The organism is Aminobacter sp. Piv2-1 (assembly GCF_037625995.1).
Lineage (GTDB): Bacteria > Pseudomonadota > Alphaproteobacteria > Rhizobiales > Rhizobiaceae > Aminobacter.
Window position 1 is genome coordinate 329703 of sequence record NZ_JARKMU010000002.1, and the last position, 53651, is coordinate 383353.

At 65.6% G+C, this 53651-nt stretch carries 60 protein-coding genes, 3 tRNA genes, 1 pseudogene and 1 riboswitch (2 of these 65 cut by a window edge); of the genes and pseudogenes, 31 read left to right on the plus strand and 33 right to left on the minus strand.

All coding sequences use genetic code 11. The features are described from left to right. The 3 genes from AmiPiv_RS05420 to AmiPiv_RS05430 form a co-directional block, all read left to right on the plus strand. Nucleotides 1-58, plus strand: the 3' end of a protein-coding gene (locus AmiPiv_RS05420) for an ATP-binding protein (protein WP_445206899.1). It extends 1259 nt beyond the left edge of the window; 58 of the gene's 1317 nt are visible here — the last part of the coding sequence; its start codon lies beyond the left edge, outside the window; its stop codon occupies nucleotides 56-58. 114 nt (nucleotides 59-172) lie between these two features. Further along, complete coding sequence (gene phoU, locus AmiPiv_RS05425; protein ID WP_340036295.1) at nucleotides 173-895, plus strand: phosphate signaling complex protein PhoU; 723 nt, start codon at nucleotides 173-175, stop codon at nucleotides 893-895. A gap of 88 nt (nucleotides 896-983) precedes the next feature. Then, nucleotides 984-1991 (plus strand): magnesium and cobalt transport protein CorA, encoded by a 1008-nt coding sequence (locus AmiPiv_RS05430; protein WP_340036296.1) that lies wholly within the window; start codon nucleotides 984-986, stop codon nucleotides 1989-1991. Between the two features lie 117 nt (nucleotides 1992-2108). Here the strand turns inward: AmiPiv_RS05430 and AmiPiv_RS05435 are convergent, their stop codons facing one another. After that, nucleotides 2109-2630 carry a GcrA family cell cycle regulator gene (locus tag AmiPiv_RS05435; RefSeq protein ID WP_340036297.1) on the minus strand — a complete coding sequence of 174 codons (522 nt, stop codon included), beginning with the start codon at nucleotides 2628-2630 and terminating at the stop codon, nucleotides 2109-2111. 351 nt (nucleotides 2631-2981) lie between these two features. Here AmiPiv_RS05435 and AmiPiv_RS05440 point away from each other — a divergent pair, with 351 nt between their 5' ends. The 3 genes from AmiPiv_RS05440 (at nucleotide 2982) to AmiPiv_RS05450 (ending at nucleotide 6213) form a co-directional block, all read left to right on the plus strand. Then, nucleotides 2982-4175 (plus strand): aspartate aminotransferase family protein, encoded by a 1194-nt coding sequence (locus AmiPiv_RS05440; RefSeq protein WP_340036298.1) that lies wholly within the window; start codon nucleotides 2982-2984, stop codon nucleotides 4173-4175. Between the two features lie 14 nt (nucleotides 4176-4189). Next, on the plus strand, nucleotides 4190-5107 hold the full coding sequence (gene argF, locus AmiPiv_RS05445) for an ornithine carbamoyltransferase (protein ID WP_340036299.1): 918 nt from the start codon (nucleotides 4190-4192) through the stop codon (nucleotides 5105-5107). A gap of 116 nt (nucleotides 5108-5223) precedes the next feature. Further along, a complete protein-coding gene (locus AmiPiv_RS05450; RefSeq protein WP_340036300.1) occupies nucleotides 5224-6213 on the plus strand; it encodes an Hsp33 family molecular chaperone in 990 nt (329 codons plus the stop codon). A 1-nt stretch (nucleotide 6214) separates the two neighbouring features. Here AmiPiv_RS05450 and apaG read toward each other — a convergent pair whose 3' ends face one another. Next, entirely contained in the window at nucleotides 6215-6607 is a 393-nt protein-coding gene (apaG, locus tag AmiPiv_RS05455; protein WP_340036301.1) for a Co2+/Mg2+ efflux protein ApaG, read from the minus strand. A 187-nt stretch (nucleotides 6608-6794) separates the two neighbouring features. Between apaG and AmiPiv_RS05460 the strand changes: the two genes are divergently transcribed. Then, nucleotides 6795-7727, plus strand: a complete 933-nt coding sequence (locus AmiPiv_RS05460) for a DUF6454 family protein (RefSeq protein WP_340036302.1) — start codon at nucleotides 6795-6797, stop codon at nucleotides 7725-7727. An 85-nt stretch (nucleotides 7728-7812) separates the two neighbouring features. Here the strand turns inward: AmiPiv_RS05460 and AmiPiv_RS05465 are convergent. The 3 genes and pseudogenes from AmiPiv_RS05465 to AmiPiv_RS05475 all read right to left on the minus strand — a co-directional run. Further along, a pseudogene (locus AmiPiv_RS05465) lies at nucleotides 7813-8034 on the minus strand (PLP-dependent transferase); the annotation flags it as partial. Next, entirely contained in the window at nucleotides 8007-9449 is a 1443-nt protein-coding gene (locus AmiPiv_RS05470) for a hypothetical protein (protein WP_340036303.1), read from the minus strand. The gene AmiPiv_RS05470 and the pseudogene AmiPiv_RS05465, both read right to left, overlap by 28 nt. A 90-nt stretch (nucleotides 9450-9539) precedes the next feature. Beyond that, a complete protein-coding gene (locus AmiPiv_RS05475) occupies nucleotides 9540-10733 on the minus strand; it encodes an O-succinylhomoserine sulfhydrylase (RefSeq protein ID WP_340036304.1) in 1194 nt (397 codons plus the stop codon). A 43-nt stretch (nucleotides 10734-10776) separates the two neighbouring features. After that, nucleotides 10777-10854: riboswitch (SAM riboswitch) on the minus strand. Between the two features lie 149 nt (nucleotides 10855-11003). On the opposite strand from AmiPiv_RS05475, the gene AmiPiv_RS05480 reads away from it, so the two are divergent. Both AmiPiv_RS05480 and AmiPiv_RS05485 read left to right on the plus strand, forming a co-directional pair. Beyond that, entirely contained in the window at nucleotides 11004-12092 is a 1089-nt protein-coding gene (locus AmiPiv_RS05480; RefSeq protein WP_340036305.1) for a 2'-deoxycytidine 5'-triphosphate deaminase, read from the plus strand. Between the two features lie 107 nt (nucleotides 12093-12199). Continuing rightward, nucleotides 12200-12979, plus strand: a complete 780-nt coding sequence (locus tag AmiPiv_RS05485; protein WP_340036306.1) for an ABC transporter substrate-binding protein — start codon at nucleotides 12200-12202, stop codon at nucleotides 12977-12979. 169 nt (nucleotides 12980-13148) lie between these two features. Here the strand turns inward: AmiPiv_RS05485 and AmiPiv_RS05490 are convergent. After that, nucleotides 13149-13222: transfer RNA gene (locus AmiPiv_RS05490), tRNA-Gly, on the minus strand. A gap of 143 nt (nucleotides 13223-13365) precedes the next feature. Between AmiPiv_RS05490 and AmiPiv_RS05495 the strand changes: the two genes are divergently transcribed. Then, a complete protein-coding gene (locus AmiPiv_RS05495) occupies nucleotides 13366-13629 on the plus strand; it encodes a DUF6460 domain-containing protein (protein ID WP_340036307.1) in 264 nt (87 codons plus the stop codon). Between the two features lies 1 nt (nucleotide 13630). Here AmiPiv_RS05495 and AmiPiv_RS05500 read toward each other — a convergent pair whose 3' ends face one another. From AmiPiv_RS05500 to AmiPiv_RS05510, 3 genes are all read right to left on the minus strand, one after another. After that, a complete protein-coding gene (locus AmiPiv_RS05500) occupies nucleotides 13631-14527 on the minus strand; it encodes a histone deacetylase family protein (RefSeq protein ID WP_340036308.1) in 897 nt (298 codons plus the stop codon). Nucleotides 14528-14688: 161 nt separating this feature from the next. After that, nucleotides 14689-15765 (minus strand): quinone-dependent dihydroorotate dehydrogenase, encoded by a 1077-nt coding sequence (locus AmiPiv_RS05505; RefSeq protein ID WP_340036309.1) that lies wholly within the window; start codon nucleotides 15763-15765, stop codon nucleotides 14689-14691. Then, nucleotides 15762-16112, minus strand: coding sequence for a DUF952 domain-containing protein (locus AmiPiv_RS05510; protein WP_340036310.1), 351 nt, complete (start codon nucleotides 16110-16112; stop codon nucleotides 15762-15764). The genes AmiPiv_RS05505 and AmiPiv_RS05510 overlap by 4 nt, the downstream gene beginning before the upstream one ends. A 115-nt stretch (nucleotides 16113-16227) precedes the next feature. On the opposite strand from AmiPiv_RS05510, the gene AmiPiv_RS05515 reads away from it, so the two are divergent. Together AmiPiv_RS05515 and AmiPiv_RS05520 are read left to right on the plus strand one after the other, a co-directional pair. Continuing rightward, nucleotides 16228-16662: a hypothetical protein gene (locus tag AmiPiv_RS05515; protein ID WP_445206900.1), complete on the plus strand. Its 435-nt coding sequence runs from the start codon at nucleotides 16228-16230 to the stop codon at nucleotides 16660-16662. A gap of 117 nt (nucleotides 16663-16779) precedes the next feature. After that, entirely contained in the window at nucleotides 16780-17472 is a 693-nt protein-coding gene (locus AmiPiv_RS05520) for a response regulator (protein WP_429096925.1), read from the plus strand. Nucleotides 17473-17474: 2 nt separating this feature from the next. Here AmiPiv_RS05520 and AmiPiv_RS05525 read toward each other — a convergent pair whose 3' ends face one another. Beyond that, nucleotides 17475-20969 carry a hybrid sensor histidine kinase/response regulator gene (locus tag AmiPiv_RS05525; protein ID WP_340036312.1) on the minus strand — a complete coding sequence of 1165 codons (3495 nt, stop codon included), beginning with the start codon at nucleotides 20967-20969 and terminating at the stop codon, nucleotides 17475-17477. A 241-nt stretch (nucleotides 20970-21210) separates the two neighbouring features. Between AmiPiv_RS05525 and mscL the strand changes: the two genes are divergently transcribed. Beyond that, nucleotides 21211-21633, plus strand: coding sequence for a large conductance mechanosensitive channel protein MscL (gene mscL, locus AmiPiv_RS05530; RefSeq protein WP_340036313.1), 423 nt, complete (start codon nucleotides 21211-21213; stop codon nucleotides 21631-21633). Between the two features lie 114 nt (nucleotides 21634-21747). Then, entirely contained in the window at nucleotides 21748-22914 is a 1167-nt protein-coding gene (locus AmiPiv_RS05535) for a pyridoxal phosphate-dependent aminotransferase (protein WP_340036314.1), read from the plus strand. 64 nt (nucleotides 22915-22978) lie between these two features. On the opposite strand, the gene hemA is transcribed toward AmiPiv_RS05535, so the two are convergent. Beyond that, nucleotides 22979-24256, minus strand: coding sequence for a 5-aminolevulinate synthase (hemA, locus tag AmiPiv_RS05540; RefSeq protein ID WP_340036315.1), 1278 nt, complete (start codon nucleotides 24254-24256; stop codon nucleotides 22979-22981). Nucleotides 24257-24514: 258 nt separating this feature from the next. Here hemA and galE point away from each other — a divergent pair, with 258 nt between their 5' ends. Together galE and AmiPiv_RS05550 are read left to right on the plus strand one after the other, a co-directional pair. Continuing rightward, nucleotides 24515-25504, plus strand: coding sequence for a UDP-glucose 4-epimerase GalE (gene galE / locus AmiPiv_RS05545; protein ID WP_340036316.1), 990 nt, complete (start codon nucleotides 24515-24517; stop codon nucleotides 25502-25504). Nucleotides 25505-25651: 147 nt separating this feature from the next. Further along, the gene (locus AmiPiv_RS05550; RefSeq protein WP_340036317.1) at nucleotides 25652-26902 is read left to right on the plus strand and encodes a D-amino acid dehydrogenase; all 1251 of its coding nucleotides are present in this window, start codon (nucleotides 25652-25654) and stop codon (nucleotides 26900-26902) included. A gap of 63 nt (nucleotides 26903-26965) precedes the next feature. Here AmiPiv_RS05550 and AmiPiv_RS05555 read toward each other — a convergent pair whose 3' ends face one another. From AmiPiv_RS05555 to AmiPiv_RS05565, 3 genes are read right to left on the minus strand one after another with little or no spacing between them, the layout of a single operon-like run. Continuing rightward, entirely contained in the window at nucleotides 26966-27619 is a 654-nt protein-coding gene (locus tag AmiPiv_RS05555) for an amino acid ABC transporter permease (RefSeq protein WP_340036318.1), read from the minus strand. After that, complete coding sequence (locus AmiPiv_RS05560; protein ID WP_340036319.1) at nucleotides 27616-28260, minus strand: ABC transporter permease subunit; 645 nt, start codon at nucleotides 28258-28260, stop codon at nucleotides 27616-27618. Before AmiPiv_RS05560 ends, AmiPiv_RS05555 begins: the two co-directional genes overlap by 4 nt. Nucleotides 28261-28287: 27 nt before the next feature. Beyond that, on the minus strand, nucleotides 28288-29091 hold the full coding sequence (locus AmiPiv_RS05565) for a substrate-binding periplasmic protein (RefSeq protein ID WP_340036320.1): 804 nt from the start codon (nucleotides 29089-29091) through the stop codon (nucleotides 28288-28290). Nucleotides 29092-29247: 156 nt separating this feature from the next. Here AmiPiv_RS05565 and AmiPiv_RS05570 point away from each other — a divergent pair, with 156 nt between their 5' ends. From AmiPiv_RS05570 to AmiPiv_RS05580, 3 genes are all read left to right on the plus strand, one after another. Continuing rightward, on the plus strand, nucleotides 29248-30162 hold the full coding sequence (locus AmiPiv_RS05570; protein ID WP_340036321.1) for an ABC transporter substrate-binding protein: 915 nt from the start codon (nucleotides 29248-29250) through the stop codon (nucleotides 30160-30162). Between the two features lie 130 nt (nucleotides 30163-30292). Continuing rightward, a complete protein-coding gene (locus AmiPiv_RS05575) occupies nucleotides 30293-30742 on the plus strand; it encodes a universal stress protein (RefSeq protein WP_340036322.1) in 450 nt (149 codons plus the stop codon). A 95-nt stretch (nucleotides 30743-30837) separates the two neighbouring features. Next, entirely contained in the window at nucleotides 30838-31377 is a 540-nt protein-coding gene (locus AmiPiv_RS05580; protein WP_340036323.1) for a GNAT family N-acetyltransferase, read from the plus strand. A gap of 3 nt (nucleotides 31378-31380) precedes the next feature. Here AmiPiv_RS05580 and AmiPiv_RS05585 read toward each other — a convergent pair whose 3' ends face one another. Further along, nucleotides 31381-32439 carry a D-TA family PLP-dependent enzyme gene (locus tag AmiPiv_RS05585; protein ID WP_340036324.1) on the minus strand — a complete coding sequence of 353 codons (1059 nt, stop codon included), beginning with the start codon at nucleotides 32437-32439 and terminating at the stop codon, nucleotides 31381-31383. 158 nt (nucleotides 32440-32597) lie between these two features. Between AmiPiv_RS05585 and AmiPiv_RS05590 the strand changes: the two genes are divergently transcribed. The 7 genes from AmiPiv_RS05590 to AmiPiv_RS05620 all read left to right on the plus strand — a co-directional run bounded on the left by AmiPiv_RS05590 (nucleotide 32598) and on the right by AmiPiv_RS05620 (nucleotide 37854). After that, nucleotides 32598-33437 (plus strand): transporter substrate-binding domain-containing protein, encoded by an 840-nt coding sequence (locus AmiPiv_RS05590; RefSeq protein WP_340036325.1) that lies wholly within the window; start codon nucleotides 32598-32600, stop codon nucleotides 33435-33437. 68 nt (nucleotides 33438-33505) lie between these two features. Next, nucleotides 33506-34168, plus strand: a complete 663-nt coding sequence (locus AmiPiv_RS05595; protein WP_340036326.1) for an amino acid ABC transporter permease — start codon at nucleotides 33506-33508, stop codon at nucleotides 34166-34168. Between the two features lie 5 nt (nucleotides 34169-34173). Then, nucleotides 34174-34836, plus strand: coding sequence for an amino acid ABC transporter permease (locus AmiPiv_RS05600; RefSeq protein WP_340036327.1), 663 nt, complete (start codon nucleotides 34174-34176; stop codon nucleotides 34834-34836). A 10-nt stretch (nucleotides 34837-34846) separates the two neighbouring features. Then, on the plus strand, nucleotides 34847-35617 hold the full coding sequence (locus AmiPiv_RS05605) for an amino acid ABC transporter ATP-binding protein (RefSeq protein ID WP_340036328.1): 771 nt from the start codon (nucleotides 34847-34849) through the stop codon (nucleotides 35615-35617). A 16-nt stretch (nucleotides 35618-35633) separates the two neighbouring features. Continuing rightward, on the plus strand, nucleotides 35634-36017 hold the full coding sequence (locus tag AmiPiv_RS05610) for a RidA family protein (protein WP_340036329.1): 384 nt from the start codon (nucleotides 35634-35636) through the stop codon (nucleotides 36015-36017). Nucleotides 36018-36060: 43 nt separating this feature from the next. Beyond that, nucleotides 36061-36882, plus strand: coding sequence for an IclR family transcriptional regulator (locus AmiPiv_RS05615; RefSeq protein WP_340036330.1), 822 nt, complete (start codon nucleotides 36061-36063; stop codon nucleotides 36880-36882). Between the two features lie 39 nt (nucleotides 36883-36921). Then, nucleotides 36922-37854 carry a sugar kinase gene (locus AmiPiv_RS05620; protein WP_340036331.1) on the plus strand — a complete coding sequence of 311 codons (933 nt, stop codon included), beginning with the start codon at nucleotides 36922-36924 and terminating at the stop codon, nucleotides 37852-37854. A gap of 46 nt (nucleotides 37855-37900) precedes the next feature. Here AmiPiv_RS05620 and AmiPiv_RS05625 read toward each other — a convergent pair whose 3' ends face one another. After that, the gene (locus tag AmiPiv_RS05625; protein ID WP_340036332.1) at nucleotides 37901-38497 is read right to left on the minus strand and encodes a hypothetical protein; all 597 of its coding nucleotides are present in this window, start codon (nucleotides 38495-38497) and stop codon (nucleotides 37901-37903) included. Nucleotides 38498-38725: 228 nt separating this feature from the next. Here AmiPiv_RS05625 and AmiPiv_RS05630 point away from each other — a divergent pair, with 228 nt between their 5' ends. The 3 genes from AmiPiv_RS05630 to AmiPiv_RS05640 all read left to right on the plus strand — a co-directional run bounded on the left by AmiPiv_RS05630 (nucleotide 38726) and on the right by AmiPiv_RS05640 (nucleotide 41556). Then, the gene (locus tag AmiPiv_RS05630; RefSeq protein ID WP_340036333.1) at nucleotides 38726-39616 is read left to right on the plus strand and encodes a DUF6929 family protein; all 891 of its coding nucleotides are present in this window, start codon (nucleotides 38726-38728) and stop codon (nucleotides 39614-39616) included. A 199-nt stretch (nucleotides 39617-39815) separates the two neighbouring features. Then, nucleotides 39816-40817, plus strand: a complete 1002-nt coding sequence (locus AmiPiv_RS05635; protein WP_340036335.1) for a magnesium transporter CorA family protein — start codon at nucleotides 39816-39818, stop codon at nucleotides 40815-40817. Between the two features lie 313 nt (nucleotides 40818-41130). Then, the gene (locus tag AmiPiv_RS05640; protein ID WP_340036336.1) at nucleotides 41131-41556 is read left to right on the plus strand and encodes a hypothetical protein; all 426 of its coding nucleotides are present in this window, start codon (nucleotides 41131-41133) and stop codon (nucleotides 41554-41556) included. Between the two features lie 122 nt (nucleotides 41557-41678). Here the strand turns inward: AmiPiv_RS05640 and AmiPiv_RS05645 are convergent. The 10 genes from AmiPiv_RS05645 to AmiPiv_RS05690 form a co-directional block, all read right to left on the minus strand. Then, nucleotides 41679-41754, minus strand: a tRNA-Phe gene (locus AmiPiv_RS05645). A gap of 165 nt (nucleotides 41755-41919) precedes the next feature. Further along, nucleotides 41920-42138, minus strand: coding sequence for a DNA gyrase inhibitor YacG (gene yacG / locus AmiPiv_RS05650; RefSeq protein ID WP_340036337.1), 219 nt, complete (start codon nucleotides 42136-42138; stop codon nucleotides 41920-41922). Next, nucleotides 42135-42764, minus strand: a complete 630-nt coding sequence (locus AmiPiv_RS05655; protein ID WP_340036338.1) for a Maf-like protein — start codon at nucleotides 42762-42764, stop codon at nucleotides 42135-42137. The genes yacG and AmiPiv_RS05655 overlap by 4 nt, the downstream gene beginning before the upstream one ends. A gap of 46 nt (nucleotides 42765-42810) precedes the next feature. Continuing rightward, entirely contained in the window at nucleotides 42811-43029 is a 219-nt protein-coding gene (gene infA / locus AmiPiv_RS05660; protein ID WP_019172992.1) for a translation initiation factor IF-1, read from the minus strand. An 88-nt stretch (nucleotides 43030-43117) separates the two neighbouring features. Next, entirely contained in the window at nucleotides 43118-43576 is a 459-nt protein-coding gene (locus tag AmiPiv_RS05665; protein WP_340036339.1) for an arsenate-mycothiol transferase ArsC, read from the minus strand. Nucleotides 43577-43579: 3 nt separating this feature from the next. Beyond that, the gene (locus tag AmiPiv_RS05670; protein WP_340036340.1) at nucleotides 43580-44065 is read right to left on the minus strand and encodes a UPF0262 family protein; all 486 of its coding nucleotides are present in this window, start codon (nucleotides 44063-44065) and stop codon (nucleotides 43580-43582) included. Between the two features lie 6 nt (nucleotides 44066-44071). Then, nucleotides 44072-45364, minus strand: a complete 1293-nt coding sequence (hisD, locus tag AmiPiv_RS05675) for a histidinol dehydrogenase (protein WP_340036341.1) — start codon at nucleotides 45362-45364, stop codon at nucleotides 44072-44074. Nucleotides 45365-45376: 12 nt separating this feature from the next. Next, nucleotides 45377-45811, minus strand: a complete 435-nt coding sequence (locus AmiPiv_RS05680) for a DUF2948 family protein (protein WP_340036342.1) — start codon at nucleotides 45809-45811, stop codon at nucleotides 45377-45379. A 158-nt stretch (nucleotides 45812-45969) separates the two neighbouring features. After that, on the minus strand, nucleotides 45970-47259 hold the full coding sequence (murA, locus tag AmiPiv_RS05685) for a UDP-N-acetylglucosamine 1-carboxyvinyltransferase (RefSeq protein ID WP_340036343.1): 1290 nt from the start codon (nucleotides 47257-47259) through the stop codon (nucleotides 45970-45972). Between the two features lie 130 nt (nucleotides 47260-47389). Next, on the minus strand, nucleotides 47390-47578 hold the full coding sequence (locus AmiPiv_RS05690) for a hypothetical protein (protein WP_340036344.1): 189 nt from the start codon (nucleotides 47576-47578) through the stop codon (nucleotides 47390-47392). A gap of 158 nt (nucleotides 47579-47736) precedes the next feature. Between AmiPiv_RS05690 and AmiPiv_RS05695 the strand changes: the two genes are divergently transcribed. Together AmiPiv_RS05695 and AmiPiv_RS05700 are read left to right on the plus strand one after the other, a co-directional pair. Then, nucleotides 47737-47811 (plus strand) — tRNA-Thr (locus tag AmiPiv_RS05695). A 187-nt stretch (nucleotides 47812-47998) separates the two neighbouring features. Continuing rightward, nucleotides 47999-48532 carry a hypothetical protein gene (locus AmiPiv_RS05700; protein WP_340036346.1) on the plus strand — a complete coding sequence of 178 codons (534 nt, stop codon included), beginning with the start codon at nucleotides 47999-48001 and terminating at the stop codon, nucleotides 48530-48532. A gap of 8 nt (nucleotides 48533-48540) precedes the next feature. Here AmiPiv_RS05700 and AmiPiv_RS05705 read toward each other — a convergent pair whose 3' ends face one another. From AmiPiv_RS05705 to AmiPiv_RS05735, 7 genes are all read right to left on the minus strand, one after another. After that, a complete protein-coding gene (locus AmiPiv_RS05705; RefSeq protein WP_340036347.1) occupies nucleotides 48541-49101 on the minus strand; it encodes a hypothetical protein in 561 nt (186 codons plus the stop codon). Further along, entirely contained in the window at nucleotides 49098-49688 is a 591-nt protein-coding gene (locus tag AmiPiv_RS05710) for a L,D-transpeptidase (RefSeq protein WP_340036481.1), read from the minus strand. Before AmiPiv_RS05710 ends, AmiPiv_RS05705 begins: the two co-directional genes overlap by 4 nt. Continuing rightward, the gene (locus AmiPiv_RS05715) at nucleotides 49678-50841 is read right to left on the minus strand and encodes an AAA family ATPase (protein WP_340036348.1); all 1164 of its coding nucleotides are present in this window, start codon (nucleotides 50839-50841) and stop codon (nucleotides 49678-49680) included. Before AmiPiv_RS05715 ends, AmiPiv_RS05710 begins: the two co-directional genes overlap by 11 nt. Further along, nucleotides 50838-51470: a TadE/TadG family type IV pilus assembly protein gene (locus AmiPiv_RS05720; RefSeq protein ID WP_340036349.1), complete on the minus strand. Its 633-nt coding sequence runs from the start codon at nucleotides 51468-51470 to the stop codon at nucleotides 50838-50840. Before AmiPiv_RS05720 ends, AmiPiv_RS05715 begins: the two co-directional genes overlap by 4 nt. A 2-nt stretch (nucleotides 51471-51472) precedes the next feature. Continuing rightward, nucleotides 51473-51997 (minus strand): TadE/TadG family type IV pilus assembly protein, encoded by a 525-nt coding sequence (locus AmiPiv_RS05725; RefSeq protein WP_340036350.1) that lies wholly within the window; start codon nucleotides 51995-51997, stop codon nucleotides 51473-51475. A 5-nt stretch (nucleotides 51998-52002) separates the two neighbouring features. Beyond that, complete coding sequence (locus AmiPiv_RS05730) at nucleotides 52003-53511, minus strand: TadE/TadG family type IV pilus assembly protein (RefSeq protein WP_340036351.1); 1509 nt, start codon at nucleotides 53509-53511, stop codon at nucleotides 52003-52005. A gap of 75 nt (nucleotides 53512-53586) precedes the next feature. After that, nucleotides 53587-53651: the final stretch of a hypothetical protein gene (locus tag AmiPiv_RS05735; protein ID WP_340036352.1), read on the minus strand. It continues 220 nt past the right edge of the window; 65 of the gene's 285 nt are visible here — the last part of the coding sequence; the start codon falls outside the window, past its right edge — the gene reads right to left on this strand; its stop codon occupies nucleotides 53587-53589.

Genomic DNA, 53651 nt, shown 5'->3' on the forward strand with positions numbered 1-53651 from the left:
CATCAGGTCGGAACTCGGCAAGGGATCGGCCTTCACCGTGTCGCTGCCGGCGCGCTGAGCCGGCAAAAGGTTTGCCGACGCCAAGCATTTCTTTTTTCTGTCATCAGGCTAGCTTAGGCTTGCGGATTTAGAAGCATGAATCATCCGCCAAGCAGGAAGGCCCGTGTCGCAAATGCAGTCCGTTCACATCGTCAGCGCCTATGACGAGGAGCTGAAGTTCCTCGCCCGCAAGATCGCGGCCATGGGCGGCCAGGCCGAGCGTATGGTCGACCGCGCGGTCGCAGCACTCGTCAACGGCGATCCGGAACTCGGGCAAAGGGTGATCCAGGACGACGCGCTGCTGGACGAGGCCGAGCGCGAGATCGACGACAAGGCGATCCTGATCATCGCCCGCCGCCAGCCGATGGCGACCGACCTGCGCGAGATCATCGGGGCGATCCGCATCTCGGCCGACCTCGAGCGTGTCGGCGACCTCGGCAAGAACATCGCCAAGCGCGTCTCGGTGGTGGCCGAGGGGCGGCAGCCCACCAGCCTCTTCCGCGGCCTCGAGGCGCTGGCCGAACTGGCGCTGACGCAGCTCAAGGAAGTGCTCGACGTCTACGCTTCGCGCTCGGTCGAGAAGATCGGCTTCGTGCGCGACCGCGACGAGCAGATCGACGCCATGTACACCTCGCTGTTCCGCGAACTCCTGACCTACATGATGGAGGATCCGCGCAACATCACGCCGTGCACGCATCTGCTGTTCGTGGCCAAGAACATCGAGCGCATCGGCGACCACGCCACCAACATCGCCGAGACCATCTACTACATCGTCACCGGCGAGCAGATGCCGCCCGAGCGGCCGAAGGAGGACGCGAGCCATCGCGTCACGCTAGCCGCCGAGGCCAAGCCCTGAGCTTCGGCGCAAGGCACTTCTATGGCATGCGGCGAGGGGCTAGACTGAACGCCTGATCGCGCAGGCACATCATTGTCCAGGTGCAGCCATGACCGAGCTAGCCAGGAAGTTCGACCAGGACCCGGAGCCGGGCGTCGTCGCTTCGAGCGTCTATCTCGGCGGGCGCAGGCTGGCCGACATCGCCATCGAGGAAGCCGGAGACTGGGCCGCCAAGGACGGCCACGTGGTGTGGATCGGGCTCCTGGAGCCGAGCCGCGAACTGCTCCTGAGGGTGCAGAAGCAATTCAACCTCCACGATCTGGCGATCGAGGATGCCGAGCATCCGCACCAGCGCCCCAAGATCGAACAATATGGCGACGCGCTCTTCATCGTCGCGCGCACCGCGCAGCTCGTGCAGGGCAGGGTGGACTTCGGCGAGACCCACATGTTCGTCGGCAAGGGCTACATCGTCAGCGTGCGGCACGGCGTCTCGACGTCCTACGCGGCGGTCCGCCAGCATTGGGAATCCTGCCCGAGCGCGCTGGCCAAGGGCGAGGATTTCATCCTCTACGCCATCCTCGACTTCATCGTCGACAACTACATGCCAGTGCTCGAGCAGATCGAGGAGGAGGTCGACGCCATCGAGGACGGCGTGCTGGCGCGGCCGATGACCTCGAAGGATATCGAGCGGCTCTACATGCTGCGGCGCGACCTGCTGCGCTTGCGCAACGCGGCCGGGCCGCTGGTCGAGGTCTGCCGGAGGCTGACGACGGCCGACCTGCCGCAACTGCGGCCGGCCATGCATCCGATGTTCCGCGACGTGAGCGACCATATCCGAACGGTTCTCGAAAAGGTTGACACGCTGCGCGAGGTGCTCGCCTTCGCCTTCGAGGCAAGCGTGCTCGTCGGCCAGAGCCAGGAGACGGCGATCGCCAAGAAGCTGGCCGCATGGGCGGCGATCCTGGCCGTGCCGACGGCGCTCGCCGGCATCTACGGCATGAACTTCGACGACATGCCTGAACTGAGATATGCCTATGGCTATCCGACGGTCCTCGCCATCATCGCCACGGTTTGCTCGGTGCTCTACTGGCGGTTCAGGAAGAACGGGTGGCTGTGACGGGAGCGAGTAGGCAATAGTGAGTAGGGAAAGGGCTCCGGAACGCTTGACGCTCCGAAGCCCTTCGATCTGTGCTATTCGCTATTCGCTATTCGCTATTCGCTATTCGCTATTCGCTCAGCGCGCCTTGCGGCGCTCGGAGGCGGGCTGGAAGGCGACCTTCGAATGGTAGCCGCAATAGGGGCCGCTGTCGCCGACATCGTTGCCGCAGAAGTTGAAGTCCTCGCTCAGCGGATCGCCATTGGGCCACTTGCAGGTGCGCTCGCTGAGCTGGATCAGTTGCAGGCGCCGCGAGATCGGCACGACGACGTTCTCGACCGGGCGGATGTAGTGGCGGGCGACCGGCTCCACGTCGAACTGGGCCTGCAGCGCGGTGGCGCCGATGGTGGCGGTCACGGTGCGCGTCGTCGTCACCGTGCGCTGGACCGACTTGGTCGCGCTCGGGGCCGTCGTGGTCGCCTTCTTCTGGCGCGCCGGCGCGGCCGTGGCGCGGCCACGGCTGGAAAGCTTCAGGCGATGGACCTTGCCGATGACGGCATTGCGGCTGACACCGCCCAGTTGCGCCGCGATCTGGCTTGCGCTCAGACCCTCCGACCACAATTTCCTGAGAAGTTCGACCCGCTCGTCAGTCCAGTTCATGAGACCGTGCTCCTGATTTAGCGCGCAGAATTCGGAATCCGTCACCACCCCGGGGGCCGGGTGGGCACCACATCTATTCGGTGATTATGTCCGCCGCACGAAATCTAGTTATTTCTCAACTACAATTACCGATGCGCTGACTCGGTGACAAGAGTCCGACCGGCAACAGTGATTCTGTTTTTTCGGTTTTCCCCAACTTGCCTCAACCTTGCCGTGGGGCGCAGCCAGCAAGGGCACGTCGCTTGGTCCTGCACGACGTTTTCGTTGACTTCATGACCGAAAAACCTGATATACCCGCGGGGCCGCCGCTTGAGGCGGCTTTTTGATTTTCCGGTTCCGGAGATGCATATAATGAGCGGATCGGCGCTTTACGAGACCTTTGCTCGTGCACCCCTGGCTTTCGAGCGAGGCGAGGGGTCTTGGCTGGTGGCCGAGAACGGCGAGCGATATCTCGATTTCGCCGGCGGCATTGCCGTCAATTCGCTGGGCCACGGCCATCCGCATCTCGTCCAGGCGCTGACCGAGCAGGCCGCCAAGCTGTGGCACGTCTCGAACCTCTACGAGATCCCCGGCCAGAGCCGGCTCGGCGAGCGGCTTGCCGAGCACTCCTTCGCCGATCGCGTCTTCTTCACCAATTCAGGCGCGGAAGCGCTGGAATGCGCGATCAAGACGGCGCGCCGCTACCACTACAAGAACGGCCATCCGGAGCGCTACCGCGTCATTACCTTCGAGGGTGCGTTCCACGGGCGCACGCTGGCGACCATCGCCGCCGGCGGCCAGGCGAAATATCTCGAAGGCTTCGGCCCGAAGGTCGATGGCTTCGACCAGGTAGCCTTCGACGACATCGACGCGGCCGAGAAGCTGATCGGACCGGAGACGGCGGCGATCCTGCTCGAGCCGGTACAGGGCGAGGGCGGCATCCGCCCGTTCCCGACGGCCTCGCTCAAGCGCCTGCGCCAGCTGTGCGACAAGCACGGCCTGCTTTTGATCTTCGACGAAGTGCAATGCGGCATCGGCCGGACCGGCAAGCTCTACGCCTATGAGTGGTCGGGCGTTTCGCCGGACCTGATGGCGATCGCCAAGGGCATCGGCGGCGGTTTCCCCGTAGGCGCCTGTCTTGCCACCGAAGCGGCGGCGAGCGCCATGACGCCCGGCGTGCACGGCACCACTTTCGGCGGCAACCCGCTCGCCATGGCGGTCGGCAACGCCGTGCTCGACGTCGTACTCGACGAAGGCTTCCTCGACGAGGTCAGCCGCAAGGCGCTGCTCCTGAAGCAGGGGCTCGCAGCCATCGCCGACGAATTTCCCGAGGTGATTTCGGAGATCCGCGGCACCGGCCTCATGCTGGGCGTCAAATGCACCATGCCCAACACCAAGGTGAACATGGCGCTGCGCGACCAGAAGCTGCTTGCAGTGCCTGCGGGCGACAATGTGATCCGTCTGCTGCCGCCGCTCACGACCACCGACGCGGACATCCAGGAAGCGCTGAAGCGCATCCACGCCGGCGCCGCCGGCCTCTCCAAGGCCGCCGCCAACGGCGGATAAACCAAGGACGACTTATGACCAGCGCAATTCGTCACTTCACCGACCTCTCGGCCCTGTCCGGGAGCGACCTTCGCGGGATTCTGGACGATGCGGCGGCGCGCAAGGCGCGCCTGAAAGCTGGCGAACGATCCAAGCCCCTCGAGGGCAAGGTGCTGGCGATGATCTTCGACAAGCCGTCGACGCGCACGCGCATCTCGTTCGACGTCGGCATGCGCCAGCTCGGCGGCGAGACGATCATGCTGACCGGTACCGAGATGCAGCTCGGCCGTTCGGAGTCGATCGCCGACACCGCCAAGGTGCTGTCGCGCTATGTCGACGCGATCATGATCCGCACGACTGAACATGACCGGCTGCTCGAGCTGACCGAGAACGCCACGGTCCCGGTCATCAACGGCCTTACCGACGACACCCATCCGTGCCAGCTGATGGCCGACATCCTCACCTTCGAGGAGCATCGCGGCCCGGTTGCCGGCAAGACCTTTGCCTGGACCGGCGACGGCAATAACGTGCTGCATTCGCTGCTCGAGGCCTCTGCGCGCTTCCGCTTCAACGTCAACATGGCCGTGCCGGAAGGCAGCGAGCCTGAGCAGAAGTACGTCGACTGGGCCCACGCCAATGGCGGCAAGGTGATGATGACGCGCGATGCGGAGGCAGCCGTCAGCGGCGTCGACGCTGTGGTCACCGATTGCTGGGTGTCGATGGGCCAGGAGCACCGCGCCCGCGGCCACAACGTCTTCCTGCCCTATCAGGTCAATGCCGAGCTGATGAAGCATGCCAAGCCGGACGCGCTGTTCATGCACTGCCTGCCGGCGCATCGCGGCGAGGAAGTCACCGACGAGGTGATCGACGGGCCCAATTCGGTGGTGTTCGATGAGGCCGAGAACCGGCTGCATGCGCAGAAGGCCGTGCTGGCCTGGTGCCTCGGCGCTTGAATGGCCGATCCCGCAACCCTATCTGGGGCGGGATCAACACAATCTATTGATGCCTTGTTCTGCGACCGCCGGCTGGCCGACGGCTCGCAGAATTCATTGTATGGGAAACATATCCAGTGACTGAGACCGAACGCAGGCTCGGCGAGTTCGGGTTCGCCGGCGACGACCATGTCGTTCCTTTCGCGGTGGAGCCGCTCGACGTGCGCGGCCGCACAGTGCAGCTCGGGCCCTTGCTCGACCAGATTCTCGACCGCCATGACTATCCCGAGCCCGTGGCCAGGCTGCTCGCCGAGGCCTGCGTGGTCACGGTGCTGCTCGGCACGTCGCTCAAGTTCGAGGGCAAGTTCATCCTGCAGACCCGCACCGACGGGCCGGTGGACATGCTGGTGGCCGACTTCACGACGCCGCATTCGCTGCGCGCCTATGCCCGCTTCGACGCCGACCGCATCGAGGCGGCGATCAAGGCCGGCATGACCGCGCCCGAGGACCTTTTGGGCACCGGCGTGCTGGCGCTGACCATCGACCAGGGTGCGCACACCCAGCGCTACCAGGGCATCGTCGAGCTCAACGGCATTTCGCTCGAAGAGGCGGCGCGCACCTATTTCCGCCAGTCGGAGCAGATCCCGACCGACCTGCGCCTGTCTGTTGCCAAGCTGGTGCTTCCGGGCGAGGGCGGCGGCGAGCACTGGCGCGCCGGAGGGCTCTTGGCCCAGTTCCTGCCGGACTCGCCCGAGCGCCGGCGGGTGCAGGACATCCATGGCGGCGACGGCGACGAGCGCGATATCGCGGCCGAGCCCGAGGATAATGCCTGGCAGGAGCTGCTGGCGCTGGTCGCGACCATCGAGCCGACCGAACTGATCGATCCGACCGTGGGCGCCGAAAGGCTGCTCTACCGGCTGTTCCACGAGCACGGCGTGCGCGTCTATGAGGGCGTGCATGTCGCCGACGACTGCTCGTGCTCGGATCACAAGATCCGCGGCATCCTGCAGGGCTTCTCGGCCGAAGAGATCAAGGACAGCGTCGAAGGCGGCCGGATTCACGTCAACTGCGAGTTCTGCTCGAAGGCCTACGAGTTCGATCCGGGCGAGTTCGCCGCAGCCGGATAGCTCAGTTCAGCCGGTGCCGCACATTGGGCAGGTCGAGTGAGAAGGCGGGAATCGCTATGTCGAACAGCTCGCCCGCCTCGTTGCGCATGGTGTAGCGCCCGACCATGATGCCCGACGGCGTCGAGAGCGGGCAGCCGGACGTGTATTGATAGCTGTCGCCAGGGTTGAGCTCGGGCTGGTCGCCGACGACGCCCGGGCCGCGCACTTCCTCGATCTTGCCGGCCGCGTCGGTGATGTGCCAGTAGCGCGACAAGAGCTGCACGAACTCGTCGGAATTGTTTTCGATGGTGACGCGATAACCCCAGACGTAGTGGTTCTCGGAAGGGTCGGATCGCTCCTCGAGGTAGAACGGCTCGACCTCGACGGCGATGTTGCGGGTGACCGCGCGATACATGCTGCGCTCCATGACCTTCACGCTAGGGTCCGCCCCTTGCCGCGGGCGGTCAACAACTGATCGACTTGTTCACGCCGAATGTGATCGGCACATGGCGGGGGTTTCGCATAACCGACACCCATGTGTCACCCGCGCGTCATGCGCGAGCGTGAGTTTCCGCGTCGTCCAACGACAAGGAATCACTGCAATGAAACGTCTCTTCACACTCCTCCTCGCATCCGTCTGCCTGGCCGGCACTGCCGCCCGCGCCGACGACCTGGCGGACAGCATCGGCAAGCTGACCAGGGGCACGGAGTGGACGCTGGTCAAGTCCTCGTTGCTCGGTTTCGACACCTTCCATCCGCAAGGCTTCGCGCGCGTCGGCGGCTCCCTGTTCATGTCGTCGGTCGAGATCATCGAGCGCACCAAGAAATACGAGACGCCGCAGAACGGCATGGACCGCGACGAGGGCAAGGGCGCCGGGCACCTGTTCAAGCTCGACGCCGACGGCAAGCTCGTCGCAGAGGTGAAGCTCGGCGAGGGGGCCATCTACCATCCCGGCGGCATCGACTACGACGGCCGCTGGCTGTGGGTGCCGGTCGCCGAATATCGCCCGAACAGCAAGTCGATCGTCTACCGCGTCGATCCGGAGACGCTCGAGGCCACGGAGGTCTTCCGCTTCCCCGACCACATCGGCGGCGTCGTCTACGATGCCGAGCAGAGCACGCTGCATGCCGTAAGCTGGGGTTCGCGCCGGTTCTACACCTGGAAGGTGACAGAGGACCTCACTGTGCCGGACGCGGCGCTCGACCCCGAGAAGACCCGCACGCTCAATCCCTCGCACTATATCGACTATCAGGATTGCGGGCTGGCGAAGCCTGGCCAGGCGGTCTGCACCGGCCTGACCGAATACCGCCCGGGCCCGGATGGACAGCTGTTCCGCCTCGGCGGCATCGATGTGATCGACCTCAAGGAAGGCCGCCCCGTGTTCCAGGTGCCCGTGCAGATCTGGACCGAGAAGGGCAAGTCGATCACCGGCAATCCGGTGCTGGTCGAGAAGACCGAAACCGGCATTCGCCTGACCGCGGCGCCCGAGGACAACGAGACCAAGCTCTACGTCTACGAGACCAAGCTGCCCTGACTGCAACGAAGAAGAAGGGCGCCCCGGTCGACCGGAGCGCCCCTCTTTTGTCTAACTGCTTGCCCGCCTGGGGCCGCCGGAAATCTCAGCGGGCGGCCTTCAGCGCGTCGCCGATGTCGTTGAGCAGGTCGTCGGCGTCCTCGAGGCCGACCGACAGGCGCAGCGTGCCGTCGTCGATGCCGAGTTCGGCGCGCGCCTCGTCGGTGAGGTTCTTGTGCGTGGTGGTCGCCGGATGGGTGATCAGGCTCTTGGAGTCGCCGAGATTGTTCGAGACAGTGGTCAAGGCTTGGGATCCGGCGAACCCAGCATCGTGCCATTCACGAGCAACGCACCGTCCTGTCTTGTTTCGATGGCCCATTGCAACAGGCCGCCCGGCTTCGTCTTTGCAAGCCCTTTCAGCGCAAGCAGACTGGTGTAGATCCTCATGGCTGTAGGGTCCGTCACTGCACCGGCCTTTGTGGCCTCGACGACCTTGTCATAGCCGGACAGGTCGACAACGGCACGCAGTGCCGGCTTCTCGTCGACAACGGTTATCTCGCCTTCCACAGCGATCCTGTAATCCGCGTTGCCCATCGTACTGCGCGGGATGGTGAGCCTCGGCTGCTTGTCAAGGAAATCACGTTGCATCAGCTCGCCCACATCGTCGGGCACGGGCGGTTCCTTGTTGAGGTCGAAAGCGGCGATGAGGGTCAACAGTGGAGTTTCGACATCGAGATCTTTGGCACCGAGACCGATGTCTATATCGGAAGGAACCAGTGGAACGGCCCAAGCCGGCAGGAGATGAGTGGGACCGGTAAGGCCGGTCGCCTGACCGCGGTAGCTGGCTGTGCTTTGTCCGCTGATGCCGTCCAAGGATCCGGTCACTTCTACCTTCGCCGCACCGAAAGTTCCAAATGGCGTGATGACCTTTATGTCATACCATTGCTGATCGCCTCGCAGCCTGTTCCAGAGCGGAAATGCCGCCAACAACAGCGTTTTCAGTTCGGCCTGCTTCGCCTTGAATTTCGCCGGATCAGCATTCGCGACGGCAAAGGCCAGGAAGTCGAGAAACGGCTTCGACTGCAGCCCTGCCGCCGTGGTTTGAGCGGCGACCCTCTTTGCCTGCAGCATGACCTGCAGCTCTGTTCCTTCGTCCCTCAGTGTTACAGTCTCGACAAAGTCGGACAGGTTCTGCGTTGCTGAAATATCGATACCGCTCTTGGCCGATCGCTCGGCCTGCATTTCGATGTTTGCCTTGCCGATTGTAACCTGTGTGTCCTTGGCGGGTTCCCGCATCGTCAGCGAGATCGCGCCCCCGGACATCTTCATGCTCGAGAATGCAGCCAGTGCCGGATCGTATGTACCTTTCAGCTGGCCGTTGGCGATACTCCAGTTTGCAGACATCGCTGCCTCCGGCACCTTTGAGTCGAACCACCCGCTCGTACGCAGGGTATTGGCGAGCTCCCAGGTTCCGTCTGGCAACGGCTTGAGGTCGAGAAGCAGCGGGGAGGGATCGAACGACGCGCCGCCCGGCAGCAGGCCCATAATGGCGTTGAAGTCAGCTTCGAGGCGGTAGGAGTTTCCGCTCGGCACGATGCGGATCGCACCTTCGTCGAATACTGTGGAGCCGAAATAAGCCGATAGACTTGTCTGGAGCGCGCTGGCACCGTTGCTGTCGATGGCTTGGGCAAGGGCAGGGGAAGTGAAGGCCGCTATCGAAAGCAACGACAATGCATGGCGCACAGCAATCTCCGCTTTAGCTGGCATCTCCTACCAGATAACTGGTAGGAGATTGTATTCGGAACAGCAAGCGTCTTGCGTAGTCGAACGATACTAACCGAGCTTCTTCAGCGCGTCGCCGATGTCGTTGAGCAGGTCGTCGGTGTCCTCGAGGCCGACCGACAGGCGCAGCGTGCCGTCGTCGATGCCGAGTTCGGCGCGCGCCTCGTCGGTGAGGTTCTTGTGCGTGGTGGTCGCCGGATGGGTGATCAGGCTCTTGGAGTCGCCGAGGTTGTTCGAGATCAGGATGATCCGGAGCGCGTTCTCGAAGGCGAAGGCCGCCTTCTTGCCGCCCTTGACGTCGAAGCAGATCAGCGTCGAGCCGCCCTTCATCTGCTTCCGGACGATGTCGGCCTGCGGATGGTCGGCGCGGCCCGGATAGATCAGGCGCGAAATTTCCGGCCGCCCGGCGAGGAAGTCGGCGATCTTGCCGGCGGTCTCGGTCTGCTGGCGCACGCGCAGCGGCAGCGTCTCCAGGCCCTTGAGCAGCGTCCAGGCATTGAACGGAGACAGGCTCGGACCGGTGTGGCGGAAATAGTCGTGCAGGTTCTCGTCGATCCACTTCTTGTCGGACAGGATCACGCCGCCGAGGCAGCGGCCCTGGCCGTCGATGTGCTTGGTGGCCGAGTAGACGACGATGTGGGCGCCGAGCTCGAGCGGCTTCTGCTGCATCGGGGTGGCGAAGACGTTGTCGACGACGACGCGCGCGCCGATCGAGTTGGCGAGCTGGGCCACGGCGGCGATGTCGATCACCTCCAGCGTCGGGTTGGTCGGGCTTTCGAGGAAGAAGAGCTTGGTGTTGGGCTGGATAGCCCGTTCCCAGTTCTCGATCCTGGTGCCGTCGACCAGCGTCGCCTGGATGCCGTATTTGGGCGCCAGCGTCTCGACGATCCAGCGGCAGGAACCGAACAGCGCCCGCGCCGCGACGATGTGGTCGCCGGCCTTGAGGCTGCAGAGAATGGCGGCGGCGACCGCAGCCATGCCAGAAGCGGTGGCGCGGGCGTCTTCCGCGCCTTCGAGCGCACACATGCGCTTCTCGAACATGTCGACGGTCGGGTTGGCGTAGCGCGAATAGATGAAGCCCTGCGTCTCGCCCTTGAAGCGTGCCTCGGCACTTTCGGCGCTGTCGTAGACATAGCCCTGGGTCAGGTAGATCGCTTCGGACGTCTCGCCGAATTCCGAGCGGAGCGTGCCGCCGTGGACGAGGGTGGTCTGGGGTTTCCAGTTGCGTGTCTTGTCGGTGGTCATAGCGACTTCCAAATACAAAAAAACCGGCCGCGAGAAGTCGCAAACCGGTCCAACTGCGGCCCTTTAGCGACTTGTTTAACGTGGCTGCAAGCCGACCGGCCAAATCACCACGGGATAAAGGTCCTTTAGACCCAAGCCCGCCTTGCGTCAATCGCGGGCTCGACTAAACGTTTTGGGCCACGCGCATGGTCCGAAGGCCGGGTCCATGGGCATCGAGCGCTGCAGCGTCCTTGCCGCACGGTCGGGCCGGCGTTGTAGAGGAGTTGGCCAATGCGGCAGTCGGGCATTCTTCCGGACCAGGACATCGCGGCTTTGTTCGCTTCGGGTGCGCTGGCCGCACCGCCGCTCGACGCCGACCAGATCCAGCCGGCAAGCCTCGACCTGCGCCTCGGCGCCAAGGCCTTTCGCGTGCGCGCCAGCTTCCTGCCGGGGCCAGTGCACCTGGTGCAGGCCAAGCTCGACCGGCTCAAGCTGCACGAGATCGACCTGGCCGATGGCGCGGTGCTGGAAACGGGCTGCGTCTACATCGTGCCGCTGCAGGAGACGCTCAACCTGCCGGCCGACATCTCGGCCTCGGCCAATCCCAAGAGCTCGACCGGCCGTCTCGACATCTTCACCCGCGTCATGACCGACCGCGGCCAGGAGTTCGACAAGATCGCGGCGGGCTACGCCGGTCCGCTCTATCTCGAAGTCAGCCCGCGCACCTTCCCGATCGTCGTGCGCAAGGGCTCGCGCCTGTCGCAGATCCGTTTCCGCAAGGGCAATGCGCTGCTGTCGGAGGCGGAGCTGCATGCGCTGCACGTCTCCGACCGGCTGGTGGCGATCGATCCGCCCAACATTTCGGGCGGGGGCATCGCTCTCTCCATCGACCTCGGCGGAGAGCCGGGCAGCATCGTCGGCTACCGCGGCAAGCATCACACCGGCCTCGTCGACGTCGACAAGCGCGCGGCCCATGCGGTCGTCGATTTCTGGGAGCCGATCCACAACCACGGCGCCGGCGAACTGGTGCTCGACCCCGACGAGTTCTACATCCTGGTTTCGCGCGAGGCGGTGCATGTGCCGCCGCTCTACGCCGCCGAGATGACCCCGTTCGATCCGCTGGTGGGCGAGTTCCGGGTTCATTATGCAGGCTTCTTCGACCCCGGCTTCGGCCACTCCGCCGCCGGCGGCACCGGCAGCCGCGCCGTGCTCGAGGTGCGCAGCCACGAGGTGCCGTTCATCCTCGAACATGGCCAGATCGTCGGCCGCCTCGTCTATGAGCACATGCTGGCACGCCCGCGCGCGCTGTACGGCTCGGACCTGGGCTCCAACTACCAGGCGCAGGGCCTCAAGCTGTCCAAGCACTTCCGCATGACCTAAGGTAGCCCAGCCTTATCAAGACTTTGCTTGTCCGTTGCCGGCCTGTGTGATTGGCTGGAAGGTGGGAACACTCGCCAAGAAAGAGTGGTTCGACAACGGAGAAGAAAATGCAGATTTCCAGAAGATTCGCGTGCTCCGCCGCGCTGGCGGTCCTTCTGTTGGGCGCCGGCGCCGCCTCGGCGCAGGAGGGCGGCAAGCTCAAGCTCGGCACGGAAGGCGCCTATCCGCCCTTCAACACCATGACGGCCGACGGCAAGCTCGCCGGCTTCGATATCGACGTCGGCAACGCGCTCTGCGCCCAGATGAAGGTGGAGTGCGAGTGGGTCACCCAGGACTGGGACGGCATCATCCCGGCGCTGCAGGGCGGCAAGTTCGACGCCATCATCGCCTCGATGACCATCACCGAGGAGCGCAAGCAGCAGGTCGATTTCACCGACAAGTACTACACCACGCCGCTGGCGCTGGTGGCGCTGAAGGACACGACCCTGGCCTCGCCGGAGCCGGACGCGCTCAACGGCAAGACCGTCGGCGCGCAGGCCTCGACGACGCAGGCCATCTACGCCGAGGACAAATATGCCAAGGCCGGCGCCGACGTGAAGCTCTATCCGACGCAGGACGAAGCCATGGCCGACCTCACCAACGGACGTCTCGATGCGGTGGTGTCTGACAAGTTCGTGCTGGTCGATTGGATGAAGACCACCGGCAACGACTGCTGCAAGCTGGTGGGCGACCTCAAGGGCACGGAGTCCTTGACCGGCATCGCCGTGCGCAAGGGCGACCCGCTGCGCGAGAAGCTGAACGCGGCGATCGCCGCGATCGTGGCCGACGGCACCTACGCCAAGATCAACGCCAAGTATTTCGACTTCGACATCTACGGCAAGGATTGACCGACAGAGCTTCGAAACAGGATGCCGCAGGCCACCGGCCCGCGGCATCCGATCAGAAAGCCGGCCTTTGCCAGAACTGCTATTGTGGTGGCCGATTCCGCAACGACGGCTTTGGACGCGTGATGACCGCGGGGCGGTCGATCATGGCTCAAGACCTTGATTTGAAAGCTGGAGCGGGTAGCGGGAATCGAACCCGCGCGTTCAGCTTGGGAAGCTGACAGGCTACCATTACATCATACCCGCGCGGGCACTTGGTTAGCATCGCGCATCCCGCTCGGCAATGGCACTCGAAGAGATCTTCGCCGATATGCCCCGCTGCCGCATCTTGAAGCGCGCGCCGCAATCGCGATATTCCGGGGTAGGCCTAAGAATCGCAGGAGACTGACTTGAACGGACTGGCGCGTTTTCTCGGCGACACCCCGCTTCGGGTGCTCATCAAGCTCCTGGTCATCTCCTTCCTGGTCGGCATCGTGATGAACGCCTTCGGCTGGTCGCCCTGGGACGTGCTCTACGGCATCCGCGATTTCTTCCTCGACATCTGGCGCATGGGCTTCCGCGCCATCGACCGCTTCCTGGGCTACATCCTCTTGGGTGCCGCGATCGTCATCCCGGCTTTCGTCGTCCTCAGGCTGTTCAGCTACCGCAAATAGCTCAGGCGAAGCCGGCTGCCGTCTCGAACAGGATCGCGTGGCGGGCGGCGAGCGCGGCGACGTCGGTCGAATATCCGCCTCCGATGACGCCGCAGAGCGGCGCGCCCGCTGCGCGGAAATGCTCGATGACCAGGCGCTCGCGCCGGCGCAGGCCGTCGTCGCTCAAGGCGAGGCGGCCGAGCCGGTCGTCGCGGTGGGGGTCGACGCCGGCATTGTAGAAGACGAGGTCCCAGCGGCGCATCGCCGACAGGCTGCCGAGTGCCTCCGACAGCGTCGCCAGGTAGGCATCATCGCCGGTGCGGTCGGGCAGGCCGATGTCGAGGCTGGAGGCGACCTTGCGCACCGGATAGTTCTTCTCGGCATGCATGGAGAAGGTGAAGGTCCCCGCTACGCCGGCGAGGATCTCGGCGGTGCCGTCGCCCTGGTGAACGTCGAGGTCGACGACGAGGATGTTCTCGACGCGCCTCTCTGCGAGCAGCGCCAGCGCCGCGACCGCCACGTCGTTGAAGGTGCAGAAGCCGGCGCCCTGGGAGCGCCTGGCATGGTGGCTGCCGCCGGCCGTGTTGCAGGCGATGCCGTGGTCGAGCGCCAGTCGCGCCGCGAGCAGCGTCCCCCCGGCCGCGAGTTGGGCGCGTCGCGACACCCGTTCGCCGACGGGAAAGCCGATCTCGCGCTCGATGTGCGGGGGCACCGCGCAGGCCAGCACCTGCCCGACATAGCCGTCCTCATGGGCCAGCCGCAGCCATTCGGGCGAGATCGGTTCCGGACGGGTGAGGCCGGCCGTCAGCCCCAGTTCGCCGAGGCGCTCGATGAGCCGGGTGTATTTGCCCATCGGGAAACGGTGGCCCGGCGAGAAGCCGGCATCGTAATCCGGGTGGCTGACGATCTGAAGCGGCATGCTGAACCAGTGCGGCGCAATGAACTGTCCGACCAGGTTAGCCGGTTGCGCGGGGCGAAGAAACCGGTCCAACTGCACAGCTTACGGGAATCATGCGCTGGGGAGGGGGAAACGGTGGAGCGTCCAGGGTCGCTGCTGCGGCCGAGGGCGCGCGCGGCTTTTTACAGCGGTGTCGCGGCCCACTGATCGAGCTTGCTGTCGCGCAGTTCGGAGATGTTTTCGAGGCCTTCGCGCCGGGCGAAGTCGGACATGCCGCGGACGATGCGGGCCGGCAGCGACGGCCCGGCATAGACCATGCCGGTGTAGAGCTGCACGAGGTCGGCGCCGGCGCGGATCTTCTCGAGCGCGGTGTCGGTGGAATCCACCCCGCCGACGCCGATGATGGCGCGCTCGGGGCCGACCAGCTTGCGCATGCGGGCGAGCACGGCGGTGGAGCGCGCAAACAGCGGCTTGCCGGAGAGGCCGCCGGTTTCGCCGGTGTTGGCCGGGCTGCGCAGCGGTGGCCGCGCGATGGTGGTGTTGGAGACGATGATGCCGTCGATCGCCTTTTCGGTCACTTCGGCGGCGATGTCCTCCAGTTCGGCCTCGTGCAGGTCGGGCGCGATCTTGAGGAAGATCGGCACCGCCTGGCCGGCCTCGGCGCGGGCGATCATGACGCTGGCCAGGAGTTCGGCCAGCTGCTCGCGCGCCTGCATGTTGCGCAGGCCCGGCGTGTTGGGCGAGGAGATGTTGACGGTGAGATAGGAGGCGTGGCGGGCAAAGCGCTTCACGCCGATGACGTAGTCGGCGATGCGGTTGGCGCTGTCCTTGTTGGCGCCGATGTTGACGCCGACGATGCCCTGGCGTCCGGCGCGCGCCGCAAGCCGCCGCTCGGCAGCGTCATGGCCCTCGTTGTTGAAGCCGAGCCGGTTGATGACGGCGTCGTCCTCGACGAGGCGGAAGATGCGCGGCCTGGGGTTGCCGGCCTGCGGCAGCGGCGTGACCGTGCCCACCTCGGCGAAGCCGAAGCCGAGGCCGAGCAGCGCATCGGGCACCTCGGCGTTCTTGTCATAGCCGGCGGCCATGCCGAGCGGGTTGGGGAAGTCGAGTCCGGCGACCTTGACCCTCAGCCGCGCATCCTGCGGGGCGCGGCCGCCGACCGGCAGGCCGCAGCGCAGCGCCTTGATCGACAGGCCGTGCGCGGCCTCCGGATCGAAGCTGAAGAGCAGGTGGCGTCCAAGCCGGTCGAGTGCGTTCATTCCCGTTCGAGCTCCGGAAAATCGTGGCTGCCGTCTGCCTTGAGCGGCAGCGGCCGGGTCCAGATGGCGGCTGCCGTCTGGAGCGGGGCGTAGAGATGCGGGAACAAGGCGCCACCGCGCGAGACCTCGTATTTCAGCGCCGCGCCGAGCCTGTCGGCATCGATGGCGATCAGGAGCAGGTCGGCCTGGCCGGCGAAGTGCTTGGCCGCCGTTTCCCTGACCTGTCCGGCGGTCGAGAAATGGATGAAGCCGTCGGCCAGATCGACCGGGGCTCCTTCGAAAACCTCCTTGCGCTCGGCGTCGCGCCACAGCGGCTCGGGGCAGATCTTGTAGATGGTCTTCGTCATAGGGGCGCTATAGGCTGAAAGCATCATGCGTGGAAGGGCGGGCGAGGCGCGCCCCACCGTAATTTGGGCCTATTGGGGCGCGACAATGGCGCCAGGTCGAAAATGGAGAATTGCCATGCGCCAGAGTGCAATCCTGCTCGTTCCGCTGCTGGCCGGCCTGGGCATGGGGAACGCCTCGGCAGCCGAGGTCCAGCGCTACCAGATGGAGAAGACGGAGAAGGGCTACGTGCGCATGGACACGCAGACCGGCGAGATGTCGATCTGCGAGGACCGCGACGGCCAGCTCGTGTGCAAGCTGGCCGCCGACGAGCGTTCGGCGCTGCAGGACGAGATCGACCGGCTGCAGGCGGAGCTGGAGGATCTCGACCAGCGTGTCGTCAAGCTCGAGGGCTCGCTCGCCCAGAAATTCGAATCGACCCTGCCGAGCGAGGAGGAATTCGAGAAGACGATGGGCTACATGGAGCGCTTCTTCCGCAGCTTCCTGGACATCGTGAAGGACTTCGAGAACGAAAAGACAGGCCAGCCGGCGCCGGCGCCCGACCGGACTTGAACCGCCGACCGCCCGCCGATGCCCGAAAGTTGCGCATGAAGCGCATTCGGAAGGCCCGATCTCCGTTTAACTGCTTGAAAAGACGCCACCGGGCCGCATAATCGCGCCCGACGGTCCATGGCGCGCAGATGGCCGGGATCTCGGGAGGGACAATTGTCGGCAGGCCACAAGTTCGTCATCGCAGACGATCATCCGTTATTTCGGGGCGCGCTCAAGCAGGCCATCGCCGGATTGGCCGATGTGTCGAGCGTGCTCGAGGCCGGCGATTTCGAAAGCGTCAAGGCGATCGTCGCCGCCAATGACGACCTGGATATCGTGCTGCTCGACCTTTCGATGCCGGGCGCGAGCGGCCTGTCGGGGCTGATCTCGCTGCGCGGCGTCCATGCCACGGTTCCGGTCGTCATCGTTTCGGCCACCGACGATCCGGAAACCATCCGCCGCGCGCTGGAGCTCGGCGCTTCGGGTTTCATCTCGAAGTCGGCGAGCATGGACGAGATCCGCGAGGCGATCGAGACGGTGCTGTCGGGTGAAATCATCGCGCCGAGCGACATCGACCTGGGCGTCGAGCGCGATCCCGAGATTTCCGATCTCATCAAGCGCCTGCAGTCGCTGACGCCGCAGCAGACGCGGGTGCTGGGCATGCTGGCCGAAGGGCTGTTGAACAAGCAGATCGCCTACGAGCTCGGCGTGTCGGAGGCGACCATCAAGGCGCATGTCTCGGCCATCCTGCAGAAGCTCGGCGTCGACAGCCGCACCCAGGCGGTGATCTTGCTCTCCAAGATCGGCAGCGAGCCGCGCATCGCCTCCTGAGCCTATTCCGCGGCGTGGGCCATCCGCCGCATGCGGTTCATCAACGTCCTGAGCACTGCCGGTTTCAGCGGCTTGTTGAGCACGATGATGTCGATGGCGTCGGCGGCCGCGCGCACCTCGTTCGAACGATCGGCGGTGATGAGCACGGCGGGGGTGGTTTCGCCGAAGCTGGCGCGCAGGGCCTGGATGACGTCGAGGCCGTTCTCGCCGTCGAGATGGTAGTCGGCGAGTATGACCTCCGGCGCGGGGCCGTCCGTTGCGGCTGCAGTGAACTCGGCCGTACCCGAATAGGTGCGCACCGCGCAGCCCCAGCCTTCGAGCAGCAGGCGCATGCCTTCGAGGATGCGGGCGTCGTTGTCGATGCAGGTCACCCTGAGGCCGTCGAGCACGGCACCTGCCTGCACGCGCGGCCGCGCGGCGGAGGCGGCCGGCAGGGCCTCGGCGGTGGTGACAGGCAGGATGACCGAGAAGCGCGTGCCCTTGTTCTTGAGCGAATGGATGCGGATTTCGAGCTTCAGCACGCGCGCGATGCGGTCGACGATCGACAAGCCGAGCCCCAGCCCCTGCGCTTCGCGCACGCCGTCGTCGAGACGGGTGAACTCGTTGAAAACGGTGCCGAGCTTGTCGGCGTCGATGCCGATGCCGGTGTCGATGACCTGGATCTCGGCGAGTTCGCCGCGCCGCCTGACGCCGACGAGGATGCGCCCCGAGCGGGTGTATTTGATGGCGTTTGAGACCAGGTTCTGGATCAGCCGGCGCAGGAGGTTGCGGTCGGTCTCGACCGCGAGCCTGGACGGCACGATGACGAGGTCGAGGTCCTTGGCGCGCGCCATGGGTTGGAAGTCGGTGCCGATCTGGCGCAGCAGGCCGTCGAGGCGGAAGGCGGATTCGGCCGGCTTCATCGCACCTGCGTCGAGGCGCGAAATGTCGAGCACCGCGCCCAGGATCGTCTCGACCGATTCCAGCGAGGATTCGATGTTGCGCGCCGCCTGGCCGGCCGTCCCCTTGCCGGCCTTCTCGATCAGCGACGAGCAGTAGAGGCGGGCTGCGTTGAGCGGCTGCAGGATGTCGTGGCCGGCGGCCGCCAGGAAGCGCGTCTTGCCGAGATTGGCCTCCTCGGCGAGCATCTGCGCCTGCGCCAGCTCCTCGTTGACGCGGGTGAGTTCGGCGGTGCGGCTCTTCACCCGCTGTTCCAGCGACTCGTTGGCGCGCTTGAGCGCGAGGTCGGCGGCGACGCGCGCCGAGATGTCGGTGTAGGTCGCCACTATGCCGCCGTCGGGCATCGGGTTGGAGCGCATCTCGATGATGCGGCCGCTGGTCTTGAGCTCGAGCTGCCATGGCCCGCCGAAGCCGGTGAGGCGGTTGAGCGCGGTCAGGCGCGAGGCCTGCGCAATGTCGCCGCGCGCCACCAGGTAGCCGAGGATGCGGTCGATCGAGACGCCGACCTGGCCCATGTCGTCCGGCAGGTCGAACAGCGACCGGTACTGGCGGTTCCAGCAGATCAGCCTGAAGTCCTGGTCGAAGACGGTGATGCCCTGTTCCATCTGGTCGAGGGCGATCTGCAGCAGGTCGCGGTTGTGCTGCAGCGCCTCGGTGGCGTCGTCGAGCAGCCGGAAGGTGTCCTTGGCGGAGTTGTCGCCGCGCTTGAACAGCAGCGACAGGATCAGCCGGGCCGAGGACGAGCCGACCGCGCTGGCGAGCAACTGCTCGGAGAAGCGGATGACGTCCATGCCCGCCTGCTCGTTGCCGACGAGCTTGCTGCCGCTCTCGTTCTGGAAGGTCTGGAACGAGCGTTCGGTGCGCTCGACGCCGAGGTAGCGGGCGATCGTGTCCTTGAGGTCGTTGACGGTGATCGCCGTGCGGAAGCGGCGCAGGCTCGGCATCGGGCTCGTGTCGCGCGGCACGAAGATCGACGCCTGGATGCGTTCGAGCGGCACGGATGCGCGCGACAGCGAGCCGAGCACGACGAACAGCGTGTTGACGGCGAGGCTCCAGAGGACACCGTGGTTGAGCGGCTCGGCCACGGTGCCGAAAAGCGCCTGCGGGCGAAGCGCCTCTACGCCGAACAGGCCGTCGGAGATGATCGAGGCACCGGGCGAGGCCAGCGAGGGCAGGAGCAGGGTGTAGCACCAGGTGGCGATGCCGGCGGTCATGCCGAGGGCTGCGCCGCGCGCATTGGCGCGCCGCCAGATCAGGCCGCCGATGAAGGCCGGCGCGAACTGGGCGATGGCCGCGAACGACATCAGGCCGATCGAGGAGAGCCGCGTGCTGTTGGTGCTTTCGCGGTAGTAGAGGAAGGCGACGAACAGGATGATGAAGATCGAGGCGCGGCGGATGTTGAGGATGATCGCCGACCAGTCCTCGGTGTTGCCGGATTTGGTGTTGATGAGGCGGCGCACGAAGATCGGGATCACCAGGTCGTTGGAGATCATGATCGACAGCGCCACGCTTTCCACGATGACCATGGCGGTGGCGGCGGACAGGCCGCCGATGAAGGCCACCATCGCCAGGAAGTCGTAGCCTTCGAACAGCGGCAGTGACAGCACGTAGAGGTCGCCCGTGGTGCCGCCGCCGACGACGGCGAGGCCGGCAAAGGCGATCGGCAGCACGAACAGGTTGATGGCGACCAGATAGGCCGGAAACACCCATGCGGCCGTGCGCAGCTCGCTGTCGCTGCGGTTCTCGACGATCATCACGTAGAACTGGCGCGGCAGCATGACGATGGCGAAGCCGCTCATGACGGTGACGACCAGCCAGGTGCCGAGCGAGGTGCCGTAGCCCATGGCATCTGCCGCCTTCGTGTTGGCGGCGAAGCTCTTGAACATGTCGCCGAGGCCTCCGAACAGGCCGAAGGTGACGAAAAGGCCGACGGCAAGGAACGCCACGAGCTTGACGATGGACTCGACCGCGACGGCCAGGACCAGCCCGTTCTGGTGCTCGGTGGCGTCGGCGTGGCGGGTGCCGAACAGCACGGCGAACAGGGCGAGCAGCAGCGCCACGACCAGCGAGATGTCGCTGACGAACGGATCGAAGGACGGCGGCGAGCCGCTATAGTGCTCGACCATCAGGCTGACCGACCCCGAGATCGCCTTGAGCTGTAGGGCGATGTAGGGAACCGCGCCCACGGTGGCGATCAGCGTGGCGATGGAGGCGACCGTGAAGCTCTTGCCGTAGCGGGCGCCGAGGAAGTCGGCGATGGAGGTAATCTTTTCGGCCTTGGCGAGCTTGATGACGCGGCTGAGCAGCGGGAAGCCGAACATGAACACCAGCACCGGCCCGATATAGATGGCCAGGAATTCGGGCCCACGCTCCGAGGCAAGCCCCACCGAGCCGAAGAACGTCCAGGAGGTGCAGTAGATGGCGAGGCTCAGCGCATAGATGAACGGCCGCGGCCGGCCGGGCGCCCAACTGGCGGCACGGCGGTCGCCGATGCTCGCGATAGCGAACAGCAGCGACACATAGGCGATGGCGATGAAGACGATGGCCAGGCCTTGCACGTCGGGCGCTTTCTCCGGATCCGGGCCGCTTGCCGGGCCCTTTCGCGGGAGGCAATCACAGCTTCGAAGCCAAGTCCATTATCCTTGTCGCCTAGAGGCTTTCCGCAGGGTCTGGTCCGGCTTGTACGCTATCGTTGCATTGGCGGGTTTTGCACGCGGAGGTTTTTGTTATGGTGGCGGCGCGCGGCGACGGACGGCGGGGAACGATTCGCCTTTCTGCAGATCGTGAACGGAGGGTTCAATGCTAAAGGAATTCCAGGAGTTCATCTCCAAGGGCAATGTGATGGACCTTGCCGTCGGCGTGATCATCGGCGGCGCCTTCGGACTTATCGTGTCGTCGCTGGTTGGCGACATCATCATGCCGATCATCGGCGCCGTCTTCGGCGGCTTCGATTTCTCCAACTACTTCTTGCCGCTGTCGTCGTCGGTCACGGCGGTGACCTTGGAAGAGGCAAAGAAGCAGGGTGCCGTGTTCGCATACGGCAACTTCTTCACCGTCGTCATCAACTTCCTTATCCTCGCCTGGATCATCTTCCTGATGGTCAAGGCGGTGAATACGATGCGCAAGAAGCTGGAAAAGGAAAAGGCCGCCGAACCGGCCCCACCGCCGCCGGCCGACGTGGTGCTGCTCACCGAGATCCGCGACCTTCTCGCGAAGAAGTAACGTCCTTCGCTGGCATGCCGAAAACCCCCGCGTGGCTGGCCCAGCGGGGGTTTTTTCGTTGCCAGCGGCGCGCTAGGAGTTGGTGCTAGCAGCAACTCCTAGCCTGGGATGATCATGAGCCTCATCGATATGGTTCGCCCCGAAGCCCGTCTCGCGCCGGTGAGCGGCATCGAAGCGGTGGCCAATTACGGGCGCGAACGCGCCGGCCTGATCCCGCTCTGGGCCGGCGAGAGCGACATGCCGACGCCTGCCTTCATCAGCGATGCCGCCAGCCGTGGGCTCGCCAACGGCGAAACCTTCTATACCTGGCAGGCCGGCATTCCGGAGCTGCGCCAGGCAATCGCGCGCTATCACCAGCGCCATTTCGGCAAGGATTTCGGCGCCGACTCCTTCATCGTCACCATCGGTGGCATGCAGGCGATCACCATGGCGCTGCAGGCGACGTCTGGCACCGGCGACGAGGCGATCTATCTGGCGCCGGCCTGGCCCAATTTCGCCGGCGCGGCGGGGATTGCCGGCGCCAGGCCCGTGCCGGTGCTGCTCGACATGACCGACAACGGCTGGTCCTGCGACGTGGAGAAGATCGCGGCTGCGATCACGCCGCGCACGAAGGTCATCTTCGTCAATTCGCCGTCCAACCCGACGGGCTGGACCGCCGACCGCGAGACCTTGCAGGCGATCCTCGACCTCGCCCGCAAGCACGGTCTCTGGATCGTCGCCGACGAGATCTATGCACTGTTCTACTACGGCGGCGGCCGGGCGTCGTCCTTCATGGACATCATGGAGCCCGAGGACAAGATCCTGTTCGTCAACACCTTCTCCAAGAACTGGGCGATGACCGGCTGGCGCGTCGGCTGGCTGAAGACGCATCCTTCGCTCAGCCGCATGTTCGAGAACCTGGTGCAGTATTCCACGTCGGGCGTGGCGCAGTTCCTGCAGCGCGGCGCCATCGCCGCCCTCGACGGGGGCGACGGCTTCATCGCCGAGCAGGTGGAGCGGGCCGGAAAGGCGCGCGACATCGTCTGCAGGGTTCTGGGCGAGACGGGTCGGGTGCGTTTCAGCGTGCCGCCGGCAGCCTTCTATCTGTTCTTCGCCGTCGACGGCATGAAGGACGCCGAGCGTGCCGCCTTCGACATCGTCGACAAGGCACTGGTCGGCCTGGCGCCGGGTACGGCCTTCTGTGCCGGCGGCGAGGGCTTCCTGCGCCTGTGCTTCCACCGCCGCCTCGACCAGGTCGAGGAAGCGTCGCATCGCCTGGCGAAGTGGATCAGGGATCTCTGACGAAAGAAAAAGGCTCGGAAGCGAACCGCTCCGGGCCTTTTCGTTGAATACAGCTACCTGCTGGTCAGCCGCCGGACTTGGGCACCAGCAGCGGCACGATGCGCTCGCTCTTGGCGACCTGGGTGTGGCCCTCGGTGCGGTAAGGGATGCCGAGCGCGTTCCAGGTCTCGATCAAGGCATCCTTCAGCGTCTCGATCAGGCCGTCGTCGTGGAACGGGGTCGGCGTGATGCGCAGGCGCTCCGTGCCGCGCGGCACGGTCGGATAGTTGATCGGCTGGATATAGATGCCGTGCACGCCGAGCAGGCGGTCGGTGGCCATCTTGCAGAGCTCGGGGTCGCCGACGAGGATCGGCACGATGTGGGTGGCCGACTCCATCACCGGCAGGCCGGCATCGGCCAGCACCTTCTTGGCGCGGGCCGCCTGGCGCTGCTGGGCGTCACGCTCGGCCTGCGAATTCTTGAGATGCCGGATCGAAGCGGTGGTCGCGGCGGCGATCGCCGGTGGCAGCGCGGTGGTGAAGATGAAGCCCGGCGCATAGGAGCGCACGGCGTCGATCACCGCACGGGTGCCGGTGATGTAGCCGCCCAGCGTGCCGAATGCCTTGGCGAGCGTGCCTTCGATGATGTCGATGCGATGTGCCAGGCCCTCGCGCTCGGTGATGCCGCCGCCGCGCGGGCCGTACATGCCGACCGCATGGACCTCATCGATATAGGTCATGGCGTTGTACTTCTCGGCAAGGTCGGCGATCGCCTCGATCGGCGCGATGTCGCCGTCCATCGAATAGACGCTCTCGAACACGATCAGCTTGGCCCGTTCGCGGCCGGCCGCCTGCAGCAGACTTTCGAGGTGGGCGACGTCGTTGTGGCGGAAGATCTTCTTTTCGGCGCCGGAGCGGCGCACGCCCTCGATCATCGAGGCGTGGTTGAGCTCGTCCGAAAGGACAAGGCAATTCGGCAAAAGCTTGGCGATGGTCGAGATCGCCGCTTCATTGGAGACGAAGCCCGAGGTGAAGACGAGGCCGGCTTCCTTGCCATGCAGGTCGGCGAGCTCAAGCTCGAGCTCGACCAGCGGGTGGTTGTTGCCGGAAATGTTGCGGGTGCCGCCGGCGCCGGTGCCCATGTTGCCGGCCGCCTGCTGCATGGCCGACACCACGTCGGGGTGCTGGCCCATGCCGAGATAGTCGTTCGAGCACCAGACGGTGATCTCCTGGGCATTGCCGTTGGACCGCCAGATGGCGCGCGGAAACTTTCCGACGATGCGTTCCAGATCGGCGAATACACGGTAACGGCGCTCGGCGTGGATCTGGTCGATCGCTTCTTCGAAAAACCGCTGGTAGTTCATCTCGACGTCCCAATTTTTCGCCGTGAGCATAATCAACGGCCGGTTCGGCGTCCATCGACCGATACCGGTCAAAATGCCACGCCCTCGACGCATGTCAAAGACCATCCGGCGCCGGCGGCGTCGTTGATGCAGATCAAGCGCGTGGCAGCGATCCGGCCCGCATTGCCCGCGTTCATCGATTGTGTTCGGACATGCCTCGTATTTGACGAACCTTTCGCGCTACAGAGGAGGCTCACGAGTCGGCATATGGAGGCATAGATGGCGGTATTGGTGACGGGCGGCGCGGGCTATATCGGCAGCCATATGGTCTGGGAACTGCTCGACGCCGGAGAACAGGTCGTCGTGCTGGACCGGCTCTCGACCGGCTTCGACTGGGCGGTGGCGCCGGAGGCCAAGCTCGTCAGGGGCGATGTCGCCGACAGCGAGCTCGTCGGCAAGCTGATCCGGGAGAACGGCGTCGACGCCATCATCCATTTCGCCGGGTCCATCGTGGTGCCGGAATCGGTCGCCGACCCGCTCGGCTACTACGAGAACAACACCTGCAAGACGCGCAGCCTGATCGAGACCGCGGTGCGCGAGGGCGTGCCGCACTTCATCTTTTCCTCGACCGCTGCCGTCTATGGCGCGGCCGGAGTAGAGCCGGTGCGCGAGGACGCGCGACTTGCACCCGAGTCGCCCTATGGCCTGTCCAAGCTGATGAGCGAATGGATGCTGCGCGACGCGGCCGCCGCGCATCCGCTGCGCTACACGGCACTGCGCTATTTCAACGTTGCCGGCGCCGATCCCAAGGGCCGCACCGGCCAGTCGACCAAGGGCGCCACGCATCTGATCAAGGTGGCTTCCGAGACCGCGCTCGGCAAGCGGGCGTCGATGCAGGTCTTCGGCACCGACTATGCGACGCCGGACGGCACCTGCGTGCGCGACTACATCCACGTCTCCGACCTGGCCGCGGCGCACCGGCTGGCCTTGCAGCGGCTGCGCGCCGGCGGCGGCAACCTCGTCGCCAATTGCGGCTACGGCCACGGCTATTCGGTGCTCGAGGTGATCGACAGCGTACGGCGCGTGCACGGCGCGGACTTCGCCGTCGAGACCGGCCCCCGCCGCCCGGGCGACGCGGCCTCGGTGGTGGCGAACGCCGACCTTGCGCGCAAGGAGCTCGGCTGGACGCCCGCCCGTGACGATCTCGACGGCATCGTGCGCGACGCGCTCAACTGGGAAAGCCTGCTGACCCGCAAGAACTCGGCCTGACGCCGGCCGGCCTGGCGCTGGCTTAGTGGAATCTTGCCCTTCCTCCCTCGAAATTCGGGGGAGGAAGCGCTAGTCGTGCACCCGCGGAACTGAGTTCCCGGCGGTCATGGGTTCCCGGTCAGAGCCCGGTGTCAATCAAGGTACGGAATGAAGATCCTGGTTCTCGGCGCGGGCGTGGTCGGAACGGCCGCCGCCTACTACCTGGCCCGCGACGGTCATGAGGTGACTGTCGTCGAACGCCATGCGCAGGCCGCGCGGGGCACCAGCTATTCGAATGCCGGCCTGGTTTCGCCCGGCGACGCCACCGCCTGGGCCTCGCCCGCGGCGCTGAAGACCTTCATCAAGTCGCTCTACACGCCCGACCTCGGCATCAAGGTGCGGCTCGGGCTCGATCCCTATTTCTACGCCTGGAGCTTCCGCTTCCTGCTCCAGTGCACCAATGCGCGGGTGCGCGAGAACACCAAGGCGAAGCTCAGGCTGGCGCTCTATTCGCGCCTCTGCATCAACGAGATCGCGTCCGAGACCGGCATCGGCTACGACCAGCGCGCCCGCGGCATCATGTATTTCTTCCGCTCGCAGCGGAGCCTGGAGCACGGTGCTGCGATGTATGGCTTCCTGGCCGAGCACGGGCTGGACATCGAGGTCGTCGACCGCAACCGCATGGCCGAACTCGAGCCGGGGCTTGCCGCCGCCAAGGATGGCATCGCCGGCGCCGTGTTCTCGCCGATGGACCAGACCGGCGATTCCCGCCTGTTCGTCGAGGCGCTCGCCGCCCATGCCGAACAGAAGCTGGGCGCGAAGTTCATGTTCGACACGACGGTCGAGGACCTGATCGTCGAAGGCGATCGCGTCACCGGCGTGAAGACCTCCGCCGGCAAGCTGAACGCCGACGCGGTGGTGATCGCCATGGGGCCGGAGAGCGGGCTCATCGGCCGGCGCAACGGCATCGACCTGCCGGTCTATCCGGTGAAGGGCTACACTGCGACGGTGACGATGGAGGACCCGTCCAGGGGGCCGACCATGGGCGGCGTCGACGAGGACCGGCTGGTCGCCTATTCGCGCCTCGGCGATCGCCTCAGGATGGCTTCGACGGCGGAGTTCACCGGCTTCGACCGCAGCCACAAGCCGTCCGATTTCACTCGGCTGTTCGAGACCGGCAAGGAGCTGTTCCCCGGCGCCTTCGATCCGGCCAAGGCCGAGGTCTGGGCTGGATTGCGTCCGATGATGCCTGGCTCGGTGCCGGTCATCGGCCCGGCCCGCTACAAGGGGCTCTATCTCGACACCGGCCACGGCCATGTCGGCTGGACCATGGCCTGCGGCTCCGGCAAGTTCCTCGCCGACCTGGTGGCGGGCCGCAAGCCGGAGATCGATCCCGAGGGGCTGGTCTACAAGGGCTGACCGGCAATTCCAGGAAAACTGTGAAGCGGGCTTCCGTCCGGAATTGCTCCAATCAGTGCCGCGCTAGCGGCGGCCGAAGGTCTGGCGGGATTCGTAGGCGTATTGCAGGGCGATGATGACGGCCGCGATCAGCAGGTAGAACACCGACACGACGAGCAGCACCTCGATCGCCTTGTAGGTCTCGGAAATGATGACGGTCGAGGCCGCCGTCAGCTCGTCGATGGCGACGAGGCTGGCAAGCGAGCTGCCCTTGACCATCTGGATGGCGTTGGAGAACAGCGAAGGTGCGGCGAGCCGGTAGGCCTGCGGGATCATCACCTTCCAGTAGGTCGCGAACGGCCGGAGGCCGAGCGCCTTGGCCGCGTCCAACTGGCCGGCGGGGATGCTCTCGAAGCCGGAGCGCAGGAATTCGAGATTGTAGGCGGTCGAGGCGAAGATCAGGCCGATTAGCGCCGACGGCACCGGCTCGAGATAGATGCCGAGCCGCGGCAGGCCGTAGTAGAGCGCAAACAGCAGCGCCAGCACCGGGGCGGCGCGGGCAAAGAAGCTGTAGCCGACGATGACGCCCCGAAACACGCCCTTGGGCCGCTGCATGTAGATAGCCAGCGGTAGCACCAGGATGTTCGAAACGACGATGACGACGACCGAGATGATCAGCGTCATCACCAGCCCGTCGAACAGCATCTGCTGGTAGGTGGGGTCGAGCAGGATGTTCATCGCGCCACCGCCTGCCTGGGCTTGCGCTCGTTGAAGACGAGCAGCGGCGTGACGATCAGGATGTAGAGGCCGACGGCGAGCGTCAGGAAGGTGAAGGGCGCGTTGGTGGCGGCGATGCCCTGCTTGGTGACGTAGAGGATCTCGCTGACCGAGACCGCCGAGGCGATGGACATGCGCTTGACCGTGCCGATGGCATAGGTGATCCAGCCCTTGCGCGCGAGCGGCAGGATCTGCGGGACGAGCACGCGCAGGAACACCACTGACTTTGGCAGGCCGAGTGCGAGGCCGGCCTCATACTGGCCGAAGGGAATGGCCTTCAGCGCGCCCTTGAACACCTGGTAGTCGAAGGCGATGCCGACCAGCGCAAACGCGATGATGGTCGAGCCGACGGGGCCGAAGTCGACGCCGATCTGCGGCCCGCCGAAGAAGAACAGGAACAGCACCACGAGTTCCGGCACCGAGCGGAAGAAGGCGCTGAATGCCTCGATGCCGCGGCGCAGGAGCGATTTTTCACGGCCGTAGTGGACGAGCGACAGCAGCAGCCCGAACACCGCCGACAATGTGAACACCACTGCCGACAGCGCAATCGTGAGCACTGCCGCGGTGAGCAACCGCGGCAGCCAGGCAATCGCTATTTCCATGTCCGGCCGCCCCTCCCGGAAGGCTGGTTATTGCGCCTTCGACCAGTCGATCGAAGCGCCGAACCACTTGTCGGCGAGGCCCTGCAGGGTGCCGTCCTTGCGCCAAGTCTCGAACTGGGCGTCGATGGCGTCGGCCAGCGGCTTGTTCTTGTTGTTGACGGCAACGCTCTGGGTGATCGTCGAGAGCAGGTCGTCGAGGGTGACCGCGCCGGCCAGCTTGCCCGACTTGGCGAGGTATTTCGGCCCGAGGAAGTCGTGGGCGGCGAAGTCGATGCGGCGGTTTTCGAGGTCGAGGAACAGCTCCGTCGCGCCGGGATATTCGCGGCTTTCGGTGACGCAGCCGGCCGGCAGCTTCTCCTTGGCGACCTTCTGGAAGGTGCCGCCGCGCACCGCGCCCATGGTCTTGCCGCAGACGTCCTTCCAGCCGGCGATGCCGCTGTCGGCCTCGCGGCGGGTAACGGCGACGCCGTTGACGATGTAGGGCGAGAGCAGGAAGAAGTCCTTCGAGGCCAGCCGCTCCGGCGTGCGGGTGACGCCCGAGGCGATGATGTCGAAGCGGCCGGCAGTCAGACCCGGCAGCAGGCCGGCGAAGTCGAGCTTCTCGAACTTGGCGGTGACGCCGAGCTGCTTGGCGATCAGGTTGACGACGTCGATGTCGAAGCCCTCGAGCTCGCCCGTGGCGCTCGTCATGCTGAAGGGCGGGGCCGAACCCGAGGTGCCGACCGTGATCGTGTCGGCGTTGACGAGGGCGGACTTGAAGTCCTGCGCGCCCGCTGCGCTAATGCCGAAAGCCGCGATGATGGCCAGCAGCGCCGTCCGCACGAATCCCATGATCTCTCCTTTGGTGGCCAGCTTGAAAACCGGGTGGGGTGGTTATATCGCAAACCCGGGGGGCTACCAAGGACGGGAGCCTCCACCGTTAGGATACTTTCCGGAGAATCTGTTTCTCAAGAGCGGCATATTCCAAAGTCCGGGATTTTTGCGAAAATGGACCTGCGCTTCAAACTCAACCATCTCTACCAGGGCCAGAACTCGCCGTTCCTGCACGCCGCGGACGCCGGCTATTTTGCCGACCAAGGGCTCGACTGCAGCTTCGTCGAAGGGTTCAGCTCCTCGCAGGTGACGCGCGCCCTGGCGGAAGGCGCCGCCGACATCGGTTTCGGCGACGTGTCCTCGGTGTTCGAACGCGCCCTGCGCAGCGGCAAGCAGGAAATCACCTGCCTGCTGCCGGTCTACGAACATTCGCCATGCTGCCTGGGCTATCTCCCGGATGGCAAACCGCTCACACTCGCCGACGTGTCTGGCAGCACCCTGTGCGGTCCCAATGGCGACACGTCGGCGCGGCTGTTGCCGCTGCTGCTCGCCAAGAACGGCTATGCAACCGACGACTACAGCTATCTTGGCGTGCAGCCGGAGGAGCGCGACAGGCTGGTTGCCACGCGGGCCGTGCTTGCCGCGACCTGCTTCGACGCGACGCTGAAGTTCGCCATGCAGATGCGCGGCTACGACAGCAGCGGCTTGCAGTTCCTCTACTTCGCCGACCATGGACTGGACATCTATTCGAGCGCCCTGGTCGCGCTCGATTCGGTGCTGGAACGCGACCCCATGCTGGCCGGCAAGCTGCGGTCGATAACGCGGCAGGCGTGGCGCGACTGCCTGACGGATCCAGAGCTTGGCGTGCGCGCCGTGCTCAGGCGGTCGTCCGGGCTCGACCCGGCGATCGTCAGGGCGCAGCTGGAATGGGTCCTGAGCCACCAGGTCTTCCGCGACGGCGACAGCGCCATGGCCTTCGACATCGACGGCGAGAAGATGGCGAACACGCTGGAATGCGCCGTCTTTTCCGTCGGGGCCGAGGCAAGCCGATCCCCTGAAGGCCTGCCGGCCGAAATCTGCCGGAACTGACCAGCCGGTTGGCATCAATCGGCGTGCTTTCGGGTGCGGCCTGTACCCGCAGCTGCGCGCGCGACCTTGACCAAGCGGCGCCTGCCGGGTGAGGCTGGCGCCGAAATCCGCTGCGCCAAGGAGACAGCCCATGTACACCCACATCCTCATCGCCACCGACGGTTCCGAACTGGCGCAGAAGGGGCTCGAGCACGGGCTGAAGCTGGCCAAGGGGCTCGGCAGCAAGGTGACGATCCTGAACGTCACCGAGCCGGCGCCGATCTTTGCATCCGCCGGTATGTACGGCCCGGTGGCGACCGCCGAGGACATCGTCTCCTACCACAAGGCCGGCGAGGAATATGGTGCAAAGGTGCTGAAGGCCGCCAAGGCGGATGCCGACAAGCTCGGCGTCAAAGCCGAGACGCTGCATGTCGAGGAGATGTGGGCGGCCGAGGCGATCAACCAGATCGCCCAGGACAGGGGCTGCGACCTCATCGTCATGGCCTCGCACGGCCGCCGCGGACTGGGGCGGCTGATCCTCGGCAGCCAGACAGTCGAGGTGCTGACCCACAGCAAGGTACCGGTGCTGGTCGTTCGCTGATTTCGGCGGCACGCGGTTAATCCGCCGTGAAAACCGGCGTATGATGGCGGCTTGCCGGGCGCCCGGCCGTTCCGGGCGCGGCTGGGGAGGTTTCCATGACGGAACCCGCCTTGACGCATCGGTTGGCGACGCGTGACGACCTGCCGGTCCTGAAAGGGATCATGGATGCGGCGATAGTTGAGCTGCAGAAGCCCTTCCTGAACCCCGAGCAGATCGAGTCGAGCCGGGCTATCATGGGGCTCGACACGCAACTCGTGGATGACGGCACTTATTTCGTCATCCTCTTCGGCGACGCCATTGCAGGATGCGGCGGCTGGAGCCGTCGTGCCACACTCTATGGCAGCGATCACACATCCGGGCGCGATGCCCATTTGCTGGACCCGGCAAAGGAGCCGGCGCGCATCCGCGCCATGTACACCGATCCCGGCTTCGCGCGCCGAGGTGTCGGCACGCTGATCATGACGCTGTGCGAAGACGCGGCCCGGGCCGAAGGGTTCGGCCGCATGGAGCTCATGGCGACCATGGCCGGCGTGCCGCTTTACCGTGCCTGCGGCTATGAGGCGGTCGACCTCGTCAGCGATGACCGGGGCGGCGCTCCCGTGCCGCTGCTGCGCATGATAAAGGCGCTCGGCTGAGCCTCAGACGATCTTGCCGCGCGCCGGCACCGGCCACAGTTCCGGCGCCTTGTCCTTGCCGTAGACATAGACGCCGTCGACCATGTTGGTGACGACGCAGGCGTGGTTGGGCACGATGCGCAGGCGCTGGCCGACCTCGAGGCCGATGTCGCCTTCGCTGCGCAGGCGGCCGTGCTCCTCCGACAGCTGGTCGATCGCAATGTCGGGGCGGCCGAGCACATGGCCGTGGCCGGTAAGCCCGAGCAGGTCGGAGGTCAGCGTCTTTGAGCCGGCGTCGATGATGGCGCGGTCGGGCGCGGGCACCGAGACGACGGTGGCGAGCACCGTCAGCGCGCAGTCGTCCCAGGTGGTGACGCCGCGGGCGACCAGCGAGCGGTCGTTGTAGACGTAGGTGCCAGGGCGGAACTCGGTCGTGGCAGGCACCAGATGCGCCAGCATCATGTCGGGCGAACCGCCCGAGGTGATGACGGGAACCGCAATGCCCCTGGCCTCGACCAGCGCCTTGGCCTCGGCCATGAAGGCTTGCACCTTCGCTGCGCCGCCGACAGGCGGGTAGGTCATCAGCCCGGCGAAACGCAGGCCCGGGGCGGCATGAATGCGGGCGGCGAGCGCGGCTGCCTCCTGCGGCGTGCCTGTGCCGCAGCGGTCGGCGCCGGTGTTGCATTCGACGAAGACGTTGAGCGTGGCGCCGGCCTGGGCGAAGGCGGCGGACAGCCCGTCGATCACGGTCTCATTGTCGGCGACCACGGCCAGCCTGACCTTGCGGGCAAGCGCCACGAGCGCGTGCAGCTTGTCGTCGCCCAGGATGTTGTAGGTGATGAGCACGTCATTCAGCCTGTCGCTGCCGGCGACCATGGCCTCGGCTTCCGAGACCTTCTGGCAGGTGATGCCGACCGCGCCCGCGTCGAGCTGCATTTCTGCAATGGCCGGCAGCTTGTGCGTCTTGATGTGCGGGCGGACCTTGAGCCCGTGGCTGTCGGCATAGGCCTGGAAGCGCTCGATGTTCCGCTTCGCCACGTCGATGTCCACCAGCACGGCGGGCGTCTGGATCTCGTCGAACATGCCTGATCAGCCTCCAAATCACGAGCGCCGCGGACCTTGCCCGCGAACCGCTTGACAAACAATGCCGCGTGCCGCTTTATACGTCAATCCATTATTCAGGACACATGTCCACAATAATGGACATTGTTTTAGGGAACTCTTTTGGGAGGAACGGCGAGATGAAGATCGCACTTTCCGCGGCCGTCGCCGCGCTCGCGCTGATGGCGGCACTGCCTGCCGGCGCACAGGAAAAGCAGAGCAAGCTCGATGAGGTTCTGGCGCGCGGCCGCCTGATCATGGGCACGGGCAGCACCAACGCGCCCTGGCATTTCAAGAGCGCCGACGACAAGCTGCAGGGCTTCGACGTCGACATGGGCCGCATCGTCGCCAAGGCGCTGTTCGGCGACCCGGACAAGATCGAATACGTCAACCAGTCGTCGGATGCCCGCATCCCGAACATCACCACCGACAAAGTCGACCTGACCTGCCAGTTCATGACGGTGACCGGCGAGCGCGCCCAGCAGATCGCCTTCACCATTCCCTATTACCGCGAGGGCGTCGGCCTGATGCTCAAGGCCGACAGCCAGTATGCCGACTATGCCGCGCTCAAGGCCGCCGGCTCGGGCGTGACCGTCTCGGTGCTGCAGAACGTCTATGCCGAGGCCATGGTGCACGCCGCCCTGCCGGAGGCCAAGGTCGACCAGTACGAATCCGTCGACCTGATCTACCAGGCGCTGGAATCGGGCCGCGCCGATGCCGCCGCCACCGACCAGTCGTCGCTGGCCTGGTACATGAAGCAGAACCCGGACCGCTACAAGGACGGCGGCTACGGCTGGAACCCGCAGACCTATGCCTGCGGCGTCAAGCGCGGCGACCAGGACTGGCTGAACTTCGTCAACACCGCGCTGCACGAGGCGATGACCGGCGTCGAGTTCGACTTCTACGCCAATTCCTACAAGACCTGGTTCGGCAAGGAACTCGCTCCGCCGCAGATCGGCTTCCCGGTCGAGTACAAGTAAACTCGCCAAAAGTGGCGCGGCCCCTGGCCTGAGCTCGGCCGCGCCACATCTCTCACTCGGACGGCACCATGGGTTACACCCTCAACTTCTCGGCGGTCTGGCGCAGCTTCGACCTGTTGCTCGAGGGGCTCGCGCTTAGCCTGGCGCTCGCCTTCGTGGCGATCGCCATCGGCTGCGTGATCGGCCTCGTCACCGCCTTCGGCCTGTTGTCGAAGCGTGGCCTGCTGCGCCACCCGGCGCGTATCTACGTCACCATCATCCGCAACACGCCGATCCTGGTGCTGGTGCTGTTCACCTTCTTCGCCCTGCCGCAGCTGGGCCTGCGCCTAGGCAAGATCGAAAGCTTCGTCGCGACATTGTCGATCTACTCCGGCGCCTACCTCGCCGAGGTCTTCCGCGGCGGCCTTTTGGCCGTGCCCAGCGGGCTCAGGGAAGCCGGCCTTGCCATTGGCCTGACGCAGGCACAGATCCGCAACTCCATCGTTATCCCGCTGATGCTGCGCAACGTGCTGCCGTCGCTGTCGAGCACCATGATCTCGCTGTTCAAGGACACCTCGCTGGCCGCGGCAATCGCCGTGCCGGAACTCACCTTCGAAGCACGCAAGATCAACGTCGAGACCTTCCGCGTCATCGAGACCTGGATCGTGGCGAGCTGTCTCTACGTCGCCACCTGCTCCGTGCTGGCCGCACTCCTGCGCCGGCTCGAGAAGCGCATGTCCATCCCGAGGTGACCGACATGGAACTCGTCGCATTCCTCGAAACCCTGTGGCTGGCGCGCATGCCCATCCTGAAGGGCCTCGGCGTCACCGTCTCCATCTCGCTGCTGGCGATCCTCGTCGGCACCGTGCTCGGCATCGGCGTGGGCCTGGCGCTGACCTACGGCAAGGGTCCCGTGCGCTGGCTGGTGCGCGGCTACACCGACTTCATCCGCGGCACGCCCGTGCTGGTGCTGGTTCTCGCGAGCTACTACGTGCTCGGCACCATCGGCATCGACCTCGGGCCGTTCCAGGCCGGCGTGCTGGCGCTCGCGGTGTTCTGCTCGTCGCATGTCGGCGAGATCGTCCGCGGCGCGCTGCAGTCGATCCCCAAGGGCCAGACCGAGGCCGCCAAGGCGATCGGCCTGACCTTCCCGCAGACCTTCGCCTATGTGCTCGGGCCACAGGCGCTGCGCCAGGTGCTGCCCGCCTGGGTCAACACGGCGGCCGAGATGGTCAAGGCCTCGACGCTGCTGTCGATCATCGGCGTGGCCGAGCTCCTGCTCAGGACGCAGGAGCTGATCTCGCGCACCTTCATGAGCCTCGAATTCTATCTCTTCGCGGGCTTCCTCTACTTCGTCATCAACTATGGCATCGAGCGCTTCGGCCGTTACGTCGAACGCAAGACCTCGATCCCCTCGTGAGGCCGCATCCATGACCGGCAACCTTCTCGAAATCCGCGACCTGCACAAGCGCTACGGCGAGGTCGAAGTCCTCAAGGGCGTCGACTGCACGATGCGCCAGGGCGATGTCATCTCCATCATCGGCTCGTCCGGCTCGGGCAAGACGACCATGCTTCGCTGCATCAACATGCTGGAGGAATTCCAGGGTGGCTCGATCCGCATCGACGGCGAGGAGATCGGCTACGAGACCGCGGGTGGAGTGCGCCGCCGCAAGAAGGAAAAGGAAATCGCCCGCCAGCGCGCGATGACCGGCATGGCCTTCCAGCAGTTCAACCTGTTCCCGCACATGACGGCGGCGCAGAACGTCATGCTCGGTCTGGTCAAGGTCAAGGGCATGGCCCGCGACGAGGCGCGCAGCGTCGCCGAGAAGTGGCTCGACCGCGTCGGCCTGGCCGAGCGCCGCGACCGTTTTCCGGGCCAGCTCTCCGGCGGCCAGCAGCAGCGCGTGGCGATCGCGCGTGCGATCGCAATGAACCCCAAGCTGATGCTGTTCGACGAGGTCACCTCGGCGCTCGACCCCGAACTGGTCAACGAGGTGCTGCAGGTCATCAAGGACCTCGCCCGCGACGGCATGAGCATGCTGCTCGTCACCCACGAGATGCGCTTCGCCTACGAAGTGTCGTCGCGCGTCATCTTCATGAACCAGGGGCGCATCGGCGAGGAGGGCAATCCGCGCGAGATGTTCGTCAGGCCGCAGACCGAGCGGCTGGCCGAGTTCCTCAAGACCTCTACTTTCAACTAGCATTCGGAGAATAGACATGACGATCAAGCGCTACGGCACCGGCCAGACCGGGGCAGGCAAGCAACCCCTGCCGTTCGCCCGTGCCGTCGAGGCCAATGGCTGGCTCTACGTGTCCGGCCAGGTCGCCATGGAGAACGGCGAGATCGTCGGCGGCGGCATCATCCCAGAGACGCACAGGACGATGGAAAACGTCATCGCCATCCTCAAGGACGCGGGCTATGGGCTGGAACACGTCGTGCGTGTCGGCGTATGGCTCGACGACCCGCGCGACTTCTGGTCCTTCAACGGCGTCTACGCCGGGTATTTCGGCGACCATCCGCCGGCGCGCGCTTGCGTGCAGTCGAGTATGATGGTCGATTGCAAGGTCGAGATCGACTGCGTCGCCTATAAGGCGCCGTGAGTCGACACCGGATTCATCAGCAAATCCGCCGAGGAGGCGGCGCATGGAAGACGCACAGGACGACATGACAAGCAGGCGGGCGCGCGGTCTAGACCGCGCCTTCGAGATCCTGAACTTCCTGCGTCTCAAGCGCACGCCCTTGCGCCCCAACGAGATCGCGTCGGGCATCGGTGCGCCGCGATCCTCCGTCTATGAGCTGGTCAACCTGCTGATGCGGCAGGGCATCCTTGAATATCGCGGCGACGATGGCCGCGTGTTCCTCGGCCGCAAGCTCTATTTCCTCGGCATGGCCTATGCCGAGCAGTTCGACCTGATGCGCGAATGCGACAAGCTGCTCACCCACATCGCCGAGGAGACGCGCGAGACGGCGCAGATGTGCCTGCTCGAAGGCAACAAATACACCGTCGCCCAGATGAAGGAGGGCTCGAGGCCCTTCCGCATCTCGTCGAATGTCGGTGATCCGGTCGCCATCCCTTGGACGGCATCGGGCCGGCTGCTGGTTTCGCATATGAGCGACCAGGAGATCCTCGACTTCATCCCGAAGGAGGATTTCCGCCTGCCCAACGGCCAGCGGATCGATCCGGCGGCCTTCATCGCCGAAGTGCGCGAGGCGGCGAAGGTCGGCTACTACACCTTCAACAGCGCCGTCGAGAACTTCACCCACTGCTTCGCCGTGCCTGTCTACCAGGCCGACCGCGTCTGCGTGGCGACGCTCTGCCTGGTCGCGCCGCGCGAGGACGGGCTGAAGAACCATGCGAGCTACCTGAAGACGCTGCTGGACGCCGCGGCCGACCTTTCGAGCCGCCTCGGCCACATGGTCGACGACGACGGCCATGGCGCAAGCCGGGCTCACGGTCGCGGCTAGGAAATTCCGACACGATCCGACTTCATTTTGGAAGGGCAAATGGCGCGCGCACTCTTGATCGGGGAATGCATGGTCGAACTCAGGCAGGCCGAGGGCGGCCTACTGCGCAAGGGGTTCGCCGGCGACACCTTCAACACCGCCTACTACTTGGGCGCCTTCCTGCCCGCAGCATGGCAGGTGGACTATTTCACCGCTGTCGGCACCGATGCCGTGTCCGACGAGATGCTCGCCTTCATGGAAGGCACGGGTGTCGGCACCGGCTTCGTCAGGCGCGTGCCGGAGCGCACGCCCGGCCTGTACATGATCCATCTCAAGGACGGCGAGCGCAGCTTCTCCTACTGGCGCTCGGCTTCGGCTGCGCGCCTGCTCGCCGACGATCCGGCCGGCTTGCGCGCCGCGATCGATGCGTCCGACACGGTCTTCTTCTCGGGGATCACGCTTGCGATCCTTGCGCCGGACGCGCTCGCGACGCTGCTCGCCGAGATCGGCCGTGCCAAGGCTACCGGCAAGCTCGTCGCCTTCGATCCCAACATCCGCCCGCGCCTATGGGACGATGCCCAGAGGATGCAGCGCGCCATTTCCGCTGGTGCGGCGGTCTCCAGCATGGTCATGCCGAGCTTCGAGGACGAGGCGACGCATTTCGGCGACGCCTCGGTCGAGGCGACGATCGCACGCTATTGCGGTCTCGGCGTCGAGAAGCTCGTCGTCAAGGACGGCGCCGAAGGCATCACCCTGAGCTTCGGCGGCGAGCAATCGTTCGTCTCCGCCGCGCGGGCGGAAAAGGTCGTCGACACGACCGGCGCCGGCGACAGCTTCAACGGTGCCTTCCTGGCCAACTACCTCGAAACCGGCGACGAAAGCCGCGCCGCCGCATTCGCCGCCCGCGTCGCTGCCACCGTCATCGGTCACCACGGCGCGCTGCTGGCCGAGGCCGAAATCGAGGCACTGGGCGCCGGCGCGCACTCAGGCTGAAGGCCCGGGCCGTTCCAGCACCACGGGGCGGCGACCGGGCGCTGCCTCAGGGGGCGTGCACCATCTTGGTGGGCTGTTCCAACAGACTGAAGGGATGGCCCTCGCATGTCACGTCCGGGTTGGTCGGGCTGAACATCCCCTCCGGGTTGTCCTTGAACAGCCAGGCATGCAGGTCGTAGTGGGCGAATTCCTTGGGGATCAGAGGTTCGTGCCCTTCCATCGGCCCCTGGAAGGGCTGGCCCAGCAGCGTCGGCCGTTCCTTCACGGCGTCGAGCGGGACCAGCCACTCGACCGCGACGAGGCGCAGTTTTCCGCCGTCGGGCTCGTAGACCAGCACATTCGGCTTGGCCAAGTCGGGCGGCCCCTTGATGGTGAGATTGACGAAGTGGACGCCCATGGCACCCTTCGGATACTCCATCCGTCCTTCGATCTTCTCGCCGGTGTAGTAGACGCAGCCCACCGTCGAGAGATAGAGGTCGCGGACGGCGACGTATGGATCCTGGTATTTCTCCAGGGCCTGGCGGGCGGCGTCGAGTTCGGCCTTGCTGGGCCCCTCGGCGCTGGCGGGATTGACGGCCGGACCGGCGTTCCAGACGAAAGCCAGGGCGATAAGGGCCCAACCGGCGAGACGTGCAGACCTCATGGTAGTTCCTCCGCAGATGTTGTCGGGGCAAGCGCTGCAATCGGCAGGGTGATCCGCGAACCTCGCGCGGTCCGGTCCGGTTGTAAATTCATCGGAATGGGGGAGGCAGCTCACCAAACCGGCGAGGGTGGAAGAGTGCACGGCGCCGCCGGCTGCTCGTGACCCGTTGCAGAACCGGGACGATTGCCTGATAGCAATTAGAGCGACGCACCCATGCATGTGGCACCTATGGAACTCAAGCTCCGACGTCACCTGACCATCAATCGCGCCGGTGCTTCGGGCCACCGGCACTTGTCAGCGGCCAGCGGCCTGGTCGCCGTCGGATCGAAGCTGTACGTCGTGGGCGACGATGAGCTCAGTCTCGCGATCTTTCCCGTCGAAGGTGATGTTCCGGGGGAGTTGGTCCGCCTGCTTCCGGGGCGGCTTCCGCGCGATACGGCCCTGCGCAAGGCTGCCAAGCCCGATTTCGAAGTGTTGCTCCGGTTGCCGGCCGGAGAGGATGGGTGCCAGCCGATGCTTCTGGCGATCGGCTCGGGGTCGACCGACAGGCGCCGCCGTGCCGCGATGATCGGCCTCGACCCCAGCGGACGCGTGGGGGCGGTCCAACTCCTCGACATGACCCCGCTTTTCCAGGCGATCGCGGGCGTGGTGGATGGGGTGAACATCGAGGGTGCGGTTGCGCGGGGCAGCCAGTTGCTGCTGTTCAGCCGGGGCAACACCTCGCGACCGGACAACACCGTTGTTGCCGTCGATCTGGACCAGGCACTGCGGGGCGGCGTGGTCGACATTCTCTTTGCCTTGCCGTTGCGCCTTCCGTCCGCCGAAGGAGTGCCGCTAAGCGTGACCGACGCCTGCACGCTCGACGACGGCTCGATCGTGATCTCGGCGGTCGCCGAGGACACGGCCGACTCTTACCTCGACGGCAGGCTCGCCGGCGCAGCGCTTGGCATTCTCGACCCGGAACTGAAGCTTGTCCGTGTCGACAGCCTGTCGCCCCACGTCAAGGTCGAAGGGATACACGCCTGGCGGTCCGGGCGGGCCATACGGGTTCTGGCCGTTTCCGATGCCGATGACCCGGCCGTCGCCGGCTGCCTGTTCGAGGGTGCGACGCCCGCTTAGCGCCAAGGCTCCAAAGTGTGTTGACACGGCCGCAAAGATGGCGCATCGCGCAACCGACGGTCATCCCACTGTCATACAACAACAGGACATAACCATGGACCCCGACAGTCGAAGTTCCTCTTCGATATTGCCGGTCGCGCGACGCTCCTGATTTCCGGGCTCCGCGGGCGGCGTCACAGCATGCCAGAAGGAGCCACCAATGCTGCGCATCTATGCGGGCCAGAACGGCCGTCTCAAGACGATCCCCGACTTCGATGACCCGGAGGCAGCCAACGCCCTCTGGATCGACCTCCTCAATGCCTCGGCCGATGAGGTCAAGCGCCTCGAGGCGCATCTCGGCATCGCCATCCCGACGCGGGACGAGATGGCGGAAATCGAACTCTCGGACCGCCTCTACAACGAGGATGGCGCCGAGTTCATGACCATGACGGCCGTTACCGAGATCGAGAGTGACGATCCGATCAAGGCTCCCATCACCTTCATCCTGAAGGGCCAGACGCTCGTCACTGTCCGCTATGTCGACTCGAAGCCGTTCGCTCACTACATCGCGAAGGGACAGCGGGGCAGTGCAGGCCAGTGCATGACTGGCGAGGCGATCATGCTCGGTCTGGTCGAGGCGCTCATCGACCGGGTCGCCGACGCGCTCGAACGCACCGGCGACGAGGCCGACGCGATTTCGCGCGAAGTCTTCCGCAACAAGGCCAAGAGCGCGACGAAGAAGACGCGCGATCTCCAGTCGCTGATCGAGCAGATCGGCCGGAAGGGCGACCTGCTGACGAAGCTGCGGGAAAGCCTGATCAGCATGACCCGGCTGGCCGCCTATCACACCGCCGTGGAGATCAACCGGACAGCCGGTTCGTCTCCCCGCAAGGCCACGAAGGACGTCAGGGAGCGCGTGAAGCTGATCCAGCGCGATGCCGCGTCGCTTGGCGAACATGCGATCTTCCTGTCCGGCAAGATCAACTTCCTGCTCGACGCGACCTTGGGGCTGATCAATCTGGAGCAGAACCAGATCATCAAGATTTTCTCGGTCGCAGCCGTCGTGTTCCTGCCCCCGACGCTGGTGGCGTCGATCTACGGCATGAATTTCGACATCATGCCGGAGTTGAAGTGGGCGCTTGGCTATCCTTGGGCGCTGGGGCTGATGGTTCTGTCGGCCATCGTGCCTTATGCGTATTTCAAGCGCCGCGGCTGGCTGTAAGCTGGCCCGCCATGGCAATTGAGCGCAGGCTTGCAAAGCAGCCTGTGCTCTGTGCTCCTCATGAGGCGAACGATACCATCGCCGCCGGCGAGCATTTCCGCGAACCCAATCAGGATACCTAACGGGGCTGGCCCGCATTCGGTGCGACGCGCGCGGTCCGAGTGGCCTCAGGTGAAACGCTTGGAGCCTCTCTTTCGACCGTGAACGTCGAGCGCCAACGAGGCTACATCGGAAGTGCGAATTGACTGGCGGCGGCTGCAGTTCGATGATTCTCGATTGCCTACTTCGTGGGCGATTTAGGTAGGAGGAAGCCATGGAACTGATGAATCGCAGGTCCGCACTTGCACTGGGTCTGACGGTGGCCGCGACGCCCCTGATCGTTTCGGCTACGCCGGCAGCCGCCAAGGCCTATGGCGCGACTGAGGGCAAGGAGATTTTCCCGGGAGTGAGGATCGTGGAACTCGGCAAGCGGGAGTCCGTCATCGCCGCGTACAAGAACCTAGAGATGATCGACGTCGTTTTCCAGCCTGCGGCAGTCTTTCCCGTTGGCGAAGCCATGACCGACGACATGGTCTGCCAGATCACCGACGGCGAGTTGCAAGTGAAGGCGGGCGATATGGATTTTGTCGCCAAGGCGGGCGACGTGTGGAGTTGCACCAAGGGCAGCACCAAGGAAGGAGCCACGAACTCCGGGACGGAGGTCGCGGTCATGCGCGTCATCTATCTGAAGGCCGGGTAACCGTCTTACGGGGGGACGGGCGGGAACTACGAAGTGGCCGGGTAGGTTCGCCTGTCCTGGTACCAGGGCTGCGGCGCGCGCGTGGCCGTGGGCTGAACACTTGAGTCTGCTGTGGGAAAAAGTGGTGCCCGGAGGCGGATTCGAACCACCGACACGCGGATTTTCAATCCGCTGCTCTACCAACTGAGCTATCCGGGCAACTGTCCTCGATCAGGCCGCAAGGGTCTCGATCCGGTCTTCCTGAAGGTGCGCTGCACCCCCGAAAGCGCGTGGGTTATAGCACGAGATTTCCCTCTGTCCAGCCGCTCCGACGTGTTTTTCTCGAAAGAAATCACAGGCCGCAGCGGAAGCTGGAAACGCCGGCTAGCCTTCCTCGCCGGAGCCGGCCGCGCGGTCGGAATCCTCTTCCTCGTCGTCGCGCACGGGGATGGCATAGCCGCCCGAAAACCAGCGGTTGAGGTCTACCGCCTTGCAGCGCGGCGAGCAGAACGGATAGGTCTCCCGCGCCGAGGGCTTGCCGCATTCGGGGCAGGGGCGCTTGGCGCGCAGCGGCGTCACCTTGTCCTTGGGATCGACGGTCACGGGTGGTTGCCGGCGTGCCAGCCCATCTGGACCTGGTAGCCTTCGCCCGAGAGCAGCGAGGTCGTCTCGTAGAGGGGCAGGCCGACGACGTTGCTGTAGGAGCCGACCAGCTTGACGACGAAGGTGCCGGCATAGCCCTGGATGGCGTAGCCTCCGGCTTTGCCGCGCCACTCGCCCGAGGCGAGGTAGCTGTCCATGTCCTGGCGCGACAGGCGCTTGAAGCGCACGCGCGTCTCGACGAGCCGCTGGCGCAGCTTGCCCGCCGGCGTGACCAGCGCCAGGCCGGTATAGACCCGGTGCGAACGGCCGGAAAGCAGCTGCAGGCAGTGCAGCGCCTCGTCCATCGTCTCCGCCTTGGGCAGGATGCGGCGGCCGACGGCCACCACGGTGTCGGCGGCGAGGATGAAGCCCGGCGAATGCTCCGGTTCCTTGACGATCACGTTGTGGGCGCGCTGCGCCTTGCTTGCCGACAGCCGCTTGGCCAGCGAGCGCGGGTTTTCGGCGCGCATCGGCCGCTCGTCGACATCGGCCGGAAACAGCCGGTCGGGCTCGATGCCGGCCTGTTGCAGCAGCTCGACGCGGCGGGGCGAACCCGAGGCAAGCACAAGCTTTTGCAGATCGCTCAACGCACAATCCTGTAGGTGGAGAGCCGCTCGCGGGCCGCGCGCGGGCTTACTTGAAGCGGTAGGTGATGCGGCCCTTGGTCAGGTCGTAGGGCGTCATTTCGACGAGGACCTTGTCGCCGGTCAGCACGCGGATGCGATTCTTACGCATGCGCCCGGCGGTGTGGGCGATGATTTCGTGTTCGTTTTCAAGCTTGACCCGGAACATCGCGTTCGGCAACAATTCCGTCACGGTGCCCGGAAACTCGAGGACTTCTTCCTTCGGCATTAGATACCTTTGGTTTGGGTGGCATTGCCGGCGCCCCGGCCGGAATTTGCGCGGAACCTATATGATAATCGGCGCTTTGTGAACACGCTTAATCGGCGTCCGTTTCCGGCGTTCCCACCACAAATCTTTCGGCCAACTTGGCCTTCAGCCGCTCGCGCACGTCGCGGTAGGCCGACATGATCTGGTCGCGGCTGCCGGTGACCACGGTCGGGTCGGGGGTAGGCCAGTACTCGACGTCCACCGCCATCGAGCGCGTGAACTCGAGGGCGGCATGGTGCGCTTCCGGGGCAAGCGTCACGATCAGGTCGAAATAGTCGTCCTCGAGATCGCCGATCGTGCGCGGCTGGTGCCCGGCAAGGCGCATGCCCTGCTCGGCGAGCACGGCGTCGACGAAGGGATCGCGCTCGCCGGCGCGAACGCCGGCCGACGCCACGAAGATCGACGGGGACAGGCCGTGCCGGGCAATCGCCTCGGCCATCGGCGAGCGGACCGAATTCATGCGGCACATGAACAGCACGGAGCGCGGGCCTTTAGCGTCGTCCGCCATGCGTCATCCGCGCCAGTGCAGCACGCAGATCAGCGTGAACAGGCGCCGGGCGGTGTCGAAATCGATCTCGATCTTGCCGGCGAGGCGGTCGAGCAGCGTCTGCGAGCCTTCGTTGTGGAGGCCGCGCCGGCCCATGTCGATCGCCTCGATCTGGCTCGGCGTCGACGAGCGGATGGCCTCGTAGTAGCTCTCGCAGATCATGAAATAGTCCTTCACGATCCGCCGGAACGGCGTCAGCGACAGGATGTGGGTGACCACCGGATCGCCATGCTCGCGCGAGATGGCGAAGACCAGCCGCGAATCGGCCAGCGACAGCTTCAGCCTGTAGGGGCCATGGCCGTCGTCGTTGATCGGGTGGAAGCTGTTTTCCTCGATCAGGTCGAAGATGGCGACGGCGCGTTCATGCTCGACGTCGGGCGTCGAGCGGCCGATCGATTCGTCGAGCTCGACGTCGACGAGGCGGGAGCGTGCGTGGCCCTTGTCGGACATCGCCGCCTACATGTTCAGTCTGATGGCGACGGAGCGCGCATGCGCTTCGAGCCCTTCGGCCCTGGCAAGCGCGATCGCCGCCGGTGCGAGCGCCCTCAGCTGGTCGGGACCGAGCTTGAGGATCGAGCTGCGCTTGACGAATTCGAGCACCGACAGCCCCGACGAGAAGCGCGCCGAGCGCGCCGTCGGCAGGACGTGGTTGGAGCCGCCGACATAGTCGCCGATGACCTCGGGCGTGTGCTTGCCGACGAAGATCGCGCCAGCGTTGCGGATGCGCGGCAGCAGCGCCTCGGGATCGGCGACGGCGAGTTCGAGATGTTCGGCCGCGATGCGGTCGATGAGCGGGACGGCCGCGTCGAAGTTCTCGACCACGATGACGGCGCCGAAATCGCGCCAGCTGGCGGCGGCGGTCTCGCCGCGCGGCAGCTGCTTGATCTGGCGCGCGACGGCCGCTTCCACCGCCTTGCCGAACTCGGCGTCGTCGGTGATCAGGATCGACTGGGCCGAGACGTCGTGCTCGGCCTGGGCGAGCAGGTCGGCGGCGATCCAGTCGGGGTCGTTGTCGCTATCGGCGACGACGAGCACTTCCGACGGGCCGGCGATCATGTCGATGCCGACGGTGCCGAACACCTGGCGCTTGGCGGCGGCCACATAGGCGTTGCCGGGGCCAACGATCTTGGCGACCGGGCGGATGGTCTCGGTGCCGTAGGCGAGTGCTGCGATCGCCTGCGCGCCGCCGACGCGGTAGATCTCGGACACGCCGGCGAGGTCGGCCGCGACCAGCACCAGCGGGTTGATCGTGCCGCCCGAGGCGGGGACGACGATGACGATGCGCTCGACGCCGGCGACCTTGGCGGGCACCGCATTCATCAGCACCGAACTCGGGTAGCTCGCCGTTCCGCCGGGCACGTAGAGGCCGACCGCCTCGATCGCCGTCCAGCGCGAGCCGAGCTCGACGCCGACGGCATCGGTGTAGCGGTCGTCCTTCGGCATCTGTCGCTCGTGGTGCGAGCGGATGCGGTCGCGGGCGAAGCGGAGCGCTTCGATCGTCTCGGGGTCGGCGTCCCTGTAGGCCTGCTCGATGTCGGCGCGCGAGACGGCGGTGCCAAGCGTGGCGAGGTCGGCGCGGTCGAACTTCTTGGAGTAGTCCACGAGTGCCGCGTCGCCGCGGCCCCGCACGTCGTCGATGATGGCGCGCACCGTCGCCTCGACGTCGGGCGATACCTCGCGCTTGGTGGTCAGGAACTGCGCGAACCGCTTCTCGAAGTCTGCGTCGGAGTGGCGAAGCGTGATGGCCATGGTCGCAAATGCTCAGGTATTGTGATTGGGGCGGGAGGAGGCTTGCCAGGCAGCGCCGGTGTCGGTCAGCCTCGCTTCGATGCATTCCACCGCGAGCCGGATCGCAGCCCCGCCCGCGAAGGTGAGTTCGATGGTGCCTACAGGCTCCTCGGCCGGCGCGAAACGGATGGCGAGCAGTTCCAGCACCTCGTCCTTCTTGTCGCGCGACATGCCGTGCAGCTTGGCCGAGAGCACCCGGTCGAAATGCAGGATCGAGCGGCGCCGCTCGTATTTGGGGCGCAGCAGGCCCGTCCTGGTCTCCCAGGCGAAGCGGTTCATCTCCAGGGCGAAGCGCTTGGTGGAGGCCTGGTATTCGAGGTCGCCGACCTTGACCACGGCGTCCTGCACATGCGCCGAGACGATCTCCAGATCCTGTTCGTCGAGGGCGACTAGCTTGAGCTGGGTCATTTGGGGTCGGCTGCCTGCGCGGGAAACTCTATATGCTTCCTACCTTGTTAGGCGGTCTTGATGCAGCGCGCAACCGCGGGGGGAGGGCAGTAGGGGAATAGGGGAGTAGGGCACTAGGGGAGGAGTCACCTACTGCCCTACTCCTCTACTGCCTCAAATCAGCCGCTGATGCGCTCGATGATCGCGCCGCAGCGCGACAGTTTCTCTTCCAGCCGCTCGAAGCCGCGGTCGAGGTGGTAGACGCGGTTGACCATCGTCTCGCCCTCGGCGGCGAGGCCGGCGATGACCAGCGACACCGAGGCGCGCAGGTCGGTTGCCATGACCGGCGCGCCCTTGAGCTTGGAAACGCCCTCTACGATCGCCGTCTGGCCAGACAGCGTGATGTGGGCACCCAGGCGCGCAAGCTCCTGCACGTGCATGAAGCGGTTCTCGAAGATCGTCTCGGTGATCTTGGCCTTGCCCTTCGCCATCGTCATCAGGCCCATGAACTGCGCCTGCAGGTCTGTCGGGAAGCCGGGGAAGGGCGCGGTGACGACGTCGACCGGCGAGATGCCCGAGCCGTTGCGCATGACGCGGATGCCGGAGTTGGTCTCGGTGATTTCGGCGCCGGTGCGGGCGATCACGTCGAGCGCGCCCTGCAGCAGGTCGGCGCGCGCGCCTTCGAGGATCACGTCGCCGCCGGTCATGGCGACCGCCATCGCATAGGTGCCGGTCTCGATGCGGTCGGGGATGACGCGATGGCGCGCGCCCGACAGGGAATCGACGCCTTCGATGGTGATCGTCGAGGTGCCGGCGCCGGTGATCTTCGCGCCCATGGCGTTGAGGCACTCGGCGAGGTTGACCACCTCGGGCTCACGGGCGGCGTTTTCGAGCACCGTCTCGCCGCGGGCAAGCGTCGCCGCCATCATCAGCACATGGGTGGCGCCGACGGAGATCTTGGGGAAGACGTAGCGGTTGCCGGTGAGCCGGTTCTTGGCCTTGGCGACGACATAGCCGTTGTCGACGTCGATGTCGGCGCCGAGCGCCTGCAGGCCTTCGATGAACAGGTCGACCGGGCGCGTGCCGATGGCGCAGCCGCCCGGCAGCGACACCTTGGCCTCGCCCATGCGGGCGAGCAGCGGGCCGATGACCCAGAAGCTGGCGCGCATCTTGGAGACGAGTTCGTAGGGCGCGGTGGTGTCGACGATGTTGCGCGCGGTGAAGCTGATGGTGCGCGAATAGCCTTCGCTCTGGCGCTCGCGGCGGCCGTTGACGGCATAGTCGACGCCGTGGTTGCCGAGGATGCGGATCAGCTGCTCGACGTCGGCCAGGTGCGGCACGTTGTCGAGGGTCAGCGTATCGTCGGTGAGCAGCGAGGCGATCATCAGGGGCAGCGCTGCGTTCTTCGCGCCCGAGATCGGGATGGTTCCGGTCAGCTCGTTGCCGCCGACAATTCTGATGCGATCCATAAACCGTCGTTTCTCCGGGGATTGCCCGGTGCTGGCGAGAAATTTTCTTGCCGCCGTCTAGACCATCGCGCCACCCGGTTCAAGAATCAGGGCTTCGCCGTCCTCTGCGCCAAGCGCCCGCCGTTGTCGGTCAGGCCTTCTCGGGTTTCTCCTTGTCGTCACCGGCGGCCGCCAGGCCTTCCGGTCTCGTATCGGCTTCGCCCGTCCGCCGCGAGCGTGCCTGCGCCTTACGCTTCATCAGGTTGTCCCGCAGCTCGGCTGCGAGCCGCGCCTTGCGCTGGTCGGCGCCGCTCTGGGGCGTTTTCTTCGTCGACGACATGTGGTGGTCCCCGCTTGTCGTTCGTTCATACCGGCTTGGCAACGGAAATGGCCAGTATTGTGGCGTAAGAGGGCCTGTGGAAAATGATCGCCGATTTGATGCAACTCATAACTTGCGCTCCCGGGAATCATGTGGCACAAGCCGCCGCGTCCACGGATGCTGCCGTAGCTCAGTGGTAGAGCACTCCCTTGGTAAGGGAGAGGTCGAGAGTTCAATCCTCTCTGGCAGCACCATTTTCTCCTTCCGATGCGCCAACTCCCGGGCGGCGTGCATTCCCATGGCCATACAACCGACCTGCGGTAGGCAGCCTCGCGCGGTTTGCCGGCGCGCCGGATCGCCCAGCCACATGGCTCGCAACCACATTAAGCTTGGCGCAAGCATGGAGCGGTAGCATCGCACCGTCCCGAACGGGAGGAAACGATGCGCGTCAGGACGGCTCCTGTCATTGCCTTTCCGCTGCTGGTCCTTTTGCTGCTCGCGGGCGAAAGGGCGGCAACCGTGCTGCTCGGCCGATTCCCCGCCGACCCCGGCATGTGGCGCGCCTGGCTGGCGCTGCGGGCCCTGTTCGGCAATTTCTGGTTCCTGGTCGATTCGTGGCTAGGCGCTTCGATCACCGTGCAACTGGCGGTGCTGGCCGTCGCAGCCACCTTGTGCGCGCGGCTTGCCAAGGCACCGCTTGCCGGCGCGTTCCTGGTCAATCATGCGTCGCTCTTGTTCGTGGCCGCGGCCTTCGCCACCAGTTATCACGCCCGGACGGCCAGCGTCCTTGCATATGTGCCCGGCCTGGAGAGCTACACGCTTCCCACCGGTTTCGCGCTCGACTGGCTGACCGGTCCGGTACTGGCGCTGGGCCTGCTGGCCTGTGGCTATTGCCACTACCTGTTCCTCGGCGAAGCGCGGCGGCGGGCGCGCGAAAGGGCTTTGCGGCTCATCGCCCTCGAACGCGATCTCTGAGGAAAGCGCTACTTGACCTTGCGATAGTAGACCTTGCCTTCCGCGGTCTCGAGCCGCTGATAGGCAGCACTCGGAGACGGCATGGACGCCCGCCGTGGCGGGCGCGGCACAGCGACAGGGTCCGTCGCCGCTTCGAGTTCCGGCGGCGTCTCCTCGAGCGGCACGGCCTGCGGCGCCATCTCGGTTGGCATGGGCTCGGGCGACGGCGCCATGGCGGTCTCGTTGCCGGCGGCCCGCTCGAGCTTGCCGATGCGGTCGATCAGATCGTTGAAGTGGCCCTGCAGGTCGCCATCGAGGTCCTCGAAGCGGCTTTGGACACCGGTGTTGACCTGGTCGACCTTGGCGATGATGCGGGCCTCGAAGTCGGCAAGCCGCTCCAGCTGCTGCTCGGCGGCGCGCAACTCGCCCATGCTGCGGAAGAAATACACCGCCGCCACAAGGTTGAGCACAGTCATCGCCACGGCCACCACGCCGGCAAAGACGATGAAACGCGACGTGCTCGTCTCGCGATCCAGCATGGCATCGGCAGTACCGATGGAGGGCACTTCGGGATCGATGATGGTGGTCATTCGACAATCACCTTTGCGCCGACGGGAACGCGCCTGAAGAGGTCGACCACGTCGGTGTTGGTCAATCGGAAGCACCCGGAGGTGCCGTCGAATCCGACGCCCTTCGGGTCGTTGGTTCCGTGGATCCTATAGAGCGTATCCTTGCCCTGGCGGTAGAGGTAAAGGGCCCGCGCGCCGAGCGGATTGTAGGGGCCGGCGGGCACGAATTCCGGCAGGCCCGCCTGGCGGCCGCGCATCTCGGCGGGAGGACGCCACTCCGGCCATTCCTTCTTGGCGCCGACCTTGACCGTGCCCGTCCAGCCGAAACCGTCGCGGCCGACGCTGATCCGGTAGCGCAGCGCCTTGCTCGGGGCGGTGACCAGGTAGAGCGCCTTCTCGTTCTTGCGGATGACGATCGTGCCGACGCTTTCGCCGCTCCGGAAGTCGACCGCGCTGCGCAGGCTGGGGCCCATTGCCGGCAAGGGCGGGCGACCGTCGCCGCCCAGGCTCGAGGCCTGCGCCGCGGCGGCGGATGCCAGGGCAGCGAGAAGGACGAGACCCGCAATGCGCGTTCGACGCAGCAGCGCGCCGGGTCGCCTAGCCCGCATTGCCATCAAGCCGATCACGGAACATCGCCTTGACCTCCTTGTTGAATCGCGCCCGCGCGTCCACCTCGGAAGGCAGAATGGCACGATTGAGCGAGTCGGTCAGCAGGGCTTGGTCGAGGCTGATCGATTTGATGTTGGGGGCCTTGAACACCTTCTCCAGTTCCTTGCGGGAGAAGTGGTTGCCGAACCACTTGCGCTTCTGCTTGTTGGCGACCAGCGTCACGCTCGCCCCGTTGCCGCGCAATTCGCGGATCTTGCCGTAGAGCCGCTTGGCCTGGCGCAGCGACGCCAGGTTGAGCTCGAAGACGATGAACACCTCGTCGCTGTTGGACAGCACCGAATTCTGCCAGGGCGTCTCGAGATTGGGCAGGTCGATGACGATGTCGTCGAAACGGTAGGCGACGAGGTCGAGCAGCTTGAAGACGAATTCGGCGCCATGCGGGTCGAACGGGATCTCCGGCCGCTCGAACGAATAGATGGTGAGGCCGCGCGGGCGGGTGAGCTTGACGACGTCCATGAGCTCGACGTCGAGCCGTTCCGGCTGGGCGATGATGCCACCGAGGTCGAACTTGCTGAACAGGTTGAGATAGGCGCCGCAATTGGCGTTCTGGAAGTCGAGATCGACGAGGCAGGTGGCGGCGGCGCGTTCGGCCGACTTGCCGGCGAGATGCTCGGCGCCGGCGATGGCGAGCGTGGTTGCGCCGGCGCCGCCGCTGGCCGCGATGAAGGTGACGATGCGGCTCCTGGCGGCCAGGCTGCCGCTGTCGTGGAAGGTGACGGCGTTGATCAGCTCCTTGCCGTCGAGCGGCTTGCGCAGCCAGTCGGAGGTGTTGAGCCGAACGAGATTGCGCATCAGCTCCGGCTTGAGTTCCCCCGAGACCGCGATCACCGGCACCGACGCCCAGGAGGCCCGCGCCTCGACCAGCCCGGCACTGGCCAGCATGTCGCCGTCACCGACGTCGAGGATGATGATGCCGGGGCGCGAGCCGGGCACGGCCCCCTTGAGGAAGGCCTCGGGTTCGGCCACATGCACTTCGTAGATGGCGAGCGCGTCCAGCCTCGCGGCGATTTCGCGCTTGAAGTTGGGATCGGCCGAAAACAGCGCGATCTCCTTGCGGCGGGTGGGTATGACCTTCTGATCGATGGCGTTCATGGCGCTGTGCTCTTCATGTCTTCGCCGGTTACCGTGCTCAGCATCGAGGGCATGGTGATGTTGCCATAGCCCAGGAGGCCACTGAGGAAGAAGAACTGGAAGTTGACGTTGCGGAGGCTGACGGTGATGGTCGGTACCGGGCCTCCCTGCCGCGTCTGGTAGCCGAGACCGGTGGCGGAATAGGTCACGACCACGTTGGCGCGGGTGAGGAAGGGGAAGAAGTGGCACATGCCCGGCCTCTCCGTGCCGGTGCGGGTAGGGCAGTCGTCGCTATCGCTGAAGGTCGTATCGCCGCGGAAGATGCGACTGAAGTTGTTTGCGTTGAACGCGCCGCTGCTGCACGAGCCTACGCCGGCCGTATAACCACAGACGAATGGCGCATAGGCGCCGGCGACCACGGGCGCGCCGGGCGTAGCGGTTGGGGCCGCCGCGGCCAGGCCGGTCGCCACCGGGTCGGAGATCGAGGCGAGGCGGGCGCCGTACTGCACCGCCTTGTCGGCGGCGTTCCACTGGTAGAAGGCGTTGCCGAAGTCGACGAAGCCGAGCGTCAGCAGAAAGAGCAGCGTCATGGCGATGGCCGCCTCGACCATGGCCGCACCCTGCTCTGACTTGGCGAAGCGCTTCAGCATGGTCAGAACCGGATCAACCGCTCCTCATGTGCGCTGTGGAGCGTGATCGGCCCGAGGCCCAAAAGAGCAAGCATGCCGAGATCGGCATAGACCTTGTCGCTGGATGCCCGGACGATGCAGACCTGAGTCGTGACGGAACGATACTGGGTGACGCCGGCAACGACGGCGTCGTGGCAGCTGCCTGCATTGGCGATCTGCACCGTCACGTCGGCCTTGGCCCAGCCGGTGACCCGGGCCGTGCCCGTGCCGGCCGCGTTGCCGAAGACGGCGATGTTGGTGGCGATGTCGGCGCAGTTGATGGTGAGATTGGCCTGGGCATAAAGCTGGCTGTTACAGCGCGCGGCGAAGCGGGCGGCATCGTTGAGGCCGGCCTGCATCAGGAGCTTCTGGTTGATCATGTTGCCGAACTCGAACACGCCGGCCCCCAGGGTCACCATCAGCGGCGCGATCAGCGCCATCTCGACGAGCGTGGTGCCGCGCTCGTCGCGACGGAAACGGTCCCTCAGGGTTTTGAGCGCTTCAAACATCGCCATCACCTGTAGAGCTGGACTTCGTCGCGCAGGAAATTGTCGAGCGTGCCCTGGCCGCCGCGGCCGGTGATGTCGACGAGCTCGACCATCACCGAGGCGTCATCCGCCGCCGACTTGACCGGCTCGGTGAGGAAGAAGCTGGCAAAAGCCTCGACGGGAAGATCCTCGCTGTGGCCGGACAGGCTGTTGCCGGCGGCGGTGAGCGCCTGGCAGTTCAGGATCGCGCCGTAGATCAGGCGCCGGTCGACGGACGTCACGGGCGGCTGGCAACTGTTCGGCGGTGTGCCGACCTCGCCGCCGGTCGATGCGGTGCCGACCAGGCTCTGGGCGATTTCGTAGCGGTAGACGTCGTAGCGCGTGGGTTTGGTGGTCGACCAGGAGGAGGGCATCGCCGCCGCGCCGAAATTCGTCGACCAGTAGCCGCTGAGGTTCCAGTTTCCGTCGCCCATCCGGCCACCCATGTAGGGCGTGGCCGCATCGCGGGGCAGGCCCATCGTTCCCGGCTGGGTGAAGGACAGCTGGTTCATGGAAGGGCACTGGTTGGCATTGCCGTTGGCGCGCATGGCTCCCTTGCGCACGTTGGATGCCGGGCCATATTCGGCGCTGTTGAAATGATTGCCGTTGGCGCGGATGCCGAACCGGACGTTGAAGGCGTCCTGCACCGGGCCGGCGTTCTGGCCGGTCTTGGTGTCGACCCCGTCGGCCGAGTAGCAGCCGATCGGCCTGGAGGTGGCGATGGTCTGGGCGAGCGCCTGGGCGCCGTTGCCGATACCGTCCGGCGGCTCGAGGAAACCGAAGTTGCCAGGGCCTGCGGCAGCACCATTGCCGACCTTGCGCAATTCTATGAGGCGACGCCGCAGTGCGGTGCTGGCGACCGCCTGTTCGAGCGTGTAGCCGCCGGAACTGTTCGTGCCGTTGACCATCTCGTAAGGATTGCAGATGAAGACCGGGGTGAAGTTGCAGACACCCGAGGTAAAGCCGGCGACGGCGTGGGCACCGACGTTGAAGCCATCATCTGCTGTGTCGCCGGTCAGGAACGAGGCCGGAAAGATGGTGCTGAAGGCGGTCGGGGCAACGACCACCTCGACATACCGGGTCTCGCCCTCATTGGCGGCGTACTGTGTCGCCGTTACCGGAGCACTATCGTTCGCCGGCAGTTCCTTGAGGAAGCACCACGAAATGCTGCCGGCGCTGTTGCAGTTGAGCGTGCCGCCCGGCTGGCCGGCCGTCAGCGTGGTCACGCCCGCCGTCGAGAAATAGCTCTGGTTCTGGACGAGCGTCGCCATGGCGCGCTCGGCGCGGGCCCAGGCGCCCGTGGTGCCGTCAAGCTCCGCCGCGCCGGCGAGGGCAAAGGAATCGGCTGCCTTCTGCAGATCGTTGTGCAGCGTGCTGGCGCGGCTCATGTCGATGACGAGCAGCGAAAAGCCGATGATGACCGGCAGCATGATGCTGACGAGGATGAGGGCGATGCCGTCCTGGTCCTGCCAGAATGCGCGAAGCGTCCGCACCATGGCGAAAACTCCTAGCCTGTTCGTTGTGCCGGCCGCCTCGCACGCCCGGCACCACTTGGCGCCGCATCCTTCTCCTTAACTGCCTGAGCCGGCCCCCACATTGATGGTGACGTTCTGCGACGCCGTGGGTGGCGGCGGAA

Coding starts and splice junctions, on each gene's coding strand:
- AmiPiv_RS05725 (WP_340036350.1), bottom strand. CDS start 51,997: ATGTTTGAAGCGCTCAAAACCCTGAGGGACCGTTTCCGTCGCGACGAG.
- AmiPiv_RS05440 (WP_340036298.1), top strand. CDS start 2,982: ATGAGCGGATCGGCGCTTTACGAGACCTTTGCTCGTGCACCCCTGGCT.
- AmiPiv_RS05565 (WP_340036320.1), bottom strand. CDS start 29,091: ATGGGATTCGTGCGGACGGCGCTGCTGGCCATCATCGCGGCTTTCGGC.
- hisD (WP_340036341.1), bottom strand. CDS start 45,364: ATGGCCATCACGCTTCGCCACTCCGACGCAGACTTCGAGAAGCGGTTC.
- AmiPiv_RS05730 (WP_340036351.1), bottom strand. CDS start 53,511: ATGGTGCGGACGCTTCGCGCATTCTGGCAGGACCAGGACGGCATCGCC.
- AmiPiv_RS05720 (WP_340036349.1), bottom strand. CDS start 51,470: ATGCTGAAGCGCTTCGCCAAGTCAGAGCAGGGTGCGGCCATGGTCGAG.
- AmiPiv_RS05700 (WP_340036346.1), top strand. CDS start 47,999: ATGCGCGTCAGGACGGCTCCTGTCATTGCCTTTCCGCTGCTGGTCCTT.
- AmiPiv_RS05690 (WP_340036344.1), bottom strand. CDS start 47,578: ATGTCGTCGACGAAGAAAACGCCCCAGAGCGGCGCCGACCAGCGCAAG.
- AmiPiv_RS05430 (WP_340036296.1), top strand. CDS start 984: ATGACCGAGCTAGCCAGGAAGTTCGACCAGGACCCGGAGCCGGGCGTC.
- infA (WP_019172992.1), bottom strand. CDS start 43,029: ATGCCGAAGGAAGAAGTCCTCGAGTTTCCGGGCACCGTGACGGAATTG.
- AmiPiv_RS05635 (WP_340036335.1), top strand. CDS start 39,816: ATGCTGCGCATCTATGCGGGCCAGAACGGCCGTCTCAAGACGATCCCC.
- phoU (WP_340036295.1), top strand. CDS start 173: ATGCAGTCCGTTCACATCGTCAGCGCCTATGACGAGGAGCTGAAGTTC.
- AmiPiv_RS05640 (WP_340036336.1), top strand. CDS start 41,131: ATGGAACTGATGAATCGCAGGTCCGCACTTGCACTGGGTCTGACGGTG.
- AmiPiv_RS05505 (WP_340036309.1), bottom strand. CDS start 15,765: ATGAACGCACTCGACCGGCTTGGACGCCACCTGCTCTTCAGCTTCGAT.
- AmiPiv_RS05580 (WP_340036323.1), top strand. CDS start 30,838: ATGACGGAACCCGCCTTGACGCATCGGTTGGCGACGCGTGACGACCTG.
- AmiPiv_RS05485 (WP_340036306.1), top strand. CDS start 12,200: ATGCAGATTTCCAGAAGATTCGCGTGCTCCGCCGCGCTGGCGGTCCTT.
- AmiPiv_RS05670 (WP_340036340.1), bottom strand. CDS start 44,065: ATGTCCGACAAGGGCCACGCACGCTCCCGCCTCGTCGACGTCGAGCTC.
- AmiPiv_RS05520 (WP_429096925.1), top strand. CDS start 16,780: ATGGCGCGCAGATGGCCGGGATCTCGGGAGGGACAATTGTCGGCAGGC.
- AmiPiv_RS05500 (WP_340036308.1), bottom strand. CDS start 14,527: ATGCCGCTTCAGATCGTCAGCCACCCGGATTACGATGCCGGCTTCTCG.
- AmiPiv_RS05620 (WP_340036331.1), top strand. CDS start 36,922: ATGGCGCGCGCACTCTTGATCGGGGAATGCATGGTCGAACTCAGGCAG.
- AmiPiv_RS05475 (WP_340036304.1), bottom strand. CDS start 10,733: ATGACCACCGACAAGACACGCAACTGGAAACCCCAGACCACCCTCGTC.
- AmiPiv_RS05560 (WP_340036319.1), bottom strand. CDS start 28,260: ATGGAAATAGCGATTGCCTGGCTGCCGCGGTTGCTCACCGCGGCAGTG.
- AmiPiv_RS05515 (WP_445206900.1), top strand. CDS start 16,228: ATGCGCCAGAGTGCAATCCTGCTCGTTCCGCTGCTGGCCGGCCTGGGC.
- AmiPiv_RS05550 (WP_340036317.1), top strand. CDS start 25,652: ATGAAGATCCTGGTTCTCGGCGCGGGCGTGGTCGGAACGGCCGCCGCC.
- AmiPiv_RS05630 (WP_340036333.1), top strand. CDS start 38,726: ATGGAACTCAAGCTCCGACGTCACCTGACCATCAATCGCGCCGGTGCT.
- AmiPiv_RS05590 (WP_340036325.1), top strand. CDS start 32,598: ATGAAGATCGCACTTTCCGCGGCCGTCGCCGCGCTCGCGCTGATGGCG.
- AmiPiv_RS05715 (WP_340036348.1), bottom strand. CDS start 50,841: ATGAACGCCATCGATCAGAAGGTCATACCCACCCGCCGCAAGGAGATC.
- AmiPiv_RS05705 (WP_340036347.1), bottom strand. CDS start 49,101: ATGACCACCATCATCGATCCCGAAGTGCCCTCCATCGGTACTGCCGAT.
- argF (WP_340036299.1), top strand. CDS start 4,190: ATGACCAGCGCAATTCGTCACTTCACCGACCTCTCGGCCCTGTCCGGG.
- mscL (WP_340036313.1), top strand. CDS start 21,211: ATGCTAAAGGAATTCCAGGAGTTCATCTCCAAGGGCAATGTGATGGAC.
- AmiPiv_RS05535 (WP_340036314.1), top strand. CDS start 21,748: ATGAGCCTCATCGATATGGTTCGCCCCGAAGCCCGTCTCGCGCCGGTG.
- AmiPiv_RS05710 (WP_340036481.1), bottom strand. CDS start 49,688: ATGCGGGCTAGGCGACCCGGCGCGCTGCTGCGTCGAACGCGCATTGCG.
- AmiPiv_RS05585 (WP_340036324.1), bottom strand. CDS start 32,439: ATGTTCGACGAGATCCAGACGCCCGCCGTGCTGGTGGACATCGACGTG.
- hemA (WP_340036315.1), bottom strand. CDS start 24,256: ATGAACTACCAGCGGTTTTTCGAAGAAGCGATCGACCAGATCCACGCC.
- AmiPiv_RS05680 (WP_340036342.1), bottom strand. CDS start 45,811: ATGACCCAGCTCAAGCTAGTCGCCCTCGACGAACAGGATCTGGAGATC.
- AmiPiv_RS05460 (WP_340036302.1), top strand. CDS start 6,795: ATGAAACGTCTCTTCACACTCCTCCTCGCATCCGTCTGCCTGGCCGGC.
- AmiPiv_RS05600 (WP_340036327.1), top strand. CDS start 34,174: ATGGAACTCGTCGCATTCCTCGAAACCCTGTGGCTGGCGCGCATGCCC.
- AmiPiv_RS05480 (WP_340036305.1), top strand. CDS start 11,004: ATGCGGCAGTCGGGCATTCTTCCGGACCAGGACATCGCGGCTTTGTTC.
- AmiPiv_RS05610 (WP_340036329.1), top strand. CDS start 35,634: ATGACGATCAAGCGCTACGGCACCGGCCAGACCGGGGCAGGCAAGCAA.
- apaG (WP_340036301.1), bottom strand. CDS start 6,607: ATGTATCGCGCGGTCACCCGCAACATCGCCGTCGAGGTCGAGCCGTTC.
- AmiPiv_RS05510 (WP_340036310.1), bottom strand. CDS start 16,112: ATGACGAAGACCATCTACAAGATCTGCCCCGAGCCGCTGTGGCGCGAC.
- AmiPiv_RS05595 (WP_340036326.1), top strand. CDS start 33,506: ATGGGTTACACCCTCAACTTCTCGGCGGTCTGGCGCAGCTTCGACCTG.
- AmiPiv_RS05555 (WP_340036318.1), bottom strand. CDS start 27,619: ATGAACATCCTGCTCGACCCCACCTACCAGCAGATGCTGTTCGACGGG.
- AmiPiv_RS05435 (WP_340036297.1), bottom strand. CDS start 2,630: ATGAACTGGACTGACGAGCGGGTCGAACTTCTCAGGAAATTGTGGTCG.
- AmiPiv_RS05575 (WP_340036322.1), top strand. CDS start 30,293: ATGTACACCCACATCCTCATCGCCACCGACGGTTCCGAACTGGCGCAG.
- AmiPiv_RS05615 (WP_340036330.1), top strand. CDS start 36,061: ATGGAAGACGCACAGGACGACATGACAAGCAGGCGGGCGCGCGGTCTA.
- AmiPiv_RS05605 (WP_340036328.1), top strand. CDS start 34,847: ATGACCGGCAACCTTCTCGAAATCCGCGACCTGCACAAGCGCTACGGC.
- galE (WP_340036316.1), top strand. CDS start 24,515: ATGGCGGTATTGGTGACGGGCGGCGCGGGCTATATCGGCAGCCATATG.
- AmiPiv_RS05665 (WP_340036339.1), bottom strand. CDS start 43,576: ATGGCGGACGACGCTAAAGGCCCGCGCTCCGTGCTGTTCATGTGCCGC.
- AmiPiv_RS05625 (WP_340036332.1), bottom strand. CDS start 38,497: ATGAGGTCTGCACGTCTCGCCGGTTGGGCCCTTATCGCCCTGGCTTTC.
- AmiPiv_RS05570 (WP_340036321.1), top strand. CDS start 29,248: ATGGACCTGCGCTTCAAACTCAACCATCTCTACCAGGGCCAGAACTCG.
- murA (WP_340036343.1), bottom strand. CDS start 47,259: ATGGATCGCATCAGAATTGTCGGCGGCAACGAGCTGACCGGAACCATC.